Origin of the sequence: Actinacidiphila sp. DG2A-62 (assembly GCF_035825295.1) — a bacterium.
GTDB lineage: Bacteria > Actinomycetota > Actinomycetes > Streptomycetales > Streptomycetaceae > Actinacidiphila.
The window spans coordinates 8,411,350-8,467,833 of the sequence record NZ_JAYMGI010000002.1; the positions used below are offsets into that span (position 1 = coordinate 8,411,350).

General features: G+C 75.2%; 47 protein-coding genes, 6 pseudogenes and 1 riboswitch (1 of these 54 only partly in view). Of the genes and pseudogenes, 28 read left to right on the forward strand and 25 right to left on the reverse strand.

Annotated features, from left to right (window positions below; translation table 11 throughout):
• Window positions 1-31: 31 nt before the first annotated feature.
• Window positions 32-883 (reverse strand): aldo/keto reductase, encoded by an 852-nt coding sequence (locus tag VSR01_RS36905; protein ID WP_326453322.1) that lies wholly within the window; start codon window positions 881-883, stop codon window positions 32-34.
• A gap of 180 nt (window positions 884-1,063) precedes the next feature.
• Between VSR01_RS36905 and VSR01_RS36910 the strand changes: the two genes are divergently transcribed.
• Complete coding sequence (locus VSR01_RS36910) at window positions 1,064-3,157, forward strand: SpoIIE family protein phosphatase (RefSeq protein ID WP_326453323.1); 2,094 nt, start codon at window positions 1,064-1,066, stop codon at window positions 3,155-3,157.
• Here VSR01_RS36910 and VSR01_RS36915 read toward each other — a convergent pair.
• Window positions 3,123-3,788, reverse strand: a complete 666-nt coding sequence (locus tag VSR01_RS36915; RefSeq protein ID WP_326453324.1) for a LysE/ArgO family amino acid transporter — start codon at window positions 3,786-3,788, stop codon at window positions 3,123-3,125. The genes VSR01_RS36910 and VSR01_RS36915 overlap by 35 nt on opposite strands.
• A gap of 69 nt (window positions 3,789-3,857) precedes the next feature.
• Here VSR01_RS36915 and VSR01_RS36920 point away from each other — a divergent pair.
• A pseudogene (locus VSR01_RS36920) lies at window positions 3,858-4,658 on the forward strand (ArgP/LysG family DNA-binding transcriptional regulator); the annotation flags it as partial.
• The gene (locus VSR01_RS38185; RefSeq protein WP_442785752.1) at window positions 4,651-4,806 is read left to right on the forward strand and encodes a hypothetical protein; all 156 of its coding nucleotides are present in this window, start codon (window positions 4,651-4,653) and stop codon (window positions 4,804-4,806) included. The pseudogene VSR01_RS36920 and the gene VSR01_RS38185, both read left to right, overlap by 8 nt.
• A 196-nt stretch (window positions 4,807-5,002) precedes the next feature.
• Here the strand turns inward: VSR01_RS38185 and VSR01_RS36925 are convergent, their stop codons facing one another.
• The gene (locus tag VSR01_RS36925; protein ID WP_326453325.1) at window positions 5,003-5,725 is read right to left on the reverse strand and encodes an SDR family NAD(P)-dependent oxidoreductase; all 723 of its coding nucleotides are present in this window, start codon (window positions 5,723-5,725) and stop codon (window positions 5,003-5,005) included.
• A 144-nt stretch (window positions 5,726-5,869) separates the two neighbouring features.
• Here VSR01_RS36925 and VSR01_RS36930 point away from each other — a divergent pair, with 144 nt between their 5' ends.
• Window positions 5,870-6,604 carry a TetR/AcrR family transcriptional regulator gene (locus tag VSR01_RS36930; protein ID WP_326453326.1) on the forward strand — a complete coding sequence of 245 codons (735 nt, stop codon included), beginning with the start codon at window positions 5,870-5,872 and terminating at the stop codon, window positions 6,602-6,604.
• Between the two features lie 175 nt (window positions 6,605-6,779).
• Here the strand turns inward: VSR01_RS36930 and VSR01_RS36935 are convergent, their stop codons facing one another.
• Together VSR01_RS36935 and VSR01_RS36940 are read right to left on the reverse strand one after the other, a co-directional pair.
• Complete coding sequence (locus VSR01_RS36935; RefSeq protein ID WP_326453327.1) at window positions 6,780-7,538, reverse strand: TetR/AcrR family transcriptional regulator; 759 nt, start codon at window positions 7,536-7,538, stop codon at window positions 6,780-6,782.
• Between the two features lie 58 nt (window positions 7,539-7,596).
• On the reverse strand, window positions 7,597-9,066 hold the full coding sequence (locus VSR01_RS36940; protein ID WP_326453328.1) for an MFS transporter: 1,470 nt from the start codon (window positions 9,064-9,066) through the stop codon (window positions 7,597-7,599).
• 221 nt (window positions 9,067-9,287) lie between these two features.
• Between VSR01_RS36940 and VSR01_RS36945 the strand changes: the two genes are divergently transcribed.
• Window positions 9,288-9,980 (forward strand): class I SAM-dependent methyltransferase, encoded by a 693-nt coding sequence (locus VSR01_RS36945; RefSeq protein ID WP_326453997.1) that lies wholly within the window; start codon window positions 9,288-9,290, stop codon window positions 9,978-9,980.
• Window positions 9,981-10,280: 300 nt separating this feature from the next.
• On the opposite strand, the pseudogene VSR01_RS38190 reads toward VSR01_RS36945, so the two are convergent.
• From VSR01_RS38190 to VSR01_RS36955, 3 genes and pseudogenes are all read right to left on the reverse strand, one after another.
• Window positions 10,281-10,925 (reverse strand): annotated as a pseudogene (locus VSR01_RS38190) (YbfB/YjiJ family MFS transporter); the annotation flags it as partial.
• Window positions 10,828-11,448 (reverse strand): annotated as a pseudogene (locus VSR01_RS38195) (YbfB/YjiJ family MFS transporter); the annotation flags it as partial. The pseudogenes VSR01_RS38190 and VSR01_RS38195, both read right to left, overlap by 98 nt.
• A 98-nt stretch (window positions 11,449-11,546) precedes the next feature.
• Window positions 11,547-11,849, reverse strand: a complete 303-nt coding sequence (locus VSR01_RS36955; protein ID WP_326453329.1) for a muconolactone Delta-isomerase family protein — start codon at window positions 11,847-11,849, stop codon at window positions 11,547-11,549.
• Window positions 11,850-11,981: 132 nt separating this feature from the next.
• On the opposite strand from VSR01_RS36955, the pseudogene VSR01_RS36960 reads away from it, so the two are divergent.
• A pseudogene (locus VSR01_RS36960) lies at window positions 11,982-12,907 on the forward strand (LysR family transcriptional regulator).
• 85 nt (window positions 12,908-12,992) lie between these two features.
• Here VSR01_RS36960 and VSR01_RS36965 read toward each other — a convergent pair.
• The 3 genes from VSR01_RS36965 to VSR01_RS36975 all read right to left on the reverse strand — a co-directional run bounded on the left by VSR01_RS36965 (window position 12,993) and on the right by VSR01_RS36975 (window position 15,808).
• Window positions 12,993-13,760 (reverse strand): FAD:protein FMN transferase, encoded by a 768-nt coding sequence (locus VSR01_RS36965; RefSeq protein WP_326453998.1) that lies wholly within the window; start codon window positions 13,758-13,760, stop codon window positions 12,993-12,995.
• Window positions 13,761-13,878: 118 nt separating this feature from the next.
• On the reverse strand, window positions 13,879-14,412 hold the full coding sequence (locus VSR01_RS36970) for an FMN-binding protein (protein ID WP_326453330.1): 534 nt from the start codon (window positions 14,410-14,412) through the stop codon (window positions 13,879-13,881).
• Window positions 14,413-14,419: 7 nt separating this feature from the next.
• Window positions 14,420-15,808, reverse strand: a complete 1,389-nt coding sequence (locus VSR01_RS36975; protein ID WP_326453331.1) for a ferredoxin reductase family protein — start codon at window positions 15,806-15,808, stop codon at window positions 14,420-14,422.
• Between the two features lie 229 nt (window positions 15,809-16,037).
• On the opposite strand from VSR01_RS36975, the gene VSR01_RS36980 reads away from it, so the two are divergent.
• Together VSR01_RS36980 and VSR01_RS36985 are read left to right on the forward strand one after the other, a co-directional pair.
• Window positions 16,038-16,793, forward strand: coding sequence for a response regulator transcription factor (locus tag VSR01_RS36980; protein WP_326453332.1), 756 nt, complete (start codon window positions 16,038-16,040; stop codon window positions 16,791-16,793).
• A 324-nt stretch (window positions 16,794-17,117) separates the two neighbouring features.
• Window positions 17,118-18,659, forward strand: a complete 1,542-nt coding sequence (locus tag VSR01_RS36985) for a sensor histidine kinase (protein WP_326453333.1) — start codon at window positions 17,118-17,120, stop codon at window positions 18,657-18,659.
• A gap of 100 nt (window positions 18,660-18,759) precedes the next feature.
• On the opposite strand, the gene VSR01_RS36990 is transcribed toward VSR01_RS36985, so the two are convergent.
• Entirely contained in the window at window positions 18,760-20,433 is a 1,674-nt protein-coding gene (locus VSR01_RS36990) for a purple acid phosphatase family protein (RefSeq protein ID WP_326453334.1), read from the reverse strand.
• Between the two features lie 224 nt (window positions 20,434-20,657).
• Here VSR01_RS36990 and VSR01_RS36995 point away from each other — a divergent pair.
• Window positions 20,658-22,713, forward strand: a pseudogene (locus VSR01_RS36995) (phosphocholine-specific phospholipase C).
• Here the strand turns inward: VSR01_RS36995 and VSR01_RS37000 are convergent.
• Together VSR01_RS37000 and VSR01_RS37005 are read right to left on the reverse strand one after the other, a co-directional pair.
• Window positions 22,685-23,545: a helix-turn-helix domain-containing protein gene (locus VSR01_RS37000; protein ID WP_326453335.1), complete on the reverse strand. Its 861-nt coding sequence runs from the start codon at window positions 23,543-23,545 to the stop codon at window positions 22,685-22,687. The pseudogene VSR01_RS36995 and the gene VSR01_RS37000 sit on opposite strands and share 29 nt — an antisense overlap.
• 122 nt (window positions 23,546-23,667) lie before the next feature.
• Window positions 23,668-24,621 carry a LysR family transcriptional regulator gene (locus VSR01_RS37005; RefSeq protein WP_326453336.1) on the reverse strand — a complete coding sequence of 318 codons (954 nt, stop codon included), beginning with the start codon at window positions 24,619-24,621 and terminating at the stop codon, window positions 23,668-23,670.
• 95 nt (window positions 24,622-24,716) lie between these two features.
• On the opposite strand from VSR01_RS37005, the gene VSR01_RS37010 reads away from it, so the two are divergent.
• The 4 genes from VSR01_RS37010 to VSR01_RS37025 all read left to right on the forward strand — a co-directional run bounded on the left by VSR01_RS37010 (window position 24,717) and on the right by VSR01_RS37025 (window position 28,646).
• Complete coding sequence (locus VSR01_RS37010; protein ID WP_326453337.1) at window positions 24,717-25,424, forward strand: succinate dehydrogenase; 708 nt, start codon at window positions 24,717-24,719, stop codon at window positions 25,422-25,424.
• Between the two features lie 6 nt (window positions 25,425-25,430).
• Window positions 25,431-27,380 carry a fumarate reductase/succinate dehydrogenase flavoprotein subunit gene (locus tag VSR01_RS37015; RefSeq protein ID WP_326453338.1) on the forward strand — a complete coding sequence of 650 codons (1,950 nt, stop codon included), beginning with the start codon at window positions 25,431-25,433 and terminating at the stop codon, window positions 27,378-27,380.
• A complete protein-coding gene (locus VSR01_RS37020) occupies window positions 27,377-28,126 on the forward strand; it encodes a succinate dehydrogenase/fumarate reductase iron-sulfur subunit (RefSeq protein ID WP_326453339.1) in 750 nt (249 codons plus the stop codon). The genes VSR01_RS37015 and VSR01_RS37020 overlap by 4 nt, the downstream gene beginning before the upstream one ends.
• Before the next feature lie 151 nt (window positions 28,127-28,277).
• Window positions 28,278-28,646, forward strand: a complete 369-nt coding sequence (locus VSR01_RS37025) for a DUF427 domain-containing protein (RefSeq protein ID WP_326453340.1) — start codon at window positions 28,278-28,280, stop codon at window positions 28,644-28,646.
• Between the two features lie 43 nt (window positions 28,647-28,689).
• Here the strand turns inward: VSR01_RS37025 and VSR01_RS37030 are convergent, their stop codons facing one another.
• The 3 genes from VSR01_RS37030 to VSR01_RS37040 form a co-directional block, all read right to left on the reverse strand.
• Window positions 28,690-29,526 carry an SAM-dependent methyltransferase gene (locus tag VSR01_RS37030; RefSeq protein ID WP_326453341.1) on the reverse strand — a complete coding sequence of 279 codons (837 nt, stop codon included), beginning with the start codon at window positions 29,524-29,526 and terminating at the stop codon, window positions 28,690-28,692.
• Window positions 29,527-29,592: 66 nt separating this feature from the next.
• A complete protein-coding gene (locus VSR01_RS37035; RefSeq protein WP_326453342.1) occupies window positions 29,593-29,823 on the reverse strand; it encodes a DUF397 domain-containing protein in 231 nt (76 codons plus the stop codon).
• A gap of 4 nt (window positions 29,824-29,827) precedes the next feature.
• On the reverse strand, window positions 29,828-30,688 hold the full coding sequence (locus VSR01_RS37040) for a helix-turn-helix domain-containing protein (RefSeq protein ID WP_326453343.1): 861 nt from the start codon (window positions 30,686-30,688) through the stop codon (window positions 29,828-29,830).
• Window positions 30,689-31,031: 343 nt separating this feature from the next.
• Here VSR01_RS37040 and VSR01_RS37045 point away from each other — a divergent pair, with 343 nt between their 5' ends.
• On the forward strand, window positions 31,032-31,496 hold the full coding sequence (locus VSR01_RS37045; RefSeq protein WP_326453344.1) for an ATP-binding protein: 465 nt from the start codon (window positions 31,032-31,034) through the stop codon (window positions 31,494-31,496).
• 51 nt (window positions 31,497-31,547) lie between these two features.
• On the opposite strand, the gene VSR01_RS37050 is transcribed toward VSR01_RS37045, so the two are convergent.
• Window positions 31,548-31,916, reverse strand: coding sequence for a LacI family DNA-binding transcriptional regulator (locus tag VSR01_RS37050; RefSeq protein WP_326453345.1), 369 nt, complete (start codon window positions 31,914-31,916; stop codon window positions 31,548-31,550).
• A gap of 77 nt (window positions 31,917-31,993) precedes the next feature.
• Window positions 31,994-32,479, reverse strand: a pseudogene (locus tag VSR01_RS37055) (LacI family DNA-binding transcriptional regulator); the annotation flags it as partial.
• 352 nt (window positions 32,480-32,831) lie between these two features.
• On the opposite strand from VSR01_RS37055, the gene VSR01_RS37060 reads away from it, so the two are divergent.
• Both VSR01_RS37060 and VSR01_RS37065 read left to right on the forward strand, forming a co-directional pair.
• Complete coding sequence (locus tag VSR01_RS37060; RefSeq protein ID WP_326453346.1) at window positions 32,832-34,787, forward strand: discoidin domain-containing protein; 1,956 nt, start codon at window positions 32,832-32,834, stop codon at window positions 34,785-34,787.
• 72 nt (window positions 34,788-34,859) lie between these two features.
• Window positions 34,860-34,924, forward strand: a riboswitch (guanidine-III (ykkC-III) riboswitch).
• A gap of 28 nt (window positions 34,925-34,952) precedes the next feature.
• Window positions 34,953-35,273 (forward strand): DMT family transporter, encoded by a 321-nt coding sequence (locus VSR01_RS37065; RefSeq protein WP_326453347.1) that lies wholly within the window; start codon window positions 34,953-34,955, stop codon window positions 35,271-35,273.
• A 102-nt stretch (window positions 35,274-35,375) separates the two neighbouring features.
• On the opposite strand, the gene VSR01_RS37070 is transcribed toward VSR01_RS37065, so the two are convergent.
• A complete protein-coding gene (locus tag VSR01_RS37070; protein ID WP_326453348.1) occupies window positions 35,376-36,686 on the reverse strand; it encodes an MFS transporter in 1,311 nt (436 codons plus the stop codon).
• A gap of 116 nt (window positions 36,687-36,802) precedes the next feature.
• Between VSR01_RS37070 and VSR01_RS37075 the strand changes: the two genes are divergently transcribed.
• The 10 genes from VSR01_RS37075 to VSR01_RS37120 all read left to right on the forward strand — a co-directional run bounded on the left by VSR01_RS37075 (window position 36,803) and on the right by VSR01_RS37120 (window position 46,438).
• A complete protein-coding gene (locus VSR01_RS37075; protein ID WP_326453349.1) occupies window positions 36,803-37,951 on the forward strand; it encodes an inorganic phosphate transporter in 1,149 nt (382 codons plus the stop codon).
• 31 nt (window positions 37,952-37,982) lie between these two features.
• Window positions 37,983-38,213, forward strand: coding sequence for a hypothetical protein (locus VSR01_RS37080; protein WP_326453350.1), 231 nt, complete (start codon window positions 37,983-37,985; stop codon window positions 38,211-38,213).
• Between the two features lie 65 nt (window positions 38,214-38,278).
• Window positions 38,279-39,169 (forward strand): polyphosphate kinase 2, encoded by an 891-nt coding sequence (gene ppk2 / locus VSR01_RS37085; protein WP_326453999.1) that lies wholly within the window; start codon window positions 38,279-38,281, stop codon window positions 39,167-39,169.
• 7 nt (window positions 39,170-39,176) lie between these two features.
• Window positions 39,177-40,403, forward strand: coding sequence for a P1 family peptidase (locus VSR01_RS37090; protein ID WP_326453351.1), 1,227 nt, complete (start codon window positions 39,177-39,179; stop codon window positions 40,401-40,403).
• Window positions 40,404-40,593: 190 nt separating this feature from the next.
• Window positions 40,594-41,979 (forward strand): AI-2E family transporter, encoded by a 1,386-nt coding sequence (locus VSR01_RS37095; protein ID WP_326453352.1) that lies wholly within the window; start codon window positions 40,594-40,596, stop codon window positions 41,977-41,979.
• A gap of 97 nt (window positions 41,980-42,076) precedes the next feature.
• A complete protein-coding gene (gene gndA / locus VSR01_RS37100) occupies window positions 42,077-43,519 on the forward strand; it encodes an NADP-dependent phosphogluconate dehydrogenase (RefSeq protein ID WP_326453353.1) in 1,443 nt (480 codons plus the stop codon).
• 82 nt (window positions 43,520-43,601) lie between these two features.
• On the forward strand, window positions 43,602-43,958 hold the full coding sequence (locus VSR01_RS37105; RefSeq protein WP_326453354.1) for a PRC-barrel domain-containing protein: 357 nt from the start codon (window positions 43,602-43,604) through the stop codon (window positions 43,956-43,958).
• 72 nt (window positions 43,959-44,030) lie between these two features.
• Window positions 44,031-44,192, forward strand: a complete 162-nt coding sequence (locus VSR01_RS37110; RefSeq protein ID WP_326453355.1) for a hypothetical protein — start codon at window positions 44,031-44,033, stop codon at window positions 44,190-44,192.
• Between the two features lie 304 nt (window positions 44,193-44,496).
• Window positions 44,497-45,330: a GH25 family lysozyme gene (locus VSR01_RS37115; protein WP_326453356.1), complete on the forward strand. Its 834-nt coding sequence runs from the start codon at window positions 44,497-44,499 to the stop codon at window positions 45,328-45,330.
• 85 nt (window positions 45,331-45,415) lie between these two features.
• Complete coding sequence (locus VSR01_RS37120; protein ID WP_326453357.1) at window positions 45,416-46,438, forward strand: PHP domain-containing protein; 1,023 nt, start codon at window positions 45,416-45,418, stop codon at window positions 46,436-46,438.
• Here the strand turns inward: VSR01_RS37120 and VSR01_RS37125 are convergent.
• Both VSR01_RS37125 and VSR01_RS37130 read right to left on the reverse strand, forming a co-directional pair.
• Window positions 46,380-47,255 (reverse strand): 3-keto-5-aminohexanoate cleavage protein, encoded by an 876-nt coding sequence (locus VSR01_RS37125; RefSeq protein WP_326453358.1) that lies wholly within the window; start codon window positions 47,253-47,255, stop codon window positions 46,380-46,382. The genes VSR01_RS37120 and VSR01_RS37125 overlap by 59 nt on opposite strands.
• A 159-nt stretch (window positions 47,256-47,414) precedes the next feature.
• On the reverse strand, window positions 47,415-49,508 hold the full coding sequence (locus VSR01_RS37130) for a cellulose binding domain-containing protein (RefSeq protein ID WP_326453359.1): 2,094 nt from the start codon (window positions 49,506-49,508) through the stop codon (window positions 47,415-47,417).
• 274 nt (window positions 49,509-49,782) lie between these two features.
• Here VSR01_RS37130 and corA point away from each other — a divergent pair, with 274 nt between their 5' ends.
• On the forward strand, window positions 49,783-50,766 hold the full coding sequence (corA, locus tag VSR01_RS37135) for a magnesium/cobalt transporter CorA (protein WP_326453360.1): 984 nt from the start codon (window positions 49,783-49,785) through the stop codon (window positions 50,764-50,766).
• Between the two features lie 75 nt (window positions 50,767-50,841).
• Here the strand turns inward: corA and VSR01_RS37140 are convergent, their stop codons facing one another.
• Window positions 50,842-53,202, reverse strand: a complete 2,361-nt coding sequence (locus tag VSR01_RS37140; RefSeq protein ID WP_326453361.1) for a glycoside hydrolase family 65 protein — start codon at window positions 53,200-53,202, stop codon at window positions 50,842-50,844.
• On the reverse strand, window positions 53,199-53,942 hold the full coding sequence (locus VSR01_RS37145) for an HAD family hydrolase (RefSeq protein ID WP_326453362.1): 744 nt from the start codon (window positions 53,940-53,942) through the stop codon (window positions 53,199-53,201). The genes VSR01_RS37140 and VSR01_RS37145 overlap by 4 nt, the downstream gene beginning before the upstream one ends.
• Before the next feature lie 495 nt (window positions 53,943-54,437).
• Here VSR01_RS37145 and VSR01_RS37150 point away from each other — a divergent pair, with 495 nt between their 5' ends.
• Window positions 54,438-55,853: an alpha/beta hydrolase gene (locus VSR01_RS37150; RefSeq protein ID WP_326453363.1), complete on the forward strand. Its 1,416-nt coding sequence runs from the start codon at window positions 54,438-54,440 to the stop codon at window positions 55,851-55,853.
• A gap of 76 nt (window positions 55,854-55,929) precedes the next feature.
• On the opposite strand, the gene VSR01_RS37155 is transcribed toward VSR01_RS37150, so the two are convergent.
• Window positions 55,930-56,484, reverse strand: partial view of a carbohydrate kinase family protein gene (locus VSR01_RS37155; RefSeq protein WP_326453364.1) — the 3' portion only. Its footprint extends 405 nt past the window's final position; 555 of the gene's 960 nt are visible here — the last part of the coding sequence; its start codon lies beyond the right edge, outside the window; the stop codon is at window positions 55,930-55,932.

Sequence of the window (56,484 nt, forward strand, 5' to 3'; positions counted from 1 at the left end):
GGACCGTCCGGACTACCGGATCACCCTAAGGTCAGCCCGTGTACGTGAAGGTGTCAGGGTCGGGTCCGGTGCGCTCCCCGCGGTCCAGCGCGGAGATCGCCGCCATGTCCTCGTCGGTCAGCTCGAAGTCGAACAGCCGGAAGTTCTCCTCCACGCGCGCACGCGTCACCGACTTCGGGAAGACGATGTCGCCGCGCTGGATGTGCCAGCGCAGTGTCACCTGGGCCGGCGTGCGGTCCACCCGCACCGCGATCGCGGCGATCACCGGGTCGCCCAGCACCTTGCCCTGGGCGATCGGCGACCAGGCCTGCGTGGCGATGCCGTGCCGCGCGTCGAACTCCCGCACCTCGTCCTGGACCAGGTAGGGGTGCACCTCCACCTGGTTGACCGCCGGGACCACCTCGGTCTCCTCGAAGAGCCGGCGCAGATGGTGCGGCTGGAAGTTGGACACGCCGACCGCCTTGACCCGCCCCGAGCGGTAGATCTCCTCCATCGCCCGCCACGTCTCGACGTAGTCCCCGACGCCCGGCAGCGGCCAGTGCACGAGGAAGAGGTCGAGGTACGGCGTGCCGAGGTCGTCCAGGCTGCGCGCGAAGGCGGTGAGCGCGTCGCCGTACGCGTGGTACCCGTTGTCCAGCTTGCTGGTGACGAACACCTCCTCGCGCGGCAGGCCGGACGCGCGCAGCGCCTGCCCGACCTCCTTCTCGTTGCCGTACATCTCGGCGGTGTCGATGTGCCGGTAGCCGGTCTCCAGCGCGGCCAGCACGGCCTCGCGGGTGTGCTCCGGCTCGATCTGGAACACCCCGAAGCCGAGCTGCGGGATGGTGACGCCGTTGTTGAGCATGACATCGGGCACGGCCGATGCCGCGGGGTGTGAGGTCATGGGATCGCTTCCTCGCGGGTGGCTTGCTCCGGTCGCGGCGCGGCGCCGGGCGCCTGGGCGCGGGGACCGCGCGTCCCCTCCACCGTAACCGCGGGTCCCCGCCGCGGCCCGCCGAGCGGGCGCGGCCGAGCGGGCGGCGCTCGGCGCGCCCGCTCGCGCCCGGCGCGCGATGATCGGAGGATGACGCGGATCGGCGACCAGGGGGGCGTGCCGGAGCTCGAACCGGAGGTGTTCGACGACGCCATCGTGGCCGTCGCGCTCACCGCGGGCCCCGACCACCGCCTGATGTACGTCAACGACGCCTTCCGCAAGCTCTTCGGCCCGCGCGAGCTGGGCGCCCGCAGCTGCGAGGTGTTCACCGAGCCCAACGCGGCGCACTACCTGGACATGCTCGACCAGGTCTACGCCGACGGCGTCGCCCGCCAGGTCCTCACGCCGCGCACCACCGAGGGCACCGCTCCGGGCGCGCCCGGCCGCCGGCACTTCATGTACAGCGCCTCGCCCGTCGTCTCGCGGTACGGCCGCGGCGTGCTCTCCGTCGCCGTCGACACCACCGCGCAGGCCGAGGCCGCGCAGCGGGCCGAGGAGCTGTCCGAGGAGCGCTTCCGCGGCCTCCAGCGCTACGAGGCGCTGATGTCGGCGGTCACCCAGATCGTGTGGCTGATGCGCCCCGACGGCGCGATCACCGAACTGGTCGGCGGCTTCGAGGAGTTCACCGGGCTGCCGTGGCGGCCGGTGATCGACGAGGAGTGGCTGGAGTCGGTCCACCCGCACGACCGCTCGCACCTGGTGCGGACCTGGCAGGAGGCGTCCGGCGGCACCCCCTCGCGGTTCGTGTGCACCTTCCGGATGCGGACCGCGACCGGCGCGTACCGGCACGTCCAGTCCCGCGCGGTGCCGATCGTCCGCGACGGGCGGGCGGTGGAGTGGATCGGGGCCACCGCGGACGTGGAGGACCAGTGGCGCAACCGGCTGCGCGAGCGGCTGCTCGCCCGGGTCGCCACGGTGACCGGCGCCGAGGACGTCGCGCAGGCGTTCGCCGCGGTCGCCGCCGCGGTGGTCCCCGAGCTGACCGACGCCTGCGTGGTGTTCGCGCTGCCGGTGACGGGCGCCCCGGACGAGCCGCTGACCGCGACCCGGGTCGCCTCCAGCGCGCGCCCCGGCCTGCCCGAGCTGCCGCCGCTGGGCCCCCGGTCGTACACCGTCGGCCCGGTGGCACGGCAGGTGATCGAGAGCCGCCGCACCGAGCTGCTGGTCTTCCCCAGCGGACACCCGCCGGAGGGCGTGGTGCCCGACGTGTCGCGGGACTGGCTGCGGGCGGCCCGGGCGACCAGTCTCACCCTGGTCCCCGTCGTCGTCGACTCCGCCGTGGTCGCCTACGCCTGCGCGGCCGGCTGCGCCGACGGCCCGCCGCCCGGCGCCGCCGACGTGGCGCTGCTCAACGAGGTGCTGCACGAGGTCCGCGAGCCGCTGCGGCAGGTGCTGGAGCTCCAGCGCATCCGGCACACCGCGTACACCCTCCAGCGGGCGCTGCTCACCTCGCCGCCGCGGGTGCCCGGCGCCGACCTCGCCGCGCACTACCAGCCGGCCAGCAAGACCGCCGAGATCGGCGGCGACTGGTACGACGCGCTGCTGCTGCCGGACGGCGCGGTCACCCTGAGCATCGGCGACATCGCCGGCCACGACCTGGACGCCGCCACGTCGATGAGCCAGCTGCGCAGCATGCTGCGGGTCATCGCCTACGACCGGGCCCGGCCGCAGACGCCCGCCGAGAGCCTGGCGCAGCTCGACCGGGTGGCCGAAGGGCTGGACATCGCGCCGCTGGTCACCGCCGTGCACGCGGTGCTCGCGCCGCGGCCGGGCGGCGGCTGGCACGCCGCCTGGTCCAACGCCGGCCACCCGCCGCCGCTGCTGCTCCCCGCGGCCGGGCCGCCGCGCTATCTGGAGGGCGGCGCCGGCCCCGACCTGCCGCTGTGCGTGGCGCCCTGGCTGCCCCGCACCACCTGGCACTACGACCTGCGCCCCGGCGACCTGCTGCTGCTCTACACCGACGGACTGATCGAGGTGCCGGGCACCGACCTCGCCGAGGGGATGACGCACCTCGCACGGGCCGCGGCCGACGCGCGGCGGCGGGCGATGCCGCTCGCCGAACTGTGCGCGCACCTGCTGGCCGGGGTGGAGGAGCGCCGCGACGACGCGGCCGTCATCGGCTTCCGCCCGCTGGGCGCGTACACCGCCGCTACGCCCGCGCGGCCATCAGCACCCCCAGTGTGATCATCGTGCAGGCGATCACCGCGTCCAGAACGCGCCAGGACCGCGGCCGGGAGAACGGCCGGCGCAGCAGCCGCGCGCCGAAGCCGAGCCCGCCGAACCACAGCACGCTGCCGGCCGCCGCCCCCGCGCCGAACGGCCAGCGGGCGGCGCCGTAGCCGTTGGCGACCGAGCCGAGCAGCAGCACGGTGTCCAGGTACACGTGCGGGTTCAGCCACGTCATCGCCAGGCAGGTCAGGACCGCGGCGCGCAGCGAGCCGCCGCGCGCGGCGCCGGCCTCCGCCGCGTCGCGCCCCTCGGCCCCCTGGGCTCCCTCGGCCCCCTCGGTGGTCAGCGCGGCCGAGGGGCGCAGCGCCCGCCGCGCGGCCAGCGCGCCGTAGCAGACCAGGAACGCCGCGCCGATCCACGCCGCCGCCGTCAGCGCCGAGGGCCAGCGCCGGACCACCGTCCCCACCCCGCTCACGCCCGCCGCGATCAGCACCATGTCCGAGCCGGCGCAGATCGCCACGATCGCGGCGACGTGCTCGCGGCGGATGCCCTGGCGCAGGACGAACGCGTTCTGCGCGCCGATGGCCACGATCAGGGACAGGCCGGTGCCCAGGCCCGCCAGGGCCGCGAGGAGTGCCGCGTGCATGCCCGAAGGCTAGGAGGCCGGGCCGTCATCACACCAGCTAATGATCCTCAGGTAGCATAAGCGTTCGTTATGGTCGATCTGCCGCTGGACCAGGTGCGCACGCTGCTGGCCGCCGTCGACGAGGGGACGTTCGAGGCGGCGGCCGAGGCGCTGCACGTCACGCCCTCGGCGGTGAGCCAGCGGATCAAGGCGCTGGAGCAGCGCACCGGGCGGGTGCTGCTGCTGCGCACCAAGCCGGTGCGGCCGACCGCGTCGGGCGAGGTGGTGGTGCGCTTCGGCCGCCAGCTGGCCCGGCTGGAGCGGGACGCGGGGGCGGAGCTGGGGCTCGGCGGGCCGGGCGGGCCGGCCGCGCTGCCCGTCGCGGTGAACGCCGACTCGCTCGCCACCTGGTTCCTGCCGGCCCTCGCCGAGGTCACCGCGCGCCTCGACGTGGCCTTCGACCTGCACCGCGACGACCAGGACCACACCACCAGGCTGCTGCGGCAGGGGCGGGTGATGGCCGCGGTGACCTCCTCGCCCGAGCCGGTGCAAGGCTGCTCGGTCCGGGCCCTCGGCCGGATGCGGTACCGCGCGATGGCCGCCCCCGCCTTCGCCGCGCGCCACCTCGCCGGTGCGCCGCTGGATCAGGCCCTGCGCACCGCTCCCGTCGTCGTCTTCGACCGCAAGGACGAGCTGCAGGACCGCTTCCTGCGCGACCTGGCGGCCGGGCCGGAAGACGGTGGCGCGACGGCGGCGGCCGGGGGAGCGGCGGCGCAGGCGCCGGGCGCGCGGCACTACGTCCCCTCCTCCGAGGGCTTCGTGGAGTCCGTGGCGCTCGGCCTCGGCTGGGGGATGATCCCCGACGCCCAGGCCGGCGCCCGATGTGCGCGCCGGCGCCCTGATCGACCTGGCCGAGGGCCGTCACGTCGACGTGCCGCTGTACTGGCAGCAGTGGAAGCTCGACTCGCCCGCCCTCGCGGCCGTCGCCGACGCGGTCGCCCGCGCGGCGGCCCGCAGCCTGAAGCCGCCCGCGCCGTAGGCACTCGCGCCGTAGGCACTCGCGCCGGCCGGGGCTCCGCGGGTGCGGCTGCCGTCCCCGGCGCGCGCGTGCCGCCCGGGGACCCGCGTGCCGCCCCCGGGCCCCGCGCGGGCGGTCGCGGACGCGCCGCGCCCGTCGGCCCCCGGTCGGCCCCGGTCACCCGCCCCCGATCGACCCCCGGCCGGCGCCCAGCCGGTCAGGCGACGACGCGACCGCCGTCGACCGGCACGGTGGCGCCGGTGATGTACCCCGCCCGCGGCGAGGCGAGGAAGACCACCGCGTCGGCGATCTCCCGCGTGTCGGCGTGCCGGCCGAGCAGCGTGGTCGCGCCGAGCCGGTCGACCATCTCCAGCGGGGCGCTGGAGGTCAGGGTCGGGCCGGGGGACACGGAGTTGACCCGGACCCCGGAGGGGCCGTACTCCGCGGCCCAGGTGCGGGTCAGCGAGTTCACGGCGGCCTTGGTCGCGCTGTAGACCGAGGCGCCGGGCATGCCGATCTCGGCGACCATCGTGCTGACGTTGACCACGCTGCCGTCGCCGCGCGCGGCCATCCCCGGCACGAGCGCGGCCGTCAGGAAGTACAGCGCCCGCACGTTGACCTGGAACATCTCGTCGTACGAGCCCACCGACTGCTCCGGCGTGGCGGCGAACTCGAAGATGCCCGCGTTGTTGACCAGGATGTCGACGTCGCCCGCGGCCTCGGCCAGCGCCCGCACCGAGTCCAGGTCGGCCAGGTCGACGGCGGCGAACCGCGCCTTGCCGCCCGCCGCCTCGATCGCGGCGACGGTCTGCGCGCCGCGCTCCTCGTTGCGCCCGCTGACGACCACCTCGGCGCCGGCGCGGGCAAGCTGTTCCGCGATCTCCCGGCCGATGCCGGTGGTGGAGCCGGTGACCAGTGCGGTGCGGCCGGAGAGTTCCATGATGTTCCTGTCCTGTCTCGTGACGCGCTGCGGCCTGTGGCCGGCAGCGGCGGCTGCCCCAAAGTGGAGCGTGCGCTCCATTCTTGTCACGGAAAAATTGGAGTGTCAACTCCAGAAAATCGACCGGCGCGGTACGCTTCCGTCATGGGCAGCAGCACACAGGCGGTCGCGGCGACGGGCGTCGGCGCGGCGCGGGAGGGCGCTCGGACACCGGCGGGAGAGCCGCGGCTGACGCGCAAGGGCCAGGCGACGCGCGCGCGGATCGTGTCGGCCGCCTCGGGCCTGATGTTCGAACGGGGCGTCGCGGGCACCAGCACGGACGACGTACGGATCGCGGCCGGCGTGAGCACCTCGCAGATCTACCACTACTTCGCCGACAAGTCCGCGCTGGTCAGGGCGGTCATCGCGCACCAGACGGAGGCGGTGCTGGACGCCCAGCGGCCGCTGCTCGGCAGTCTGGACAGCATGGCGGCGCTGCGCGCCTGGCGGGATCTGGTGGTGCAGCTCCAGCGGGAGCGCAACTGCGAGGGCGGCTGCCCGATCGGCTCACTGGCCGGGGAACTGGCCGAGACGGACCCGCAGGCGCGCGACGCGCTGGCGGCGGGGTTCGCCCGGTGGGAGGAGGGCATCCGCAGCGGTCTGCGGGACATGCGCGAGCGCGGCGAACTGCGGCCCGAGGCCGACCCCGACCGGCTGGCGCTGGCCATCCTCGCGGGCCTGCAGGGCGGACTGCTGCTGACGCAGACCCGCCGGGAGACCGCGCCCCTGGAGGCCGTGCTCGACGCGATGCTCGACCACGTCGAGGACCTGCTCACCGACCGCGCCGACCGCGCCGACCGCGCCGACCGCGCCGACCGCGCCGGGAGCGCCGCGCGCTGAGCGCGGCGCCGGTCCGAGGACGGGCCGGTCCGGCCGCGGCAGCCCGGTCCGCGGGACCCGGCACTTCGGGTCCGCGGGCGGCAGCCAAGGCCGGAACACACGGCGGCCGGTCCGCCGGCCGCGGACCGGCCCGCGGCCGGCGGGCTGCCGCGGGCCCGGCGATCCGGGCCGGCGGTCAGCAGGTGGTGGAGCCGTCGTCCGCGCCGCCGCTGATGAGGCGCAACTGCTCACGGGTGACGGCCGGCACGGGCCCGGCCGGGGTGTGGCAGCGCAGCCCGGCGAACTGGATGTCGACCAGGCGCCGCCAGGCGTCCGGCGCGACGTCGCCCGCGGTCTCCACCACCCCGCGCAGCGCCCAGATGAGCGCCATCACGTCGCCGAGGCGCACGCCCGGCGCGATCCGCCCGGCCTGCTGCGCCCGAACCAGCAGATCCTCGATCAGGTCCCGCAACTGCTCCACGCACGCCGAGCGGGTCTTGCCGATCAGCTTGTGCGCGTAGCCGCGGTGCGCGACCACCGACTCGCCCATCACCTGCACGAAGAACTCCAGCCCCGCGCCGTCCGGCAGGGCCAGCGCCGCCTTCGCCTCGCCGACCAGCTCGACCAGCATCTGCGTGGCGATCTCGTCGATCAGCGCTTCCTTGTTCGGGAAGTGGCGGTACACCGTGCCGACGCCGACGCCGGCACGCGAGGCGATCAGCTCCATGCTGGCGTCGGTGCCGTGCTCCGCCAGGACCTCGCGGGCCGCCGCCGTCACCAGCCGGTGATTGCGCACGGCGTCCCGCCGCCCCGTCCTGCACGGGGTCTCCTGCGCCGGAGCCGGGCTCTTCGCGCCGGGAGCCTGCCCGGCCGGACTCTTCGCGGCCGGGGTCCGGGGGGTCCGGGCGTCCTCGGGCCGGGCGCCGCCCCGGGCGGCGTGGGTCTGCGCTGTCATCGTCACTCCCGCTGCGTGCCGTACCCGTCCTGGCCGTCCGTACCCCCGGCGCCGTCCGCTACTCGGGCCTGTCGCCGACGACGGTACCGCGCGCGGCCGCCACCGGCGCCGACTGCGCCTGCTCCTCGGAGTGCGCCACCACGTTGCTGCGGCGGGTCACCGGGATCAGCATCGCGGCGAACGCCGCGATGAGCAGCGCCCCGCCGAGCATCGCGAAGCCGTTGGTGTAACCCGCCTCGCGCGGCAGGCCGTCGGCCGCCGGGCTCGCGGTGACCACGCTGGCCATCAGCGCCGCGCCGATCGAACCGCCGATGGTACGGATGTTGGCGTTCATGCCGCTGGCCACACCGGTCTGCTCCGGCGGCACCGCGCTCACGATCAGGCTGGACATCGCCGCGAAGGCCAGGCCGAAGCCCGCGCCCATGATGCCCGTGGCGACGTACAGCTCCCAGGTCTCGGTGTGCGCCCACGCCAGCATCGCCATCGAGGCGGTGCCGATCAGCGAGCCGACCACGACCACCGTCTTGCCGCCGAAGCGCGCCGCCAGGCGGTTGGTGAACAGGCCCACCGCGAACATCGCCACACTCATCGGCAGCAAAATCAGACCGGACTTGGTGATGCTCGCGCCGAACCCGTAGCCCGTGGACTTCGGCGTCTGCACGAACTCCGGCAGGAACGCGAACACCGCGTACATGCCGACGCCGAACAGCAGCGCCACCAGGTTGTTGGTCCACACCGCGGGGCGGCGCATCATCGCCATGTCGATCAGCGGCTGCGCCGACCGGCGCTCGACCTCCACCCAGCCGACCGCCAGCACGGCCGCGGCGACGAACAGGCCGATCACCTTGCCGGAGCCCCAGCCCCACACCGGGGCCTGGCTCAGCGCGACCAGCAGCGCCACCAGCCAGGCGGACAGCAGCAGCGCGGGCGCCCAGCTGATCCGGCCCGGCGTGCGCACCGGCGACCGCGGCACCAGCAGCACCGTCGCCACACCCGACGCGACGGTGAGGACCATCGGCAGCCAGAAGAGCCAGTGGTAGTTGAGCGCGTTGACGATCGGGCCGGCCAGCACGATGCCCAGTCCCGAGCCGACGGCGATCAGCGAGGCGATCGCGGCCACCGCCCCGCTCACCTTCTCGGCCGGGAACTCGTCGCGGATGATGCCGAAGGTCAGCGGCAGCACACCGCCGCCGATGCCCTGGATCGCCCGCGCCACGATCATCACCGTCACGTTGGTGGCCAGCGCCGCCAGCAGCGAGCCCGCGGCGAGCGCGGCGAGCGTCGCCACGAAGACGCGCTCCTTGCCGATGATGTCGCCGATGCGGCCCATGATCGGCGTGAATATGGACGCCGACAGCAGGTACGCCGTCAGCACCCAGGTCACGGTGTTCTGGTTGGTGTGCAGGTCCTCCTGGATCGTCGGCAAAACCGGGGTGACCAGGGACTGCAGCAGCGCGTACGCGGTGACGCTCGCCGCCAGCACCGCGAATGTCACCTGGTGGTGCGTGCGCCGGGTCTCGGACGCCATGGAACTCCCTCACAGCGAAGTCTGAAGCGGAATCGGTGTTCCGTTATGACTCCAGGCTAGCGCGTCAGGAATGGCCATTCCGTTTCGTCGGGGTGAGTTCTTGGCCACACGGGGGGCGTGTCGAGGCGCGGACGGCGCGTCCCGGCACCCGCGCCGGGAGCCGCACCACCGCGCGCCGCCCTCCCGTACGCTGGGCCGGTGTTCTCCCCCAGGGCCCCACGCTGCGCGAACTGGCCGTGCAGGCGCTGTCGTCCGTCGAGCGCGGATACGACCTGCTGGCGCCGACGTTCGACCGGACGCCGTTCCGCACCCCGGACCGCTTCCTGGACGCGACGGCGGGGGCGCTCGCCGCACTCGGGCCGTTCGAGGACGGGCTCGACGTGTGCTGCGGCACCGGCGCGGGCCTGCGGGCGCTGCGCCCGCTGTGCCGCGGGTCCGTCACCGGCGTCGACTTCAGCGCCGGCATGCTCGCGCGGGCCCGCGCCGCCGATCCGGCCGGGGACGCGCGGTGGGTGCGCGCCGACGTGCGCGCGATGCCCTTCACCGAGGCGTTCGACCTCGCGGTGAGCTTCGGCGCGTTCGGCCACTTCCTGCCGGCCGAGCGGCCCCTGCTGTTCGCGCAGGTGCGGCGGGCGCTGCGCCCCGGCGGCCTCTTCGCCTTCCCGGTCGGCGCGCCGCCCGCGCCGTCGTCCCCCTGGTACTGGGCCTTCGCCGGCTTCGACGCGGCGCTGCGCGTGCGCAACGCCCTGTGGCGCCCGCCCTTCGTCATGTACTACCGGACCTTCCCCCTCGGCGCGGTCCGCGCCGACCTGGAGGCCGCGGGGTTCGCCGTGCGGCTGACGCCGCTGGAGGAGTTCGGCCGCCGCGACGACGGCAGCCCGCGCTGCCGCCTGGTCCTGGCCCGGCGGACGTAGGCGGCGCCGCTCTCCTCTCCCCGCGCCCGGGCCGCACCGGCTTGCGCACGTCGGTACCGCTCTGCGACGTCGCGTCCGGCCGGTCGGCGCCGGCGGCCGGGTACGGGCGGCAGGGGCGTGGTCAGACGCCGCCCCTGTCGAGGTCCGCGACCGCTCCGCCCGGCACGGCCCGCCGCGCCTGGGCGTCGTGCCGCGCCGCCGGCACGTCGCGGGGAAGCCGGCCCGCAGCACGGCGGCGCACGCGGCCGACACCACGACCACGGCGGCGGCCGCGAGCAGCGCCTGGTGGTAGCCGTGCCGCAGGAGCGGTGTGACGACGAGGGGGCCGAGGATCTGGCCGACCGAGTAGCCGGCCGTCAGCAGGGCGACCGCGCGCCGGAAGCCCAGCTGGGCGCCCACGGTCAGCGCCAGCGTGCTGACGCCGATGAAGGTGCCGCCGAACAGGACCGCCGAGCCGAGCGCGGCCCCGACGCCGCCGACGAGCGCCGGCAGGGCGATCCCGGCCGCCTGCACCACGAGCGCGGCGCACAGCAGCCCGGGGCGCGACCAGCGCCGCCCGAGCCCGGTCCACACCGCCGCGGACGGCACGGCGGCCAGGCCGACCACCACCCAGGCGCCGCTGCCGAGCCACCCCGGGGAGCCCTGCTCGACGGCGGCGACGAGGAAGGTGCCCGCCACGATGTAGCCGACGCCCTCCAGGGCGTAGGACGCGAGCAGCACGCCGAACGCGCGCCGCGCGCCGGCCCCGCGCCACCGGTCCCCGCTCCCTCGGCGCGCGCCGTACGCCGCGGCGCCGTACGCACCCCGCCGGTACGCACCCCGCCGGTCCGCCCCCGCGCCGCACGGATCGGCGCCGGCCCGGGGCCGGCGCCGGCTCGGGCTCCAGCCGCCACGAGACCGCGGTGAGCGCGGCGCCGAGGGCGGCCGAGGCCCACCAGGCCGCACGCCAGTCGGCGGCCGACCGCAGGACCAGGACGAGCAGGCCGGACAGCGCGATGCCGGCGCCCACCCCGCCGAAGGCCCAGCCGGGCACATGGTCCGGTTCCTGTCGCAGGCGGCTGTGGAGGGAGCTGACGGCGATCACGAAGACCAGGGCGCTCGCGACGCCGGCGAGCAGCCGGAGCACGAGCCAGGCCGCGGTGCCGCCGGCGACCGGCATCGCGGCCAGGGTCGCGGTCAGCGTGACCAGCGCGGCCCGCAGGACGGTGCGCGAGCGGACCACGGCGGGCGCGGCGGTGCCGAGCAGCGCCCCGACGAGGTAGCCGGCGTAGTTGGCGGTCGCCAGGTGGGCGCCGCCGCTCGCCGACAGCCCCGCCTGCTCGTGCATCAGGGGCAGGATCGGTGTGAAGACGAACCGGCCGACGCCCATCCCCGCGGCCAGCGCCGCGGCTGCTCGGAGCACGTGCGCCCAGGGCGAGCGCGGCGCCGCGGCCGTGCGCGTCCCGGCGTACGGCGGGTGTTGTGTCATGGCGAAGTCCTTGCGGTCGTTCGGGTGTCGCGGACGCGGGCGCCGCACCTGACCCCTGTGCGCGCCGACCGCCGGCCGCGCGGGAGTGGCGGGACGCGTCACGCGGTGCGGTGGCCCCGCCCGGGGTCGTTGGGGTGGGACTCCAGCGCGGTGACAGCGACGGTCATCCACGGCCGCAGCGGCAGCGTGCCGAGGACCTCCCGGCGCAGCTCCTCCTCGTCCGCGGCGCGCCGGACGCCGATGCTGCGCGCCTCGCCGACCGGGCGCCACAGGCGCACCAGGCGGCCGGCGGCGGCCAGTTCCGCCGCCCGGACCGCCTCGGCGGCACGCCGGCGGTCGACCTCGTCCGCGCCGATCCCCTCGGGCACGGTGGTGGTGATCTCGACCAGGAACTCGCGCATGAATCCGCTCCGCTCGCTGAAGGGGCCTCCCGGCGCCGTGCCGTGCCGTGCCGCCATCGTCCGCCCGGCCGGCGGGCCGCGCCACGACCGGCTGCCTCACGCGTAGGAGGCTGAGGCTCCCACACGCGTAGCATGGGCGCCGTGGAGCTGCGCCAACTTCGCTACTTCGTCACGGTCGCCGAAGAGCTGAACTTCAGCCGCGCCGCCGGGCGGCTCCTGATCGCGGGCCCGTCGCTGTCCCAGCAGATCAAGGCGCTGGAACGCGACCTGGGCGTGCGCCTGTTCGACCGGGACCGGCGCTCGGTCGCGCTGACCCCCGCGGGCGCGGACCTGCTGCCGTACGCGCGCGGCCTGCTGGAGGAGGCCGAGGAGCTGCGGCGGCGGGCCCGCCGGCTGGCGGGGACGCGGCCGGTGCGGCTCGGCCGTGTGGACTGGCTCCCCCGGACCTCCTCGCCCGCACCTCGGCGGTGGCCGAGGTGCACGTGGACCCGTGGGTCGCCCCTTCGCACGCCCAGGCCGCACGGGTCGCCGACGGCAGCCTCGACCTCGCCGTGTGCTGGGTCCGCACACCCGACCTGGAGCGGCTGGGACTGCGCGCCCGACTGCTCGGCGCCGACCGGCTGCACGCCGTGGCCGCCGGCGGCGAGTCCGGTGAGGTGGCCGCCCGCGACACCGCCGTCCTGCTGACCGAGGACGCCACGTCCTGGTCGTCCTGGGACGCCTACGCCGGCGAGCTGGTCCGCGACACCGGCGCGCGGGCGCTGCGCGTGCACGACGCGGGCGTCACCGGTCCGGCCTTCTTCGACCACGTCCGCCGCAGCCGGCGGCCGGTGGTCAACTCGCCCAAGGGCCAGGCCGCGAAACTGCCGCCCGACCTGGTCCGGCGTCCCGTCGTCGGGCCGCGCGTCCACTGGACCTGGTCGCTGGTGTGGCGCGGCGCCGAGGACCGGGCGGCCGTCCTGGCCACCGTCGAGGCGCTCTGCGACGGCGTCGGCGAGCCCGCGTTCCACGGCCCGGACGACTGGCTGCCGGCCGGGGACCCGTACCGGCGGAGCTGAGCCGCGCCGCGCCCCGGCCGGTCCGGCCCCGCACGGCCCGCGCACGGCCGGAACCACCGCGCCGCCGACCGGGCGCGGCGCCGGGTCAGAGGTGGGGGCGGGCGATCGCTGCGCCGCTCCCGGCGTCCGGGAAGCCCGGGGTGCGCCAGGCGGGGGCGGAGACGGGGACGGCGAAGGCCTCGACGTCCGGCTGGGCGGTGAGCCAGGCGCGGGCCCCGGCGCCCATGGCGTAGCCGGCGGTCGCGGCGACGTCGGCGTCGGTGAGCGAGGCCGCCGTGACGGTGAGGGAGGCCAGGTCCGTGCGCGGCGGGCGGCCGGTGCGGGGGTCGAGGACGTGCGCGCCGCGCTCGGCGGGACCCGACGTCGCGACCGCCAGACCGCGGCCGGCGGGCGAGGCGTCACCGGGGGCCGCCGCGGCGACCACCGCGGCCAGCGCGCCGCGGCGCAGCGGGTGCGACACGCCGACGCGCCAGGGGCCGCCGTAGGTCTGCACGTCGCCGCCGCCGTTGACGCAGACCGCCTCGGCGCCCGCGGCGTCGACCAGCAGCGCCGCCCGCTCCACCGCCCAGCCCTTGACCAGCCCGGTCGGGTCGAAGCCGCCCGCGTACCCGGCGTCGAAGAAGCCGCCGGTGCGCCGCCTGGCCCGCTCGCACAGCGCGTGCACCTCGCCCACCTCCGGGGAGCAGGCGGACAGCGGCAGGTCGCCCGCGGCGAGTCGGCTGACCTGGCTGTCGGGGCGGTACGTCGAGAACACCGCGTCCACGTGGTGCAGCCAGGCAACCGCCTCGCGGAGCGCAGCCGCCACCCGCGCAGGGGAGCCGCCGCGCACGTCGAACGAGAAGACCGTGCCCATGGCGTGCTCGACGTGCCGCGTCCGCGCGGGCACGTCCGCCGTGACCGCCGCGGCCAGCGGCGCCCGCCAGTCCGCCGGCCCGCCCGGCCCGGCCGGGGCGCCGGGCGCGGGCGTGGACTCAGCCACGGGACTTGTCCAACGCGCTCTGCAGCGACTGGAGATAGCCCTCGCTGGTGTACGTCGCGCCGGACACCGTGTCCACCTGGGCGCTCTGCGCGGCCAGCACCTCCTGGGTGAGCTGCGGGACGGCGAAGGAGGAGATCTCCTGGTCGCGCGGGTTGTCCTGCGGGAGCTGGAGGGTGGTCACCGCGGTGATCCGGCCGCCGGAGAGCGTGACGCGCAGCTGCACCGGGCCGTAGCGGGTCTGCACGGTGTCGCCGTCCACGGTGCGGGTGCCGGACGTGCCGGACGTGCCGGACGAGCCGGACGAGCCGGAGCCCGCGGCGCCGGAGGACCCGGGCGTGCTCTGAGCGCCTCCGGACGTGCCGGACGTGGCCGACGTCGACGGCGCGGTCGGCGCCGGGTCCGTCGCGAGATTCGCCGCCGCGGCCGAGCCGTGCGGCTTGAGGGACAGCAGGAGCAGTCCGCCCGCCACCGTCGACACGGACGTGATCACGATGCGGCGCAGCGGCCGGGAGGGGAGTGCGGTCACGTGCGCCTCACAGTTCGAAGGACTCGTGGTGGATGTGGCGGGCCGGCACGCCCGCGGCGCGCAGCACCTCGTAGGACTCGCGCAGCAGTCCGGGCGGCCCGCACACGTACACGTCGTGCCGCGCGACGTCGGGCAGCGTCTCGCGCAGGCCGGCGACCGACAGGCGGGGCCGCCGGCCGCCGGGGCCGTTGACCACCAGGTGCAGGCGGGCGCCGCGGGCGGCGGCGATGGACTCCAGCTCCCCGCGCAGCGCCAGATCGGCGGCGGAACTCGCCCGGTAGACCAGCGTCAGGTCCCCGGGCCGGGCCGGCAGCGACTCGAACAGCGCCCGCAGCGGTGTGACGCCGACGCCGCCGGCCAGCAGCAGCACCTTCTGCCGGGTGCGCCGGTCCGCGGTCAGCGCGCCGTACGGTCCCTCGGCCCACACCCGGGTGCCCGGCGTCAGGCCGGCCAGCGCCGCGCTGTGGCCGCCGACCGCCTTGACGGTGATCCGCAGCACACCGGGGCGCGGCGCCGCCGACAGCGAGTACGGGCTCGCGGTCCACCGCAGCCCCGGCGCCAGGAAGCGCCAGCGGAAGAACTGCCCCGGCCGGGCCGCCAGGCCGTCCAGCCGGCGCCCGCCCACCAGCACCGACACCACGCCCGGCGCCTCGTCCACGACGGCCAGCACCCGCAGCCGGTGCCGCAGGTTCATGCGGACCGGGACCAGCACCCGGAACCAGAGCACCGCGCCCGCCGCGCCCGCGTACAGGACGTACCACGCCGCGCGTGCCGGGCCGCTGCCCACGTCCGCGCCGAGCGCGAGCTGGTGCCAGAAGGCGAGGAACACCGCGAGGTAGGTGAGCAGGTGCAGGTAGTACCAGGTCTCGTAGCGGAGCCGGCGGCGCACCGCGCGCACCGACACCGCGCCCACGCCGAGCAGCAGGAGGCCGCCCGCCGTCCCCTTCAGCATGTCCGGGTAGGTGGTCACGACCGTCCACGCCTCGCCCGGCAGGGCGCTGTGCGCCTGCACGGAGTAGCCCCACAGGACGAGGACGGCGTGCGCGAGCAGCAGGCAGAGCGTGTAGCGGCCGGCCATCGCGTGCCAGCGGGCCACCCGGTCGCTGCCGACGCCGGACTCCAGCGCGGGGACGCGCGCCATCAGCAGGACCAGCAGCGCGCAGCTGTAGCCGCACAGCAGGCCGGCGATCCGGCCCGCGCCGATCAGCCAGTCCGCCGGGCCGACCACCGCGCGGGTGTCGTGCCACCACAGGCCGACCACGGCGGCCGCGCCCGCCCAGCACAGCGTGAGCACCAGGGCGGCGGGGGACCGCGGCCCGGTCCGCTCCGGGCGGGGCGCGGTGTGCCGCGAGGCGGGCGGCCGCGCGGGCGGGCGCGGCGGATACGTGGTGCTCACAAGCGGTCCTTCCTGGCGTCTCGGTGCTGCGGGCCGGCGGCGCGGCGGCGCGGGCCCCCGGACCCGCGACCCGGCCGCACGATCGGGGCCGACGTCGGCCAGCTTGCGTCCCCAACCTCTGAACCGGCTCTGAAAAGGCCCCGAACCGGCCCGCCGGACCGGATTCACAGCCGATCCAGAGGCGGCCGCGCTCCGCGCGGGACCCGCGGGGAGCGATGCTGGAGGCACCATGGACAGCACCGCTCACCGGCCCGCCCGGCCGCCCGCCCATCCGCTCGCGCACCCCGACGGCAGACCCGTGCGCGTGCTCGTCGTCGACGACGAGCCCGACCTCGCCGAGGTCCTCGCCGGCGTCCTCGCCTACGAGGGCTGGGAGGTCCGCACCGCCGGCGACGCCGCGGCAGCGGTCGCCGAGGCCCGCGGCTTCCGGCCGGACGCCGTCGTGCTCGACGTGATGCTCCCCGACGGCGACGGCCTGTCCGTGCTGCGGGCGCTGCGCGCCGGGCAGCCGGACGTCTGCGTGCTCTTCCTCACCGCGCGCGACGCGGTCGAGGACCGCATCGCCGGGCTGACCGCGGGCGGCGACGACTACGTCACCAAGCCGTTCAGCCTGGAGGAGCTGCTGGCCCGGCTGCGCGGGCTGCTGCGCAGGGCCGGGATGACCCGGGCCCGCGACGACGCGGCGGTGCTGGAGGTGGGCGACCTGGTGATGGACGAGGACGCCCGGGAGGTCACCCGGGGCGGTGTCGCGGTCGAGCTGTCGCCGACCGAGTTCGAGCTGCTGCGGTACCTGATGCGCAATCCGCGCCGGGTGCTGAGCAAGGCGCAGATCCTGGACCGCGTCTGGTCCTACGACTTCGGCGGCCAGGCGCACATCGTCGAGCTGTACATCTCGTACCTGCGGCGCAAGGTCGACGCGGGCCGCGAGCCCATGATCCACACGGTCCGCGGCGCGGGCTACGTCCTGCGGGCGGCGCCCCGGTGACCGCCGGGGACGCGTCGCGGGAGAGGCCAGGCACGGCGCACGCGCGTGCCGGGAGCGCCTGGGCGCACCCGGAGGCAGGGGCCGGCGGGGACTGCGGCGACGACTCCGGCCGGGTCCGGGACGGCGGTCGGGATCGGGACTCCGGCCGGGATCGGGACTTCGGCCGGGACCTCGGCCGGGACCGGGGTCGGGAATCCGGCCGGGACCGGGGTGGGTACGCCCCCGCCGGAGCCGGACTCCGCGCGGGACTCCGCGTCGGAGCCCCGGCCCTCGGGCTCGACCCGGGCTCGGGCCGGGACCCCCGCCGGGGCCGGAGCGGCACGGGTGCCGGTGCCGCGCGCGCTCGTGCCGCGCGCGCTGCTGCCGCGGACCCTGCGGGCGCGGCTGACCTGCGGGCTCGTGGTGCTGCTCGCGCTCAGCTGCGCGGCCGTGGGCGTCGCGGCGGTGCTCGGGCTGCGCGCCTTCCTCACCGACCGGGTCGACCAGCAGCTGGCCGAGGCCGGCGGCCGGTTCCCCGCGAGCCTGGAGCACGCGGCGGACGCCGGCCGAGCCGGGGGCTCGGGCTCGGCGGGCACCGGCGAGGGCGGCCGGGAGCCGGACGCGGACAACGCGCACGTCGACACCCGGCGCCAGGCGCCCGGGACCTTCGGCGCGCGCCTGCTGCACGGCGGCATCACCGGCGCCGCGGTGGTCAGGGCCGGCGCGGACACCTCGGTCACGCTGTCCGCCGCCGACCGGAAGGCCATCGCCGCCCTCCCCGCCGACGGACGCTGCCGCGGCCTCCACCTGTCGGCGCTCGGCGACTACCGGGCCAGCGCGATCGCCGGGGACGACGGCGACGTGCTGGTCACCGGCATGCCGATGAGCGGCGTCGAGGACGCGGAGAAGCGGCTGATCGCGGTCGAGGCGGCGGTCTTCGGCGGCGCGCTGCTCGTCGCCGGCGCGGCCGGCGCGTTCTGGGTGCGCTGGTCGCTGCGGCCGCTGCGGCGGGTGGCCGCCACCGCGACCGCGGTGACCGCGCTGCCGCTGGACAGCGGCGAGGTCGCGCTGCCCGACCGGGTGCCGGACTCCGATCCGCGCACCGAGGTCGGCCAGGTCGGCGCCGCGCTCAACCGCATGCTCGGCCACGTCGAGGGCGCGCTGGGCAAGCGGCAGGCCAGCCAGGAGCGGCTGCGCAGCTTCGCCGCCGACGCCAGCCACGAACTGCGCACGCCCGTCGCCGCCATCCGCGGTCACGCCGAACTCGCCCTGCGCCACCCCGGCCCGGTGCCGGACGGCGTCGGCAGGTCGCTGGAGCGGATCGCCGCGGAGTCCGCCCGGATGAGCGGCATGGTCGACGACCTGCTGCTGCTCGCCCGGCTCGACGCCGGCCGCCCGCTGGCCCGCGAACCGGTCGACCTGACCCGGCTGGTGCTCGACGCGGTGGACGACGCGCGGGCGGCCGGCCCCGGTCACCGCTGGACGCTCGACCTGCCCGAGGAGCCGGTCACCGTCGACGGCGACGGCCCCCGGCTGCACCAGCTCCTCGCCAACCTGCTGGCCAACGCCCGCGTGCACACCCCGCCGGGCACCCGCGTCACCGTGCGGCTGCGCCAGGACGCGCGCGCCACCGTGCTCGCCGTCGCCGACGACGGACCGGGCATCCCCGAGCCGCTGCGCGCCACCGTCTTCCAGCGTTTCGCCCGCGACCCGCGCCGCCGCTCCGACTCCGGCGCGGGCCTGGGACTGTCCATCGTCACCGCGGTCGCCGCGGCCCACGGCGGCGAGGCGGCGCTCGCCGTCCGGCCCGGCGAGACCGCCTTCACGGTCACTCTGCCCGGCCGTGCGGCGGCCGGCCCGGAACGACCTGGGCCCGCCGCCGGCTGAGCGCCGCCGGCTGACCGCGACCGGCTGAGCGCGACCGGCGAGGCGACCCGCCGACCGGGCTCCCCGCCGACTGCGCCCCGCGGACCGGTCCCGACGCGCCTCAGCGCCGCCCGTCGGACCGCTTGCGGTGCAGCGTGAAGCGCTCGAAGACCGACAGCTCACCGTTCGGCTTGTTCACGTTGTAGTACGTGACGTGCAGCCGGGTCGTGTCGCCGGGGAAGCGGCCCGGGTCCACGGTGAACGCCGCGAAGCCGTAGGGGTGGTCGAGGTCGCGGACGCCGGTCCAGACCGCCTGCTCCCTGACGTACGTCGCCGCGCGCTTGCCGCCCGCCGGGCGGCTGTCGGCCACCGCGGTGATGACCTTGGCGGTGCCGTCCTTGAAGAAGGACTGGTTGGTGGTGCCGGAGACCCCGCCGCCGCCCAGCACCATGTGCACGGTGCCCAGTCCGGTGTCGATGTCGTCGGTGCGGGTCGAGACCGGGTTCGGGGTCAGCGTCTCGCTGCCGCCGACCACGCCGCGCACCGCCAGCGAGCGCTCGTAGTTGTGCTCGTGGCCGCAGACCACCAGGTCCACGCCGTAGCGGTCGAACAGCGGCCCGTACTTCTCGCGCAGGCCCAGGTCCGCACCGTTGGCGTCGGAGGAGCTGATCATCACCTGGTGCATCGCGACGACCACCCAGTCGACCTCGCGGTCCGCCCGCGCGGCCTTCAGCTCCCGCTCCAGGAAGGCCAGTTGACGGCCGCCGGAGTAGCCGTTGACATAGACGTCGCCGCCGTCCTGCAGGCACACGTCGTCGTTCTGCAGCACGATCACCCGCACCGAGCCCGCGGTGAACGTGTAGTACAGGCCGGCGAGTTCCGCGTCCGTCTCGGTGGACGGCAGCTCGAAGTAGGTCTGGTAGGCGCCCAGTCCGATCGGCCCGTTGCCGTTCTCGATCTCGTGGTTGCCCGCGGCCGGCATCCAGGGCCGGAAGCGGGCCGAACGCGTGTTGTTGGTGAAGAAGTTGTTCCAGGTGCGCACCCGGTCCACGTCCAGGTTGGCGTAGCACAGGTCGCCGTTGAGCAGGTGGAAGAGCGGCGCCACCGTCTCCACGCCGGTGACGATGTCCTTGGTGGCGGGCGTGGAGTTGGCGTCCAGCGTGGCGACGCCGGCCGCCGACCATGTCACCTGCGGCGCGGACTGGTCGCCGAAGCTGGTGAAGGTCAGCGGCTGCCGGCCGCGCGGCGCGGTTTTGAAGGTGCCGCTGTCCGGCGTCGCGCCGTCGTGCGAGACCAGGTAGAGGTAGTCGCTGCCCGGCCGCAGCCCGGTCAGCAGCGCGTGGTGCACGTAGACCGTGCGGCCCGAGACGCCGTCGCGGTACGTGCGGGTGCGCGCCGTGGCGCCCGAGCCCAGGCCGTGGCCGAGCGTGCCGTACAGCACCCGGGGGCGCTTGACCGGGCCGTCGGTGATCCAGGAGACGACCATCTGGGTGGACGGGTCCCTGCCGAAGGTCAGGTGCAGGCCCTGCACCGGGGGAGCCCCGGCGGCGTCGGGGGAGGGCAGGAAGGCCGGCGAGGCGGCGGGAGCGGCGGGCGAGTCGGCCGCCGCGGGCCCGGCCGCCAGCAGCGGCGCCGCGACCGCGCCGACGCCCGCGGTGCCGAGCAGGCCCACCGCGGCGCGGCGGCTCACGCCCCCGCCGTTGCCGTCGGCGCCGCGCGTGCCGTCCCCGGCTCCGCTCCCGTTTCCGTCCCCGTCCGCCGCACGGTGCTCTGGCGTCTCCAACTGTGGTTCCATGGTCGCTCCTCGGTGCCTGGGCGCGTGACGCGTGCAGGCTCCCGCCCGGCGGCCACGGGCGGGTGAACGCCGGTTTGCCGGACGGCGTCGGAAGCTCCACCGTGCGCTGTTCCCGCCGCGTACCGTCCCGCGACACGCGGTGGACACCGGGCCTTCGCCTGCGCTCGCTGACCTTGGGCGACCCTCACCGAACACCCTTCCCCAGCGGAGAGGCCAGCGCAGCCATGACCGAACTCAACCGCAGGCGCTTCCTCCAGATCGCCGGCGCCACCGCGGGCTTCACCGCCCTGTCCGGCAGCATCACCCGTGCCGCCGCCATCCCCGCCCACCGGCGCACCGGCACGCTGAAGGACGTCGAGCACATCGTCGTCCTGATGCAGGAGAACCGGTCCTTCGACCACTACTTCGGCACGCTGCGCGGCGTCCGCGGCTTCGGCGACCCCCGCCCGGTCACCCTGCCCAGCGGCAGATCGGTCTTCCACCAGCCGGACGGCGACCGCGAGGTGCTGCCGTACCGCCCGGACGCGGACGACCTGGGGCTGCAGTTCATCGAGGGTCTGAACCACGAGTGGACCGGCAGCCACGCCGCGTTCGCCGACGGCCGCTACGACCGGTGGATCGCGGCCAAGTCCGCCGGCACCATGGCGTACCTGACCCGCGACGACATCCCGTTCCACTACGCGCTCGCCGACGCCTTCACCGTGTGCGACGCCTACCACTGCTCGTTCATCGGCGGCACCGACCCCAACCGCTACTACATGTGGTCGGGCTACACCGGCAACGACGGCAAGGGCCGCGGCCCGGTGCTGGACAACTCCGAGGCGGGCTACGCCTGGACGACCTACCCCGAGCGCCTGGAGCAGGCCGGGATCTCCTGGAAGATCTACCAGGACATCGGCGACGGCCTGGACGCCGCGCACTCCTGGGGCTGGATCGAGGACGCCTACCGCGGCAACTACGGCGACAACTCCCTGCTGTACTTCGACCAGTACCGCACCGCCCGGCCCGGCGACCCGCTGTACGACAAGGCCCGCACCGGCACGAACGCCGCGGCCGGCGACGGCTTCTTCGACGTGCTGCGCGCCGACGTCAAGGCCGGCCGACTGCCCGCCGTCTCCTGGATCGCCGCGCCCGAGGCGTTCTCCGAGCACCCCAACTGGCCCGCGAACTACGGCGCCTGGTACGTCTCGCAGGTGCTCGACGCGCTCACCTCCGACCCCGAGGTGTGGAGCAGGACCGCGCTGTTCATCACCTACGACGAGAACGACGGCTACTTCGACCACGTCGTGCCGCCGTTCGCGCCGCCCGCCGCCGGCCGCGGCGGCTCCACGGTCTCCACCGAGGGCGAGATCTACCCCGGCGGCAGCACCTACGCGGCCGGTCCCTACGGCCTGGGCCAGCGGGTGCCGATGCTGGTCGTCTCGCCCTGGAGCACCGGCGGCTACGTCTGCTCCGAGGTCTTCGACCACACCTCGCTGATCCGGTTCATGGAGCGCCGCTTCGGGGTGCGCGAGCCGAACATCACGCCCTGGCGCCGCGCCGTGTGCGGCGACCTGACCTCCGCCTTCGACTTCTCGCTCGCGCACGACCGACCCGCGCGGCTGCCCGGCACCGACGGCTACCGGCCCACCGACGGCGACCGGCACGACAGTTACGTGCCGGTGCCGCCGGCGGACCAGCGGCTGCCCGCACAGGAGCGCGGCGCCCGCCCGACCCGTCCGCTGCCCTACGAACCGCTGACCGACGCGACCGTGCGGGCCGCGGACGGCGAGGTCGTCCTGACCTTCTCCGGCGGCCCCGGCGCCGGCGCCTGCTTCCACGTCACGTCGGCCAACCGCACCGACGGCCCCTGGACGTACACCACCGGGGCCGGCCACAGCATCGAGGGCAGCTGGCAGACCGCCGCCCAGCAGGGCGCCTACGACCTGACCGTGCACGGGCCGGGGGCTTCCTGCGGGCCTTCCGCGGCACCGCGCACACCGCCGGCCCGAGGTGACCGCCCGCCATCACGCCGCCACCGGGCGGGTCGAACTCACTCTGGCCAACCCCGGCCGCCGGGACGTCCGGCTCACCGTCAGCAACGCCTACGACGGCCGGCACCGCACCCTCGTGGTGCGCGCGGGCCACCGCGAGACCTACTGGGTCGAGCCGGCCAGGAGCGGCCGGTGGTACGACGTCACCGTGGTCGGCGACCACGACGCCGCCTTCGCGCGGCGGTTCGCCGGGCACGTGGAGACCGGCAGGCCCGGCGTCAGCGACCCGGCGATCGCCACGCACTGAGCGGTTCCGGCCCGGCGTCGGCCGGGCCGGCGCCCGCTCGGCTCCGCCGGCCCGCGCCGAAGCGGGCCGGCGGCACCCCCATGTGCCGGCTGAAGTGGCGGCTGAAGTGCGCCTGGTCGTAGAAGCCGACCGCCGCCGCCACCTCGGCGGGACGCGCCCCGGCCAGCAGCATCGCGCGGGCGCGGTCGATCCGCCGGCCGGTCAGGTAGGTGTGCGGCGGCAGGCCGTAGGCACGGCTGAAGCTGCGGACCAGGTGCGTCGGGTGCGCGTGCAGGATCGCCGTGGCCTCCTCCAGCGTCAGTCCGTCGGCGACCCTGGCGTCCAGCAGTTCGCGCAGCCGCGCGGCGAGCCGGTCGCCCTCCCGGCCGGGCGGCCGGGGGCGCAGCCCGTCCATCCTGGCCAGCAGCCGTTCGCGCACGAACGCCAGGCGCGACTCGGCCTCCAGCGCGTCGTCGCGGTGCGCCAGCGCGGTGTGCAGCCGGTGCACGGCCCGGCGCAGCTCCGGGTCGGCCAGCACCGGGCCCTTGACCGCGGCGCCGGCGAGGCGCTCGGGGAGCACGTCGGTGGTCAGGTACAGCACCCGCTTGTGGAAGCCGGCGGGCAACACGGTGCGCCCGTCGTGCGGCACGCCCGGCGGCAGCAGCACCACCCGGGCGGCGTCCCACGCGCCGTGCCGCCGGCGGTCCAGCGAGAAGTCGACGACGCCGTGGTCCAGGATCATCACGTCCCACGTGTCATGGGTGTGCACCGGGTAGGCGTGGTCGGTGAAGTGGGCGTGCAGCACCTCGGCGATGCCGGACACCGCGGGCCGCCAGGCCCGCACATCGGCCACGGGCCCGGTGCGCGCGGAGGACCCGGCCCGGGCCGGAGAGCCGGGCCGCGCCGCCGGTTCGGGCCGCGTCCCCGGTCCGGACCGTGCCGCCGGTCCGGACCGTGCCGCCGGCCCGGTGCGCCTCACCGCCCGGCCCCGCTTCCCGCGGGCGTGCCGCTCCCGGCCGGCGGGTGCAGCCCGCTCGCCGTCACCGCGCGCCGCGCCGCCTCCTGCACCACCTGCTGGAGCACCCGCGCGGCGCGCGGCGGCGCCACGTCGCTGCGGTGCGCCAGCGCGACGGTGCGGCGCAGCCCCGGGCGGGCGAAGGGCGTGACCCGCAAACCCTGGGCGGTCCTCGCGGCCACGGTGCTGGGCACCACGCCCAGCCCGAGCCCGGCCCGCACGAAGCCGAGCACCGCGTCCATCTCGCCGCCCTCCACCGTCAGGTACGGCTCGAAGCCGGCCGCCCGGCAGGCCGCGAGCGTCAGCTCCCGCAGGTCGTAGCCGTGCCGGAACATCACCATCGGCCGGCCCTCCAGGTCCGCGATCCGCAGCGGCGAGCGCGGCGCCGGCGTCTCGGCCGAGGAGACCGCCACCAGGTCCTCCTGGAACAGCTCGATCGTGGTCAGCGCGGGGGAGGGGCTGGGCAGCGGGAGCACCACGAGCGCCAGGTCCAGCGCGCCGCGCGCCAGCTGCCGTACCAGGTCGTGCGACCCGCCCTCCTCGATGAACAGGTGGATGCCGGGGTGCCGGCCGTGGAAGTCGCGCAGCACGTCGGGCAGCAGCCCGGTGCACAGGCTCGGCGTCGCGCCCAGGCGCACCCGGCCGCGGCGCAGCTGTGCCAGCTCCTGCACCTCGTGGCGCGCGGTGTCGGCGTCCGCCAGGATCCGGCGGGCCAGCGGCAGCAGCGCCTCGCCCGCGTCGGTCAGCGCGATGTTCCCCCGTGCCCGGCTGAACAGCTCCGCGCCCAGCTCCTTCTCCAGCGCCCTGATCTGCTGCGACAGCGACGGCTGCGAGACGTGCACCTCCTCCGCCGCACGGGTGAAGTGCCGGGCGTCGGCGACGGCCACGAAGTACGCGAGCTGCTGCAACTGCACAGCGCCAGCATAGCGCAGTGATAGCCACTGCCTATGGATACGAGCTGAACCATGTCTTGGACCACTGGACATGTCCGCGTCTACCGTCGGTGACCATGGCACTGGCAACGCGCACGGACCGACGGCCGTCGATGCCCCGGACGCTGTGGGACTCCACCGTCGGCAAGAAGACCATCATGGCGGTCAGCGGGCTGGTCATGCTGCTCTACCTGCTGGTCCACATGTTCGGCAACCTCAAGATCTTCTTCGGCCCCGGCGACTTCAACGGCTACGCGCACTGGCTGCGCACCCTCGGCGAGCCCTTCCTGCACTACGCGTGGGCGCTGTGGATCATCCGCGTGGTGCTCGTCGCGTCCGTCCTCGCGCACGGCGTCTGCGCCTACCAGCTCAGCCGCCGCGACCAGCGGGCCCGGCCGGTCGGCTACGTCCACCGCAGAGCGCGCGCCTCCTACGCCACCCGCACCATGCGCTGGGGCGGCGTGATCCTGCTGCTGTTCGTCGTCTGGCACCTGCTGGACCTGACCACCGGCACCGCCCACCCCGGCGGCTACCAGCCGGGCCACCCGTACCAGAACGTCGTGGACACCTTCTCCACCTGGTACGGCGACGCCGTCTACATCGTCGCGATGCTCGCCCTCGGCCTGCACGTGCGGCACGGCGTGTGGAGCGCCGCGCAGACCCTCGGCGCGGGCAGCCCGACCCGCGACCGGGCGCTGAGGACCGTCGCGAACGCCATCGCCCTCGTGCTGACGGCCGGCTTCATCGCCGTGCCCGTCGGCGTCATGACCGGAATCGTGAGCTGAGCCGAGATGAACGCATACACGCAGTACCGGACCGGCGAGCCGGTCGCCGACACCAAGGCGCCGCAGGGGCCGATCGCCGAGCGCTGGGACGCCCGCCGCTTCGCGGCGAAGCTGGTCAACCCCGCCAACCGCAGACGGCGCACCGTGATCGTCGTCGGCACCGGCCTGGCCGGCGGCTCGGCCGGCGCCACGCTCGCCGAACAGGGCTACCACGTCGTGCAGTTCTGCTACCAGGACTCCCCGCGCCGAGCCCACTCCATCGCCGCCCAGGGCGGCATCAACGCCGCGAAGAACTACCGCAACGACGGCGACTCGATCCACCGGCTGTTCTACGACACCGTCAAGGGCGGCGACTTCCGCGCCCGCGAGTCCAACGTGCACCGGCTGGCGCAGATCTCCGTGGAGATCATCGACCAGTGCGTGGCGCAGGGCGTGCCCTTCGCCCGCGAGTACGGCGGGCTGCTCGACACCCGCTCCTTCGGCGGCGTCCAGGTCTCCCGCACCTTCTACGCCCGCGGCCAGACCGGGCAGCAGCTGCTGCTCGGCGCCTACCAGGCGCTGTCCCGGCAGATCGCCGCAGGCGGCGTCGAGATGCACCCGCGCACCGAGATGCTCGACCTGATCGTGGTCGACGGCGCGGCCCGCGGCATCGTCGCCCGCGACCTGGTCAGTGGCGAGATCACCCCGTACTTCGCCGACGCGGTGGTGCTGGCCACCGGCGGTTACGGCAACGTCTTCCACCTGTCCACCAACGCCATGAACTCCAACGCCACCGCGATCTGGCGGGCCCACCGGCGCGGCGCCCTGTTCGCCAATCCCTGCTTCACCCAGATCCACCCCACCTGCATCCCGCGCAGCGGCGACCACCAGTCCAAGCTGACCCTGATGAGCGAGTCGCTGCGCAACGACGGCCGGATCTGGGTGCCCGCGGCCAAGGGCGACACCCGGCCGCCGGACCAGATCCCCGAGGACGAGCGCGACTACTACCTGGAGCGGATCTACCCCTCCTTCGGCAACCTCGTCCCCCGCGACATCGCCTCGCGCGCGGCCAAGAACGTCTGCGACGAGGGCCGCGGCGTCGGCCCCGGCGGCCAGGGCGTCTACCTGGACTTCGCCGACGCCATCGCCCGGATGGGCCGCAAGGCGGTGGAGGCGAAGTACGGCAACCTCTTCGAGATGTACCAGCGGATCACCGCCGAGGACCCGTACCAGGTGCCGATGCGGATCTACCCGGCCGTGCACTACACGATGGGCGGCCTGTGGGTGGACTACGACCTGCAGACCACGGTCCCCGGGCTGTTCGCGATCGGCGAGGCCAACTTCTCCGACCACGGCGCCAACCGGCTCGGCGCCTCCGCCCTCATGCAGGGCCTGGCCGACGGCTACTTCGTGCTGCCCGCGACGCTCAACGACTACCTCGCCCGCACCCCCGCGCAGCTGCCGCTGGACGCCGGGCACCCGGCGGTCGCCGAAGCCGTCGCCGACGTCGAGGACCGGCTGAACCTGCTGGTCGCCGTCGACGGCGACCGCACCGCCGACTCCTTCCACCGCGAGATCGGCGACCTGCTGTGGGAGCACTGCGGCATGGCCCGCACCGAGCAGGGACTGCGCAAGGCGCTGGAGCGCATCCCGCAGATCCGCGAGGAGTTCTGGCGGCGCGTCAAGGTGCCCGGCGGGCCGGCCGAGTTCAACCAGTCCCTGGAACGCGCCAACCGCGTCGTGGACTACCTCGAACTCGCCGAGCTGATGTGCCTGGACGCGCTGCACCGCTCCGAGTCCTGCGGTGGCCACTTCCGCGAGGAGTCCCAGACTCCCGACGGCGAGGCGGAGCGCCGCGACGAGGAGTTCAGCTACGCCGCCGCCTGGGAGTTCACCGGCACCGGCCGGGCCCCGGTGCTGCACAAGGAGGCCCTCGTCTTCACCGAAGTCCACCCCACCCAGCGGAGCTACGCATGAGGATCGCCCTGCGCGTCTGGCGCCAGCAGAACCCCGAGGCGCCCGGCGCCATGCGGGAGTACGACGTGGACGGCGTCTCGCCCGACATGTCCTTCCTGGAGATGCTCGACACCCTCAACGAGCGGCTCACCCTCGCCGGCGAGGAGCCGATCGCCTTCGACCACGACTGCCGCGAGGGCATCTGCGGCGCGTGCAGCCTGGTCATCGACGGGCAGGCGCACGGCCCCGAGCGCACCACCGCCTGCCAGCTGCACATGCGCGCCTTCCGCGACGGCGACACCATCGACGTCGAACCCTGGCGGGCCGCCGCCTTCCCGGTGGTCCGCGACCTGGTCGTGGACCGCTCCGCCTTCGACCGGATCATCCAGGCCGGCGGCTACGTCAGCGTGCCCACCGGCTCCGCGCCCGAGGCGCACGCCACCGCGGTGCCCAAGGCCGACGCCGACCGGGCCTTCGAGCACGCCGAGTGCATCGGCTGCGGCGCCTGCGTCGCGGCCTGCCCCAACGGCTCGGCGATGCTCTTCACCTCCGCCAAGGTCAACCACCTCGGCGCGCTGCCGCAGGGCGCCCCCGAACGGGAGACCCGGGTGCTCGACATGGTCGCCCGGATGGACGCCGAGGGCTTCGGCGGCTGCACCCTGGCCGGCGAGTGCGCGACCGCCTGCCCCAAGGGCATCCCGCTCACCTCCATCACGGCGATGAACAGGGAGTGGCTGCGCGCGAACCGCAAGGTCGCCCGGGACTGAGCCGCGGGAGGCGCGCGACGGCGCCGTGCCGGCCGCCCGGGGGCGCATGCCCCGGAACGGCGACCGGCGGCCGAGGCGGGGAATGCGCGGCGGCACCGGCCGGTTGACGCCGCAAGAGGAACGTGTAGGCGCAACTTCCGCGGAGGACACCATGACCCGCCCTGTCAAGACGCCCGGCCCCGACCACCCGATCACCGTCGAGCCGACCGGGGCCCGCGTCGTGGTCCGGGCCGGCGACCGCGTCATCGCCGACACCACGCGGGCGCTCTCGCTCGCGGAGTCCACGTACCCGGTCGTCCAGTACATCCCCTACGAGGACGTCGCCGAGGGCGCGCTGCGGCCCACCGACTCCCACACCTACTGCCCGTACAAGGGCGAGGCGTCCTACTACACCCTGGTGGGCCCGCAGGGCGAGACGGCCGACGCGGTGTGGACGTACGACAAGCCGTACGACGCGGTGCGCGAGATCGCCGGCCACGTCGCCTTCTACCCCCAGCACGTGGACATCGCCGTCGGCTGACCGACGGTGCGCGGCCCGGGCCCGGCGGCCCGGGCCGCGTGCGTCACGGCTTGCGGGCCACCGCGCCGATCATCGCCACGTCGGAGTCCTTGACCCGGCCCTCGGAGCCCGGCTCCGGGCGCCAGCGGTGCACCAGCACGATCCCGGGGTCGACCTGCTCCAGGCCCTCGAAGAACGGCTCGACCTGCTCGCGGGTGCGGTGCCTGGCCGGCATGCCGCGCCGGGTGTACTCCGCCACCACCCCGCCGATCTGCTCGGTGTTGGAGGCGATGGTCACCGTCGAGATGACCAGGAAACTGCCCGCGGGCAGCGGCGCCAGATACCGCCTGACCAGGTCGTACGCCTGCTGGTCGTCGGTCACGAACTGCAGCACCGCGATGATCGACAGCCCCACCGGCCGGCTCAGGTCCAGCGTCTCGCCGACCTCGGGGGACTCGAACACCGCGTCCGGGTCCCTCATGTCCGCGTGCAGGTAGGCGATCCGGCCCTCGGGGGTGCTGTTCAGCCGGGCCCCGGCGTGCGCCAGCACGATCGGGTCGTTGTCGACGTACACCACACGCGCCGCGGGGACGACGCCCTGGGCGACCTCGTGCAGGTTGGGGGAGGTGGGGATGCCGGTGCCGATGTCGAGGAACTGGTCGATGCCCTGCTCGGCCAGATACCGCACCGCGCGGTGCATGAAGGTGCGGTTCTCCCGCGCCGACAGCCGGAAACCGGGCCAGCCGGCGAGCATCTTCTCGGCGGCCTCACGGTCCGGCGGGTAGTTGTCCTTGCCGCCGAGGATGTAGTCGTACACCCGCGCCGAATGCGGGACGCTGGTGTCGATCTCCGGCGGCTGGTAACCCGCCGGCCGCCGTGTCCAGGCCATGCCGTCCGACATCTTCTCGCTCCTCCGGTTCCACTGCTGCCACTGCGACGTGCGTGAGGTTCATGACGACCACGGAGGTCAGGAGGCGGCCAGGAGGGCCTGCCCGTCCTCCCAGCCACGGGCGAACACCGCCAGCTCGGTGTGCGTGAAGATCAGCGCCGGGCCCTCGGGGTCGGTGGACTGGCGGACCGCGAAACGGCCGTCGGGCAGTTTCCTGACCTCGACGCAAGAGCCGCCGTTGCTGCCGCTCCAGGGCTTGTGCCAGCCCTCTTCGCCCAGTTCTCGAACGGCGTTGTGAATGCGGGACACGTGCTCAAAGCTCCTTACGGATTCCGGCCAGGAACGCGCCGGCGCTTCTGACCGGGAGCGCCTGCGCGCACATCCGGTCCAGGGCCTCCTGGAAATTGGTGACGTCGTCGTACTCGTCGAGATAGACGGCCCCGACCAGGTTCTCGACGTAGGCGACGTCCGAGATCTCCTCGTGCGGGAAGCGGAAGATGTGGAACGGCCCGTACATGCCCTCGTGGGCGCAGACCTCGAACGGCATGATCTGCAGCTTCACATGGGGCAGGTCCAGCAGCTCGATCAGCCGGTCCACCTGCGCCCGCAGCACCGCGGGCGGCACCATCGGCCGGCGCAGCACGGTCTCGTCCATCACCACCCACAGCTCCGGCGGCCGGGCGCCGGTCAGCAGCCGCTGCCGCTCCATCCGCAGCGCGACCCGGCGGTCCACCTCGCGCACGTTGTCGTGGACGCCGCGGCGCAGCACCGCCCGTGCGTAGTCCTCGGTCTGCAGCAGTCCGGGGATGTAGTGCGGCTCGTAGGCGCGGATCAGGCTGGCGGCCTCCTCCAGGCTCACGTAGCCGCTGAACCACGAGGGCAGGGCGTCGCGGTAGCGGTGCCACCAGCCGGGCTGGTTGGCCTCCCTGACCAGGTCCATGAAGACCCGGGCCTCGTCGTCCGGCACGCCGTACGCCTCCAGCAGCGTGCGGACGTACGGCAGCTTCCAGCGGCCGCGGGCCAGCTCCATGCGGCGGATGGTCAGCGGGGCCACGTCCAGCAGCAGCGCGGCGTCCTCGAAGGAGCGGCCCGCGGCCACCCGCAGATCGCGCAGCCGCCGCCCGAGGACCATCAGGCGGATGGTCGTGGCGTTGGCCGACTGGGCTGCGGTCACGTCCCGTCTCCTCCTCGCACGCACGTCATGGGGTGCAGTGTGCCATCGCCGTGCCCCGGGGCATATGCCCGGGCACGGTCTGGATGAAATTATCAGACCGTCTCTTGCTCTTTGTGGATGTCGGGGATCATAGTGGGTTCGTGACCGCGTTCACACACGCGTGGCAGTCGGTAGCCGGGTACTCCCGGGGGACGGGGCTCCTCCTGCGCCTCTCCTCCGGCGTCCCGAGAAAGCGCCGGCGGGTCGCGGCGTGGGGGCCCGTACCCGGGAGGGGCCCCCACGTCTTCGTGTGCGCCGCCCAGCGCAGGGGCGCGGCCCGGCACCCGTCGCAAGGACTCAGACCGTGGCACTCACCGACATGACCTTCCGGTCCACCCCGCTCTCGCGGCACCTGGCCCTGACGCTGCCGGCCGACGGCGGCTCGGTGGCCGAGGCGCGGGCGGGGGTGCGGGCCCACCTGTCCCGCACCGGCTGCGGCGCGGACCTCCAGGACACGGTGGTGCTGCTGGTCAGCGAGCTGTTCACCAACGCGCTGCGGCACACCGCGAGCACCACCATCGGCTGCGTCGTGCACGCGGGCGACGACCACGTGCGCATCGAGGTGCGGGGGCAGGGCAGCGGCAGCGGCATACTCCCCGGCCGCGGCGACGGCGACGGCCTGAGCGACCACGGCCGCGGCCTGCACATCGTCGAGACGCTCTCGCTGGCCTGGGGCGTGCACGGCGACGGCCGCGGTCACACCGTCTGGTGCCTGGTGTCCGCGGAGGACGTGCGGGACCAGCAGGACGAGCGGGACGCGCGGGACTGACGTCCGGGACCGGCCTGGAGGACCGAGGGCGGTCGTTCAGAGGACGGTCGTTCAGCGGCGCGGCGCCGGGCCGGTGGAGCCGCGCAGCACCAGGTGGGTGGCCAGCTCCACGTGCAGCGTGTCCACCGTGTGCCGGTCCAGCAACCGCATCAGCAGCGAGACCGCCATCCGACCCATCTCCTCCAGCGGCTGGCGCACCGTCGTCAGCCGCGGCACCGTGCTGCGGCTCAGGTCGATGTCGTCGAAGCCGGTGATCGACAGGTCCTCCGGCACCCGCAGCCCCCGCTCGTACGCCGCCCGCAGCGCGCCGACCGCCGCCTTGTCGTTGAAGGCGACCAGCGCGGTCGGACGCTCCGCCAGCTCCAGCAGCTCGCCCGCCGCGTCGTAACCCCAGTCCGCGGTCGGCTCGATGCTGCGCACCAGTTCGGGGAGGGGAGCACACCGGCGTCGGCGAGCGCCGAGTTGTGCCCGGCCAGCCGGGACCGGCTGGCCAGCCAGTCGCCCGGGCCGCCGATCACGCCGATCCTGCGGTGGCCCAGCTCCACCAGGTGCGCGGTGACGCTGCGCGCCGCGGTGAGGTTGGCCGCCGAGACCGAGGCGATGTCGCGGGGGAGCGGGGTGCGCGGATCGACCACCACGAACGGGAAGTCCTGCGCGCGCAGGGCCTCCAGCTCCTGCTCCGGCTCGGGCGGGACGATCAGCACCGCGCCGGCGATGCCGGGGTCGCCGGGCAGCCCCGGCAGCACCTGGATCTCCCGGGCCGCGTCGCCCGCGCTGAGCACCAGACGCCGCCCGTGCAGGTCCAGCGTCTCCGCGATGGACGAGACGATCACGCCGAAGTAGTCGGTCAGCACATACGGGCAGCGCACGTAGATCGCGCCCGCCGCGGCGCCGCGGCGGGTCGGCGGCGGGGCGCCGAGCCTGGCCACCACCCTGCGCACCAGCTCCTGCGTCTCCGGCGCGACGTGCGCGTGGCCGTTCATCACCCGCGACACGGTGGCGATGGACACCCCGGCCTCCGCGGCGATGGCCCGCACGGTCGCGCGCGGTCCCTGTGGTGCCTGCGGCCTAGGCACGTGTTACACGATTCCGTTTCATGCGCGCAGCCTAGCGGTCGGCGGGCGGTCGCGCACTGGATGTGACCGGACGCGCAGCCGCCGGACGTCGTACGGAACCCGCAGGAACCGCCACGGATATTGACAGGTGGGCCGAGCGGCGGCTTATCTGGCTCCCGCGTTGTGTTGCAGAAAAAGTTTCAGCTTGTTTCACGTGCGGGTCCGCAGCCGGCGGCCCGCGCTCCCGTGCGCCCCGCACGTCAGCACCCCGAGGAGAACCATGAGGAGACGACGCGCCATCGGCGCCGCCGCCGTCGCGACCGCCGCGCTCTGCCTGACCTGCCTGCCCGCGGCGCAGACCTCCGCCAGCACCCCGCCGGCCGCCCACGGCGCCGGGCCGGCGCCGCAGGCACAGGTGTGGGTCACCACCGCCGACGGCGCGCAGCGGCTCCAGCAGCAGCCGCCCGTCGCCTTCGCCGCCGGCGCGTCCGACCTGACCACCATCACCGTCGACCCGAACCGGCGCTACCAGAGCGTCGACGGCTTCGGCGGCGCGCTCACCGACTCCTCGGCCGCCGTGCTCTCCTCGCTGCCGTCCCAGGCCCGCGACGCGGCGATGAAGCAGCTGTTCGACCCCCGGCAGGGCATCGGCGTCTCCTTCCTGCGCCAGCCGGTCGGCTCCTCGGACTTCACCGCCGCGACCGCGCACTACACCTACGACGACGTGCCCGCCGGCCAGACCGACTTCGGCCTGAAGCACTTCAGCATCGCCCACGACCAGGCGCAGATCCTGCCGCTGCTGCGCCGCGCCGAGCAGCTCAACCCGCGGCTGACCGTGCTGGCCACGCCCTGGAGCCCGCCGGCCTGGATGAAGGACTCCGGCTCCCTGGTCGGCGGCCACCTCAAGGACGATCCCGCGGTCTACCAGGCGTACGCCCGCTACCTGGTGAAGTTCGTGCAGGCGTACGCCGCGGCCGGCGTGCGGGTGGACTACCTGACGGTCCAGAACGAGCCGCAGAACCGCAAGCCCAACGCCTACCCCGGCACCGACCTGCCGGTCCGCCAGGAGGCCGCCGTCATCGAGGCGCTCGGACCGCTGCTGCACCGCGCCAGCCCGCACACCAAGATCCTTGCCTACGACCACAACTGGACCACCCACCCCGACGACGTCAAGACCGCGCAGCAGCTCGGCGAGGACCCCGAGACCGACTACCCGTACCAGGTGCTGGACGGGCCGGCCGCCCGGTGGGTCGCCGGCACCGCCTACCACTGCTACGCCGGCGACCCCAGCGCCCAGAGCGCCCTGCACGACGCGCACCCCGACAAGGGCATCTGGTTCACCGAGTGCTCCGGCTCGCACGGCGCGACCGACACCCCCGACCAGATCTTCCGCGGCACCCTGACCTGGCACGCCCGCACCATCACCGTGGGCACCACCCGCAACTGGGCCAAGTCCGTCGCGGACTGGAACCTCGCGCTCGACCCCTCCGGCGGTCCGCACAACGGCGGCTGCGACACCTGCACGGCGTTCCTGACGGTGCGCCCCGACGGCACGGTCACCCAGAACGCGGAGTTCTACACCATCGGCCACCTCTCGAAGTTCGTGGAGCCCGGCGCCGTCCGCATCGCCAGCACCAACTACGGCACCACCGGCTGGAACGGCCAGCTCACCGACGTGGCCTTCCGCAACCCCGACGGCTCCACCGCGCTGGTGGTGCACAACGAGAACGACGCGCCGCGGTCCTTCGCCGTCGCCGTGGGCGACCGGAGCTTCGCCTACACCCTGCCCGGCGGCGCACTGGCCACCTTCACCTGGCCCGGCAGCCCGGCGCTGACCAGCCCGCTGCACGCCGTGCCGCTGACCGGGGCCACCGTCACCGCCTCGCCGGCCGGCCAGGGCGCGCCGGGGCTCGCGGCCGACGACGACGGCAGCACCCGCTGGACCAGCGGCGCCGCCCAGAGCCCCGGCCAGTACCTCCAGCTCGACCTCGGCCGGCGCACCGCGTTCCGCCGGGTCGCCGTCGACAGCGGCGACAACCTCGGCGACTACGCCCGCGGCTGGCAGGTCTCCCTGAGCGACGACGGCACGCACTGGCGGACCGCCGCGAGCGGCCCGGGCACCGGCCAGCTCACCACCGTCGACCTGCGGCCCACCGCCGCGCGCTACGTCCGTGTCACCCAGACCGGCACGGCCGGCAACTGGTGGAGCGTCGCCGACGTCCGCCTCTACCGCTGAGCCGGGACCGGGGGGCGGGGCTCAGCGGTACAGGCGGACCCCGCCCCCTCGGCCGGACCAAGCGTCCGCCGCGCTTTGCTACGGTGGAGGGAACCCGACGAGCGCGTCGTACCGGGACCCTGAAAAGACGGCGCACCCCCGTAACCGATCAACGGAGGTGCCGCCATGGCATGGGTCCTCGTCGTCGCCGCTGGCCTGCTCGAGGTCGTCTGGTCCGTCGGCATGAAGTACACCGAAGGCTTCACCCGCCTGTGGCCGAGCCTTCTCACCGGCGCCGGCATCGCCGGCAGCATGCTGCTCCTGGCCCAGGCCGCCAGGACGCTGCCCATCGGCACCGCCTACGGCGTCTGGGTGGGCATGGGCGCGGCCGGCGCGGCGATCGTCGGCATGGCACTGCTCGGTGAGCCGCTGAGCGTCGCGCGCGTCTTCTTCGTCGTCCTGCTGGTGGTCGCCGTCGTCGGCCTGAAGGCGACCTCGGGCCGCTGATCCGCCGTGCCGCTGATCCCCGGGCCACTGATCCTCCGGCGGGCCGCCGGGGGATCAGTGGCCCGGCCCGGGGGCTGCGGCGACCGGCCCCGCCCCCGCCCCTCACCGCCCCGCCTCACCGCCGGCCGGCTCCACGTCCGGTCCCGCCGCTCCCGCGGCGGCGACCGGCGCGCCGACGGGCCCGGCGGCCGGTTCCCGCGCCCGCAGCGTACGCACCTGCGGGGCCAGCAACGCCCCCGCGGAGGCGAGCACGATCAGCGCCGCGCACACCAGCAACATCCGGCCCGTCCCCCACGCCGCCGCCGCGGGCCCGGCCACGAGCAGCCCCAGCGGGGCGAACGCCAGCGAGCCGAACCAGTCGTAGGAGCTGACCCGCGACAGCGCCTCCTCCGGCACCTCGCGCTGCACCGTGGTCGACCACAGCACGGCGAAGACGTCGGAGGACACGCCCGAGACGAACATCGCCGCCGCCACCGGCCACACCGGCGCCCCCGCGCCGAGCAGGGCGATCGGCAGCGCGGACGGCACGGTCGCCAGCACCGCCACCAGAACCGGCCGCCGCACCCGCACCCGCGCCGCGAGCCCGGCGCCCGCGATCGCGCCGAGCGCCTGCGCCGCCACGATCACCGACCAGGCCCGCGCGCCGCCGAGCCCCTGGTCGGCGGCCAGCGGGCCGAGCACCCCCGCGTTGGCGTTGAGCGCCGCGACGACCACCGTGTACTGCGCGACGACCGCCCACAGCCACTGCCGGGAGGCGAACTCCCGCCACCCTTCGCGCAGATCCGCCCACCCCGAGGACCGCGCCCGGGGCCGCCCGCCGACCGCCAGCAGCGACGTCAGCACGGCGCTCAGCACGAACGACGCGGCGTTCAGGGCCAGCGCCCAGCCCGCGCCGAGCCACGCCACCGTCACCCCCGACAGCGCCAGGCCCAGCAGCAGCGAGACGTTGGTGCCCACCCGCAGCAGCCCGTTGGCCTGCTGCAGCCGCTCGGCGGGCACCACCAGCGGCACCACACCGTCCATGGCGGGCGCGAAGAGCGCCGTCGCGGTGCCCGCCGCCACCGCGAGCAGGCACATCGCCGGCAGCGGAGCGTGGTGCGCCAGCACCATCGCGGCCAGCCCCGCGTACGCCGCCGCGCCCACGACATCGGCCGTCGCCATCAGCCGCGAGCGCGACATCCGGTCCGCGATCACGCCGCCCACCAGCACGAACGCCAGCTGCGGCACCGCCTGGCAGGCCAGCACCAGCGACAGCCGGCCGGGGCCCGCGCCGGGGAGGGCCAGGACGGCGAAGGCCAGCGCGACGCGGGCGAAGCCGTTGCCGAGCACCGAGACCACGCGCGCCGTCGCGAGGAGGACGAAGTCCCGTCGGCGCCACAGCGGTACGGCGGGGATCGAGAGCGCGGTCGTCACGGTGCCGCACTCTACGGGCGGGCGCCACGCGATGCGCGCGATTCCGTCGCCGCTCGCGTACCGCGCCTTCACCGCCGCGTCCTCGGGCGTACGCCTGGCGCTGCTTGGGTGGGGTGATGGACCACATCACCTTCCTTGTGGCAATGGTCATCGTCACGGCCCTGGCCTTCGACTTCACGAACGGCTTCCATGACACCGCGAACGCGATGGCGACCTCCATCGCCACCGGCGCACTGCGGCCGAAAATCGCCGTGGCGGTCAGCGGGGTGCTGAACCTGGCCGGCGCGTTCATGTCCACCGAGGTCGCCAAGACCGTCTCCGGCGGCATCGTCGACGACTCGCTGGTGACCCCCGGCATGATCTTCGCCGGGCTGGTCGGCGCGATCATGTGGAATCTGATGACATGGCTGCTCGGACTGCCGTCGAGCTCCTCGCACGCGCTGTTCGGCGGGCTGATCGGCGCGGTGTGGGTGGGCGCCGGGCGGCACGGCGTGCACTTCGACAAGGTGGTCGAGAAGATCCTGATCCCCGCCGTCGCCTCGCCGGTCGTGGCCGGCGTCGCGGCGCTGATCGCCACCTACCTCGCCTACCGGATCACCCAGCGGGCCGAGTCGGACACCGTCTCCAAGGGATTCAGGGCCGGGCAGATCGCCTCCGCGTCGCTGGTCTCCCTCGCCCACGGCACCAACGACGCGCAGAAGACGATGGGCGTGATCACCCTCGCGCTGATCTCCTGCGGCGCGCTCGGCCACGACGCCGACCCGCCGGTGTGGGTCATCCTGACCGCCGGGCTGGCCATCGCGCTCGGCACCTACATCGGCGGCTGGCGGATCATCAGGACGATGGGCAAGGGTCTGGTGGACATCGAGTCCCCGCAGGGCTTCGCCGCCGAGTCCGCGTCCACCGCGGTCATCCTGACCTCCGCCAACCTCGGCTTCGCCCTGTCGACCACCCAGGTGTGCTCCGGCGGCATCCTCGGCGCGGGCGTCGGCCGCCGGCTTGCCGAGGTCCGCTGGGGCACCGCCGGCCAGATGGCGCTGGCCTGGCTGGTGACGCTGCCCGCGGCCGCCGCCGTCGGCGCGGTCGCCGCCGGCGTCGTGGTGCACGGCGGCACCACCGGGATCGTGCTGATCGCGCTGGCCGCCGCGGCCGTCGCCCTGGTCATCGTGGCGCTGTCCCGGCGGAACCCGGTGCACGCGGACAACGTGAACAACAGCCCGGTCACCGAAGTCCGCGCGCCTGCTGCTGCCGGCGCGGGCGCCTGACCTGACAGACGCAGCGAACTGGGAGAACCTGATGGACGTGAAGTGGGGAAACCTCGCCGAGGTGGCCGGCGTCAGCGTCGGCGCCACGGTGGGCGTCGTGGTGGTCTTCGCGCTCGGCGTGTGGGCGCTGGCCGACCGCCAGGAAGCGCGGGAGCAGGGCTCCGAAGGCTCGGTCCAGCTCGTCGGCGCCGGCGCGTGCTTCCTGGTGTGCGCGTGCGCCGTGCTCTACGGGCTGTACCTGATCATCCCCCAGTTCCACTGAGCACGGCGGAAGGCGGGAGACGACAGGTGACCACCGACAACGGCGCCGGAGCACTGCTGTCCGGCATGCGCGTCGACTACTCCGACCACGACGACCCGGTCCTGATCCGCCCCGACGGCACCGCCGTCGACACCTGGCGGGAGAACTACCCGTACGACACGCGCATGCAGCGCCCCGAGTACGAACTGCACAAGCGCATGCAGCAGATCGAGCTGCTGAAGCTGCAGAGCTGGGTCAAGGAGACCGGACAGCGCATCGTCATCGTCTTCGAGGGGCGCGACGCGGCCGGCAAGGGCGGCACCATCAAACGCTTCGTGGAGCACCTGAACCCGCGCGGCGCGCGCGTGGTCGCGCTGGAGAAGCCCACCGAGCGCGAGAGCGGCCAGTGGTACTTCCAGCGCTACGTCGCGCATCTGCCCACGGCGGGGGAGATCGTCATGTTCGACCGGTCCTGGTACAACCGGGCCGGCGTCGAGCGCGTGATGGGCTTCTGCACCGACGAGGAGTACCGCCGCTTCGTCCGGCAGGCGCCGCTGTTCGAGCGGATGCTCGTCGACGACGGGATCCACCTGGTGAAATTCTGGTTCTCGGTGTCCCGCGACGAGCAGCGCACCCGGTTCACCATCCGCCAGGTCGACCCGGTCCGGCAGTGGAAGCTCAGCCCGATGGACCTGGCGTCGCTGGACCGGTGGGACGACTACACGCGGGCGAAGGTCGCGATGTTCCGGGAGACCGACACCGCGTACGCGCCCTGGACGGTGGTCAAGAGCAACGACAAGAAGCGGGCCCGGGTGGAGGCCATGCGCAGCGTGCTGGCCCGCTTCGACTACACCGACCGCGACGACGAGGTGGTCGGCACCCCCGACCCGCTGATCGTCGGCGCCGCGGCCACGCTGCTGGAGGCCGGCGAGGACGAGGAGCACCGCGGCGGCGGCGCGGGCGATCCCGCGCGATGATCGGTGCATGGACCAGGGCGGACGCGGACATGGCAGCGGATCTGACAACGGGCCTGGGAACGGCCCCGGACCCGGCGCCGGACCCGGGCCCGCGAACGGGCTGGGCGACGTCGCCGGCCTGCGGGTCGGGCACGCGCAGCGCGTCGGCGGCGGCTGGCTGAGCGGCGTCACGGTGGTGCTCGCGCCCGAGGGCGGCGCGGTGACCGCCGTCGACGTGCGCGGCGGCGGCCCCGGCACCCGGGAGACCGACGCGCTGGACCCGCGCAACCTCGTGCAGCGCGTCGAGGCGGTGGTGCTCGCCGGCGGCAGCGCCTTCGGGCTCGACGCGGCGTCCGGTGTGGCGGCGTGGCTGGAGGAGCACGGGCGCGGCTTCCCGGTGGGCGGCCCCGGCAGAGTGGTGCCGGTGGTGCCGGCCGCCGCGCTGTTCGACCTCGGCCGCGGCGGCGACTGGCACGCCCGGCCCGACGCCGCGATGGGCCGCGCCGCGATCGAGGCCGCGGCGGCTGCGCGGCCCGGCGAGCCGGTCGGCCAGGGCTGCGTCGGAGCGGGAACGGGCGCGGTCGCCGGCGGCCTCAAGAGCGGCGTCGGCACGGCGAGCACGGTGCTGCCCTCGGGCGCCACGGTCGCGGCGCTCGCGGTCGTCAACGCGGCGGGCTCGGCCGTCGACCCGGACACCGGGGCGCTGTGGGGCGCGCGGCCGGCGTGGGCGGACGAGTTCGGCCTCGACGGCGCGCCGCTGCCGGCGCCGGCGCTGTCCCGGGCGCGGCGCCTGATCGCGGCCGAGGCGGAGGCCGCCGCCGAGGCGGCAGCTGGATACGGGGACGAAGCAGGCAGCACTGGGGCCGGCCCGTTCCACACCACCCTCGCGGTCGTCGCGACCGACGCCGCGCTCAGCCGCGCCCAGGCGCAGAAGCTCGCCGGCGGCGCGCACGACGGGCTCGCCCGCGCGGTGCGCCCGGCGCACCTGCTGTCCGACGGCGACACGGTCTTCGCGATGGCCACCTGCGCCCGCCCGCTGCTGCCGCCGGGTTCGGCCGGGGACGCCGCGGCGGACCCGGCGTTCGGGGTCCACCGGGAGGCCGGCGCGCTCGATCTGCTTCTCGCGGCCGGAGCCGACGTGCTCACCCGGGCCGTACTGCACGCGGTCCTCCGCGCGCAGAGCGTCGAGACGCCCGCGGGCCGCTTCCTCTCCTACCGCGACCTGTACCGGCCGCACGGTCCGGCGCCCCGCTGAGCCGTGGGGCCCGCCACCGCCCCCGCCGGTGGGCGCCCGCGCCGGCCGGCACCTGGCGGTGCGGGCCGAGAAGGCGCAGGCGGGGAGGCTCCGGCGCCACCTGAGTGGCCGTCACCGCGACGACGTGACGTCCGGCCTCGCCCGGCGTTGATGCCGGTGACCCGGTCACCGCCCCGAGGGAGACGCCGCCATGCCCGACACACCGGCCGACGCCGCCGCGCTCGCGGCGCCCGCGAGCGCGGCGGGCCCCGGACCGTCGGCCGCCCCGGCCGCGAGCGGACCCGGGCCGCACGACCCCGCGCCGCCTGGCTCCGAGGCGGGAGCCGTGACCGCGGCACCCGCCGGCGCCGGAGCGGGGGCGGTGACCGTCGCACCGGTCGGCCACGGAGCGGGAGCCGTGCCGACCACCGCGCCCGCCGGCTCCGGAGCAGGAGCCCTCCTGACCGCCGCACCGCCCGGCCCCGGAGGGGACGCCGGGGCGGCTGCCGCCGCGCCCGGCTCCCCGCCGGACGGCCCCGCGCGCCGCCCGCGCCCCGCGGGGCCCGGCGCGCCCGCGCGCCGCTCGTGGTTCGCCGCCGGCTTCACCGCCGCACTCGGCGCGGTCCTGGCCTGGACGCTGGCGCAGGCCGTACTGCAGCTGAGCACCCTGCTCAGCCTGCTGCTGCTCTCCGGCTTCATCGCGGTCAGCCTCGAACCGGTGGTGGCGTGGCTGTGCCGGCGCGGACTGCCCAGGGGCTGCGCGGTGGCCGGCGTGGTGCTGGTCCTCACCGCCGTGCTGGCCGGCTTCGTCGCCCTGGTCATCCCGCCGGTGAACGCCGCCATCGCCGCGCTCACCGACGGCGTGCCGCGCTGGCGCCGCCAACTGCACGACCACCGCTCCGCGCTGGGCCGGCTGGAGGACCACTACCACGTCATCGAGAAGGCCCGCGCCCAGCTCGGCGCCGGGCTGGGCGCCTCCGACCTGGCGGGCGGGGTGCTGGGCGCCTGGCTGGTGGTCGGCGCCCTCACCTCCACGGTCGTGGTGATCACCGTGACCCTGTACGTGATGGCCGCGCTGCCGGCCATCAAGCGGTTCTGCTACCGCTTCGTGCCCGGCACCCGCAGGGCCCGCGCCGAGCGGGTGGCGGAGGAGATCCTCGGCCGGGTCGGCCGCTTCATGCTCGGCAACATCGTCACCTCCGCGGTCGCCGGACTGGCCACCTTCGTGTGGTGCGAGGCGATCGGCGTGCCGTACCCGGCGGCGCTCGGCTTCTTCGTCGCGCTGATGGACATGATCCCGGTGATCGGCTCCACCGTCGGGGGAGTGGTGGTGAGCTTCGTGGCGCTGTCGGTGTCGCTGCCCGTCGCGCTCGCCACCGCCGTCTTCTACATCGCCTTCCGGGTCGCCGAGGACTACCTGATCATGCCCCGGGCGATGAAGTTCGCGGTGAACGTGCACCCGGTGGTCACCGTCGTCGCGGTGCTGGCCGGCGGATCGCTGCTCGGCGTCATCGGCGGTCTCGTCGCCATCCCGGCCGCCGCCGCGCTCGGCATGGTGCTGGACGAGTTCGTCTTCCCGCGCACCGACGCGTCCTGACGGATTCCGCCCGTTCGGCGGTACGAAACAATCCCCGCCGCCGCGCGGTTGCCCATACTGGCAGCGAGCGGCACCAAGATCTCTCGGGGAGTATCACATGAGCGCAACGGCGGACATCGGCGTCACCGGACTGGCCGTGATGGGCAGCAACCTCGCCAGGAACTTCGCCCGCCACGGCCTGACCGTGGCCGTGCACAACCGCAGCAAAGCCAGAACCGACGCCTTGATCAAGGAGCACGGCGAGGAGGGGACGTTCGTGCCGGCGGCCACCGCCGAGGAGTTCGTCGCCTCCCTGGAACGGCCGCGGCGGCTGATCATCATGGTCAAGGCGGGCGAGCCCACCGACGCGGTGATCCGCGAGTTCGCGCCGCTGCTGGAGCGCGGCGACGTCATCATCGACGGCGGCAACGCCCACTACGAGGACACCCGCCGCCGCGAGCGCGAACTGCGCGAGCAGGGCATCCACTTCGTCGGCACCGGCATCTCCGGCGGCGAGGAGGGCGCGCTCAACGGCCCGTCCATCATGCCCGGCGGCTCCGAGGAGTCCTACGCCTCGCTCGGCCCGCTGCTGGAGCGGATCGCGGCCAAGGCCGGAGACGGCAGCCCGTGCACCACGCACATCGGCCCGGACGGCGCCGGCCACTTCGTCAAGATGGTGCACAACGGCATCGAGTACGCCGACATGCAGCTCATCGCCGAGGCGTACCACCTGCTGCGGTCGATCGGCGGCTACGAACCGGCGCAGATCGCCGAGGTCTTCCGCACCTGGAACACCGGCCGGCTCGACTCGTACCTCATCGAGATCACCGCCGAGGTCCTCGCGCACACCGACGCCGCGACCGGCCGGCCGTTCGTCGACGTGGTCGCCGACCAGGCGGAGCAGAAGGGCACCGGCCGCTGGACCGTGCAGAGCGCGCTGGACCTCGGGGTGCCGGTGTCCGGCATCGCCGAGGCGGTGTTCGCGCGCTCGCTGTCCGGCCACGCCGACCTGCGCGCGGCCTCCCGCACCCTGCCGGGGCCCGGCGCCACCGCGCTCGGCGGCAAGGACGCCGAGGCGTTCGCCGACCAGGTCGAGCAGGCGCTCTACGCCTCCAAGATCGTCTCCTACACCCAGGGCTTCCACCAGATCCAGGCCGGCAGCGACGCCTACGACTGGAACATCGACCCCGGCCGGGTCGCCGCGATCTGGCGCGGCGGCTGCATCATCAGGGCCGCCTTCCTGGACCGCATCACCGCCGCCTACGACGCCCGCCCCGACCTGCCCAGCCTGCTGTCCGACCAGCGGTTCGCCGAGGAGATCGGCGCCGCGCAGGAGGACTGGCGCGCGGTGGTCGGCGCCGCGGTGGCCGGCGGCGTCCCGGTGCCGGGCTTCTCCGCCGCGCTCGCGTACTACGACGCGCTGCGCGCCGAGCGGCTGCCCGCCGCGCTGACCCAGGGTCAGCGCGACTTCTTCGGCGCGCACACCTACCGGCGCACCGACCGCGACGGCTCCTTCCACACGCTGTGGGGAGGCGACCGCCACGAGGTGAGCACCGGCTGACAGGCGTAACGACCGGCGGCCGGGGCAGGCGACCGGCGAAGGCGCCGGGCCCCCGCGAACGGGCGAACCGAGGAGGGCAGCGATGATCCGACCCGCTGATCTGCGCGAGTGGCGTGACCACGACGTGGTCGACGAGTCGAACAACAAGATCGGTGTGCTGGAAGCGGTCTACGTGGACACGGGCACCGACGAGCCCTCCATGGCCACCGTGCGCACCGGACTGCCCACCCGGCACCGGCTGGTGTTCGTGCCGGTGGACGACGTGACCGCGGGCCCCGGCTACGTGCGCGTCCCGTACCCCAAGTCGCTGGTCAAGTCGGCCCCCTCCATCGGCACGGACGACGTCCTGCCGGTGGAGGACGAGGAGGCGATCTTCCAGCACTACGGGCTGCCGTACAAGCCGGGTGCGGAAGGGGTGCGGCAGCTGGCCCGCCGCTGACCGCCGCACCTCCCGCGCCCGTGCCCGCCCCCCAGCGCCCGCCGCGCCGCCGCCCGTGAAGGAGACAGGACGATGACGCTCTTCCTCTCGCTGATCATCCTGGCCATGGTCCTCGGGCTGATCGGCGCCGTGGTCGGCGGCCTGCTCTGGCTGCTGGTGATCGCCGTCGTGCTGTTCGTCGCCGACCTGTTCTACGGCTACCGGCGACTGCGCAGCAGCAGGCCGGTGCGCTGAGCCGCGGTCGCCCCGCCAGGACGCCGGCCGCCCACCGGACCCGTAATTCGGGCGAACGCCCGTAAACCGTACGGACGTTCGTCTGCGGCGTGCGCATCCGCCCGTCGAATGTGCGGGATCGGCAACAAAGCGCGGCCGGGGGGTTCGAAGCGGTCCGCGGCGGTGCAGCGGAAGAAGTAGGCGCTCGCCGTCGCGGCGCCCCCTGATCCGGGGGCGCCGCGGCACGGCGCCGTACCGCCGCACACCGCCACCACCCGGCCCGCCGCGCGCACCGCGGCCGCGTCCGGGCGAAAGGAACCGCCCCATGACCGTCAGCGGAATCGACGTCGCCTCCTACCAGAGCACCTCTTACAGCACCGCGGGACTCGGCTTCGTGTTCGTGAAGGCCACCGAGGGCACGAGCTACGTCAACCCGCACCACGCCGGACAGGTCGCCACCGGCCGCGCCCACTCCCTGGTGGTCGGCCACTACCACTTCGCCCGGCCGGGATCGATGACCGCGCAGGCCGCCTACTTCCTCAAGCAGGCCGCGCCCAAAGCGGGCGACGTGCTCGCCTTCGACTGGGAGGACGCCGGCGTCTCCGGCGCCGACAAGGACGCCTGGATCAAGCACGTGCAGGCCGAGATGCCGCACAACCGCGTGCTGCTGTACTGCAACCGCGACTTCTGGCTGAACCGCGACACCACCTCCTTCGCCGGCGACGGGCTGTGGATCGCCGACCCCGGCGCCGCCGCCGGTCACCCCCGCGTCGAGCACCACTGGACGATCCACCAGTACAGCGAGGCCGGCGGGCTCGACCGCGACGTGGCCAACTTCACCAGCGTCTCGCTGCTGCGGGCCTGGGCGGCCAAGGGCGGCCCGGCGCCCGCGTACGAGCCCTTCCCCGGCTCGGCCTGGTTCACCGTCGGCCGCCGCTCGCCGATCGTCGCCGCCATGCACGACCGGCTGGTCGCGGTGGGCTGCGACCACTACCGCAGCAGCGCCAACAAGGACGTGATCGGCTCCGGCGACATCGCCTCCTACGAGGCGTGGCAGCGCAAGTACAACACCGAGCACCACAAGGGCTGGAGCGGCGACGCGCTCAAGTGGCCGCCGGGGAAGGAGACCTGGGACGCGCTGCACGTCCCCAACGTCTGAGCGGCGCCGTCCGGCCGGCCCGCCGCACGGGTGACGCCGCGTCCGGGCCCGTTAGCCGGGCCGGGACGCGGGAAAAGCGCTGACCATGGAGCCGATCGAGGCGCTGGAGCGGATCGCGTTCCTGCTGGAACGGACCGGGGCGCCCACCTACCGCGTGCGCGCCTTCCGCAACGCCGCCGCGGTGCTCGCCGCGCTGCCGCGGGCCGAGCGGCGGGCGCGCGCCCGCGACGGCTCCCTCACCCGGCTGAAGGGCATCGGCGCCACCACCGGCCGGGTGATCGCCGAGGCAGAGGCCGGCCGGGTCCCGGGCTACCTGGCCGACCTGGAGGAACAGGCCCGCACCCCGCTCGCCGAGGGCGGCCGGGAGCTGCAGGCGGCGCTGCGCGGCGACTGCCACGTGCACTCCGACTGGTCGGACGGCGGCAGTCCGATCGAGGTGATGGCGCGCACCGCCCGCGACACCGTCGGCCACGAGTGGACGGTGCTCACCGACCACAGCCCGCGGCTGAAGATCGCCCGCGGCCTGACCGCCGACCGGCTGCTGCGCCAGCTCGACGAGGTCGAGCGGATCAACGCCGAGCTCGCCCCCTTCCGGCTGCTCACCGGGATCGAGTGCGACATCCTCCCGGACGGCTCGCTCGACCAGCGCGACGACCTGCTCGACCGGCTGGACGTGGTGGTCGCCTCCGCCCACTCCGAACTGCGCATGGCCGCGCCCGCCTTCACCCGCCGCCTGGTGGCCGCCGTCTCCAACCCGCTGGTCGACGTGCTCGGCCACTGCACCGGCCGGCTCATCGGCGAACGCACCCGGCCCGAGTCGGCCTTCGACGCCGGGGAGGTCTTCGCCGCCTGCGCCCGGGCCGGCGTCGCGGTGGAGCTGAACAGCAGCCCGCACCGGCTCGACCCGCCGCGCCGGCTGCTGGACCTGGCCCGCGACGCGGGCACGCTCTTCGCCGTCGACAGCGACGCGCACGCCCCGGGCCAGCTGGACTGGCAGATCCACGGCTGCGCCCGCGCGGAGGCGGCCGGCATCCCCGCCGAGCGCGTCGTCACCACCTGGAGCGCCGACCGCCTGCTGGAGTGGACCCGGCACCGCCGTGTCCGATGACCTCCAGCGCGGCGCGCACCAGCGACGCGTTGTCCGGCGCCGGAGCGCCGTCCGGCAGCGTCAGCACGTCCTCCAGGCCGATCCTGGTGTCCAGTCCCCGCTCGGCGGCCAGCCCCAGCACCGGCCACGCGCCGCCGTCCTCGCCGTGCAGCAGCACCGGCACACCGCGGAGTCCCCGCCTCCCCGACCCGCCGCGCCGCGCCCCGGCCCCGCTGCCGCCCGCCCCGACCGCGCTGCCACCGGGGCCGCCCGCCGTGCCGCCCGCGCCGTCTCCGGCCCCGCCGTCGTCCGCCAGCTCGGCGAGCAGCCGCAGCGCGGCGGCCGGCGCGGTCCGCGGGTCGGTGTCGGTGACCTCCGCCAGCACCCGCAGCACCCGCCCGGCGTGCGGCCAGGCCCGCAGCCGCGCCACCGCGTCGGTGCCGGAGAACACGCCCGCCTCGATCCTGACCCCGACGCCGAGCAGCGCCTCCGCGACCGCCTGCGCGCCCTCCTCGTGCCAGTTGACCGACGCGTGGTCGGGCAGCACCGACCAGGACCGCACCAGCGCCGCGCGCCGCGCCGGATCGGGCTCGGTCCACGCGCCGGTGGTGACGCCGACCGGCACGCCGGGCGCGCTCGCCCGCACCGCCGCGACCGCCGCGTCCACGAACACCGCCGCCATGGTGTCCGCGCCGTCGCCGTCCCTGGGGTGCAGGTGGACGTCCCGGGCGCCCGCGGCCACCGCCTCGGCCGCCGCGTCGCCCAGCTCCCGCGCGGTCATCGGCAGCGCCTCGCACACCGCCCGGTCCCGCGATCCGTTCAGGCACACCTGCAGCATGTCGTGATCCTCGCAGCAGGCGGACGGGGGCGCCGCCCGCCGTGGGCGAATCGGGTGCACCCGGGCGGCGGAGGCCCGCTGCCCGGCTCCCGCGGCGGGGAACCGGGCGAACGGTCCGGACCGGGCGAGCGGTCCGGACCGGGCGGGCCGGTACGCCGGTCAGGTCGTCGTGCAGACCGTGCCGTTGAGCGTGAACACCGTCGGCGGCGGGTTCGCGCCGGTGTTCGCCCCGGTGAAGCCGAAGCTCACCGAGTTCCCGCCGTGCGCGGCCAGCGTGCCGTTCCAGTCCACCGGGGTCGCCACCACGTCCTGGCCCCGCGTGCTGACGTTCGCGTTCCAGAAGCCGGTGACCGACTCGCCCGTGCTGGGGAAGCGGAAGGCCAGCGTCCAGCCGGTGATCGGCGCGGGGCCGGTGTCGGTGACCGTCACGTTGGCGTTCCAGCCGTTCCCCCAGCCGGCGGTGACCTGGTACGACACCGCGCAGTCGGCCTCGGCCGGAGTGCCGGTGCGCACCGTCACCGGGTCCGAGGGCCGCGACAGCCGCCCGGACGAGTCCCGCGCCAGCACGTTCCAGGTGAACGTGGAGCCGGGGGTGAGGTTGGGCACGGTGACCGATCCGCCGGTGGAACTGCCCAGCAGCTCGCTGACCGCGCCGACCTGCCGGTAGACCTCGTACCGGTCGGCCTTGCCGCCGGTCGAGGGGTTCCAGGCGACGGTCGCCGAGGTGGCGCCGGCCGCGGTGACGTGGACCCCGCCGGGGGCGGACAGCGCCGAGGCGGTGCCCGCCGCCTGGTGCAGCGTGATCGTGGTCAGCGAGTACGGCGGCAGCGCCACCGCGCCGGTGTCCGTGGTCGTCGCCGTGTCGATCGCGTTCGCCCCGTCCCGGAAGGTCGCCACGGTCGCCGACGCGGGGTCGGGGCGGAAGCCGGAGTAGTGCAGCGCGACCTGCCGGGCCGCGGCCGGGTCCTTGTTGATCAGCAGCACGCTCAGGTCGCCGTTCGCCTGGTGCACCGCGTGCGCGGCCACCAGCGGGTCGTCCGTGGCCGCGCCCACCAGCTGGTCGCCCGGCCGGCCGAGCCGGCTGAGCATGGAGATCGCGTGGTACGTCGGGAACGGCGTGTTCAGCGGCGGTTCGCAGACGCTGCCCACGCAGGTCCCGCTGGACAGGATGCCGTAGTCCCCGTAGTCGGTCGCGCCGTCTGGGGCGGTGCTGATTGCGGTCGGCCCGTTGTGGGTGTCCCACCAGTCGACGGTGAACACCCCGCTCTCCAGCGCGGTCGCGTAGGCGTCGGCCCCGAACAGCGCGTCCGGCTGGGTGTCCTCGTCGACGTTGGAGTTGACCTCGGTCAGCGCGATCGGCGTCCTGGCGGCGCCGTTCGCGTCCAGCTGCGCCCGCAGCTGGGCGAGTTCGCCGGTCAACTGGGAGGTCGTGCCGAGCGCCTGGGCCGCGTCGGAGCCGCCGGGGTACCAGTGCACGATCACGAAGTCCGCCTTGCCGGCGATCAGCGGGATCACCGTGTGGTTCCAGTCCGCGCTCTCGCCGTCGGCCATCACCCCGTCCGGCCAGTTGCCGGGCATCGTCAGCACCGCGCCGACCTTCACCGTCGGGTCCACCGCCTTCATCGCCGAGGCGTAGGCGACCACGTTGCGGCCGTAGGCGGCCGGCGAGGTGTCGGCGTGGTCGTCGCGCTCCCAGCCCGAGCCGTAGTGCCCGTTGCCGTACAGCTCGTTGCCGACCTCCCACAGCTTCGCGCCGTAGCCCTTGGTGACGTTGGCGTAGCGCACCCAGTCCGCCGCCTCCTGCGGCGTGCCCGAGCCGTAGTTCGCGATCAGGATCGGCTGCGCCCCGATCTTCTTGACCGTGCCCATGAACGCGTCGAAGTCCGTGCCGGGCGCGACGTAGCCGCCGGGCGCGGTGTTGTCCTGCCAGTGGTAGAGGTCCCCGTACGAGCCGCCCGGGTAGCGCAGCGCGCCGATGTGCGCCGACTGCAGCAGGTCCTGCACGTCGGGGGCGTTCATCTGGGCGTCCCACACCGCGCTGTTGAGGCCGTAGGCGGTGTCGGGGATGGTGCCGCGGCCCTCGGCGGCGTTCACCGTCACGTCCACCGCGGCCGGCGCGCCGTCGGCGTGCGGAGCGGGATCGGCGGCGGCGGGCCCACCGGCCAGCAGGGCGGCGCCCAGCGCCGAGACGGTCAGCGCCGCGGCGGCGCGGGCGCGCCAGGGCGCGCGGGACTGGGCTCTTGGGAAGTGCACGGGTTCTCACCTTCGGCAGGCGGGACGTGGGGGGTGCGCACACGTGTGGGAGCGCTCCCATATTTGGCGTCCGCGACCCGGCTGTCAATGGGCCCGCGCCGACCGGGCGCGGCTGCCGGGATGACCGCGCGCCGAGCGGGAAGGTGCAAGGGGTCCCGCGACGGCGCGGGACGCCCCGCGGCGGCCCGCCGCGCCGCGAGGTCGCGTCGCGGGCCCCGGGACGTGGCCGGGCGGGCGCGCGGCACGGCGACGGGACGAGGAGAGGCGGACACGGGTGATCGTGGACTGGGCGGTGTACGACAAGGGGCGCCGCGACGAGCGGCCGGGCGAGCTGCGCGAGGCCATCGCCCGCGCGCGGGACGCCGCCGACGCCTTCGTGTGGGTCGGCATGCGCGAGCCGACGCCCGACGAGTTCGACCTGCTGGCCACCGAGTTCGGACTGCACCCGCTGGCCGTCGAGGACGCGCTCAAGGCCCACCAGCGCCCCAAGATGGAGGTCTACCGCGACGCCCTGTTCACCGTGGTCAAACCGCTGTCCTACGACGACGACGCGGCCACCGTCACCGCCGCCGAGCTGATGGTCTTCATCGGCGAGTCCTTCGTGGTCACCGTCCGGCACGGCGAGGCGGCGACCGCCGCGGACGTCAGGAAGCGGCTGGAGGACGACCCGCGGCTGCTCAGGCGCGGCCCGGTCGCGGTGCTCTACGCGATCTGCGACAGCGTCGTGGACGACTACCTGGAGATCGCCGCCGAGCTCCAGGTCGACCTGGAGGAGCTGGAGGAGCAGGTCTTCGCGCCCACCGGCGGCGACTCCGCCCGGGTGGCCGGGGTGATCTACGCCTTCAAACGCCAGGTGCTGGAGTTCCGCCGTGCCACCGGCCCGCTCAGCGAGCCGATGGCACGGCTCGCCTCCGGCACCACGCCCTTCGTCGGCGACGGCACCCGCGCCTTCTTCCGCGACGTCGCCGACCACCTCTCACGCGCCGGGGACGCGGGGGAGGGGCTGGACCGGCTGCTCTCCGACATCCTGGCCGCGCACCTCACCCAGGTCGGCGTGCGGCAGAACGACGACATGCGCAAGATCTCGGCGTGGGCGGCCATGGCCGCGGTACCCACGATGATCGCCGGCATCTACGGCATGAACTTCCGCCACATGCCCGAGCTGCGCCAGGTCTGGGGCTATCCGGCGGCGCTCGGCGTGATGGCCGTGGTCGTCGCGCTGCTCTACCGGCAGTTCAAGCGCCGCGGCTGGCTGTGACCCCGGGGGCCGCGGCCCCCGCCGCCCGCCGGCTGGCCGCGCGCCCGCCCGCCGTCATCGCTCGCGCTGCACCCGTCACCGCTCGCGCTGCGCCCGGCGACGCGGCGCGCGCCCCGGCGGCTGCTCGGGCTGCGGCAGGTGCTTGAGCTGCGGCAGGTCACGCACCACCGGCGCCGCGGAGGTCAGCGTGAACGGCTCCTCGTAGTGCAGGATCTCCAGCGGCTCGCCCTCGGCCAGGGTGTACGTCGCCGAGGCCGGCCGGACCTCCACGCGCAGCCGGCGGCCCCGGAACAGCAGCCGGAACGCCAGCCGGCTCAGCGCCCCCGGCAGCCGCGGCGCGAACCGCAACGAGTCCCCGTCGAACAGCCGCATCCCGCCGAAGCCGGCCACCAGCGCCGTCCAGGTGCCGGCCAGCGCGGCGATGTGCAGCCCGTCGCGCGCGTTGTTCTCCAGGTCCTCCAGGTCCATCAGCGCCGTCTCGCCCAGGTAGTCGTAGGCGAGCTGCAGATGGCCCACCTCGGCGGCGACCACCGACTGGCAGTACGCGCTCAGCGAGGAGTCCCGCACCGTCAGCGGCTCGTAGTAGGCGAAGTCCCGGGCCTTCTGCTCGGGCGTGAACGCGTCCCCGCGCAGGTACAGCGCCAGCACCAGGTCCGCCTGCTTGACCACCTGCTTGCGGTACAGGTCGAAGTACGGGTAGTGCAGCATCAGCGGGTAGCGGTCCACGCCGGTCGCCGCGAAGTCCCAGCGCTGGTGCCGGGTGTAGCCCTCGGACTGCTGGTGGACGCCCAGCTCCTCGTCGTACGGCACGGTCATCGCCGCCGCCGCGTCGCGCCAGGCCGCCGTCTCCTCGTCGGTGACGCCCAGCGCCGACGCGTGCCGCGGATGGCGCTCGGCGGCGTCCGCCGCGGCCAACAGGTTCGCCTGGGCCATCAGGTTGGTGTACGTGTTGTCGTCGGCGACCGCGCTGTACTCGTCGGGGCCGGTCACGCCGTCGATGTGGAAGGCGCCCGCGTGGTCGTGGTGGCCCAGCGAACGCCACAGCCGGGCGGTCTCCACCAGCAGTTCCAGCCCGGTCTCGGCCTCGAACACCTCGTCGCCGGTGGTCGCCACGTACCGCACCACCGCGTCCGCGATGTCGGCGTTGATGTGGAAGGCGGCGGTGCCGGCCGGCCAGTAGCCCGACGCCTCGTCGCCGTTGATCGTCCGCCAGGGGAACGCCGCGCCCCGCAGGCCCAGTTGGGTCGCGCGCTCCTTGGCCGTCGGCAGCGTGTTCTGCCGCCAGCGCAGCACCTCGGCGGCGGCCCGCGGCGCGGTGAAGGTGAGCAGCGGCAGCACCACCGTCTCGGCGTCCCAGAAGGTGTGCCCGTCGTAGCCGGAGCCGGTCAGCCCCTTCGCCGGGATCGCCCGCTCCTCGGCCCGCGCGCCGCTCTGCAGCACGTGGAACAGCCCGAACCGCACCGCCTGCTGGATCTCGGTGTCGCCGTCGATCTCGACGTCCGCCTGCTCCCAGAAGTCGTCCAGGTACGCGCGCTGCTGGTCCAGCAGCCCCTGCCAGCCGGTGTCCCGCGCGCCGACCAGCGCCGCGTCCGCCTGGTCGCGCAGCGCCGGCAGCGACCGCGCCGCCGACCAGCCGTAGCCGACGAACTTCTCGATCCGCAGCCGCTGCCCGGCCTCCAGCACCGAGGTCACCGTGAGCCGGGCCACGTCGGCGGCCGACTCGCTCGACAGCTGGGTGCCGTCCGGGCCGCTCACCCGGTGGTCGGCCGCGGCGGCCAGCCGCAGCCCGCTGCGGGCGGTGGAGTGGATCAGCCGCAGCCGGGTGCCGTCGGCGAAGTGCTCCTCCGGCCGCAGCGGCGACTCCAGGGCCGCGGCCACCCGCGGATCGCCCGGCTGGTGCGGCAGCTCCTCGTTCGCCGCCAGCTCGGACTGCACCACCACCCGCACCTGCTCGTCCAGCGGCTCCACCTCGTAGGCGATCGCCGCGACCGCCCGCTGCTTGAAGGACACCATCCGCACCGACGTGACCCGCACCGCGCGCCCGGCCGGCGACACCCACTCGCACCTGCGGCGCAGCACGCCGGTCCGCATGTCCAGCTCCCGCTCGTGCCGGCGGACCGTGCCGTAGCGCAGGTCGAACGGCTCGTCGTCGACCAGCAGCCTGATCAGCTTGCCGTTGGTGACGTTGATGACCGTCTGACCGGACTCCGGGTAGCCGTAGCCCGCCTCCGCGTACGGCAGCGGGTGCAGCTCGTGCAGGCCGTTGAGGTAGGAGCCCGGCAGGCCGTTCGGCTCGCCCTCGTCGAGATTGCCGCGCCAGCCGATGTGGCCGTTGGACAGCGCGAACACCGACTCGCTCTGCGGCAGCAGGTCGAGGTTCAGCTCGCACTCGCGCAGGCTCCACGCCCCGACCTCGTACGCCGGGTCGGTGATCATGCGGGCACCCCGATCAGCTCCGCCAGGTCCTTCACCACGACGTCCGCGCCGTGCTTGCGCAGCTCCTCGGCCTGCCCCACCCGGTCCACGCCGACCACGTGGCCGAACCGGCCCTCGCGCCCGGCGTCCATGCCGACCAGCGCGTCCTCGAACACCGCGCACTGCGCGGCGGTCATGCCCAGCTCGCCGGCCGCGTACAGGAACGTGTCGGGCTTCGGCTTGCCGCGCAGTCCCAGCTCCCTGATCGTCACGCCGTCCACCCGCACCTCCAGCAGGTGCTCGATGCCGGCCGAGACCAGCACGTCGCGGCAGTTGGCGCTGGAGGAGACCACGGCCGTGCGCAGCCCGGCGGCGCGCACCGCCTCCAGGTAGCGCACCGACCCCGGGTAGGGGCGTACGCCCTCGTCGCGGATCTTCCGCAGCACCAGCTCGTTCTTGCGGTTGCCCAGCCCGTGGACCGTCTGCGCCCGCGGCGGGTCGTCCTCGTCGCCCTCGGGCAGTTCGATGCCGCGCGAGGCCAGGAACGTACGGACGCCGTCGCCGCGCGGCCGGCCGTCCACGTAGGCGTCGTAGTCGCCCACCGGGTCGAAGGGCCGGAAGCCCGGCCCCTGCAACTGCTCCAGGAACGAGTCGAACATCTCCTTCCACGCGGCCGCGTGCACCAGGGCCGTCGGGGTGAGGACGCCGTCGAGGTCGAAGAGGCAGGCGCGCACGCCGCCGGGCAGACCGATCTCCGTCATGCACCAGCTTGTGCCCCCGATCGGCGGCCGGAATGCCCCCCGCCCAGGAAGTCCCCCGACTCGCCGAACGCCGCGGGCCGCCGGGTCGGCAGCCGCCGCGCATCCGGTCCGCGCGCCCCGCTGCCCGCGGCCGCGGGCCCCGCGCTCCCCGGTCGACGCGCACCGGGCCCCGCGGCCCGGCGCGGCGGGGAAAACCCCCGGGCCGGTCCACCGGCACGCCGGATGGGCGCGCGCCCCGGCGCTGCCGCAGGCTGGAGACGCCGGACGCCCCGGGTCGAAACGCCGGCCCGGAACGCCGGCCCGGAACGGCGGCCCGGCACGGTGGCCGGGACACCCCGGGCTCGGACGCCCGGTCCAGGCACCCCCGGTCCGGACACCCCCGGCCCGGAAGCCCCAGTCCGGACGCCCCCCGCCCGGAACCGACGCCCCGACACCCGGACCCGACCCCATCCGACCCCGACCCGAAGCCCGGACCCCGCCTCCCGAGGAGCCGCCGTGCAGACCCGCCGTGCCGCCGTCCTGTCCGCAGCCGCGCTCGCCGCCACCGCGGCGGCCACCGTGGCGACCGCCTCGGCCGGGCGCGCCGCGGCCGCCGCGGGTCCGCCCGGTCACGGGCGTCCGCGCCCCGGCGAGGGCCGGGGGGACCTGGTGCGCGTCACGCTCCCGGCGCCCGGCGGCCCGTATCCGGTCGGCACCCTGGCCCTGCGCCTGGTGGACCCCGCGCGCCGCGACCCGTGGACCGGGCGCGGCCGGCGCGAGCTGATGGTGTCGGTGCGCTACCCGGCCGCGGCGGTCGCCGGGTTCCCCGCCGCGCCGCAGATGCTGCCCGGCGAGGCGGCCGGCTTCGTCGCGCTCAACGGCCTCGGCGACGTGCCCGCCGACCGGGTCGACTGGGCGGCCACCTGGACCCGGGCGCACACCGGCGCGCCCGCCGCCTCGGGCCGCCGCCCGGTCGTGCTGTACTCGCCGGGCGCCGGCGACCCCCGCTCGCTCGGCACCACGCTCTGCGACGACCTGGCCTCCCGCGGCTTCGTCGTCGTCATGGTCGACCACACCTACGACGCGTGCGCGGTCGAGTTCCCCGGCGGCCGTGTCGAGACGAGCGTGCTGCCCGCCGAACTGGCCGAGGCCGTGCCCGACCCGGAGCACCCGGACCCGGTGCGGGTCGCCGCCCTGCTGCGCAGGGTGCTGGGCGTGCGGGTGGACGACCTGCGCTTCGTGCTCGACGCGCTGCCGGCGGCGCTGGCAGCGGCGGCGACCGGGAGCGCGGACCTGACCAGGACCGGGTCCGTGACCGGGACCGGGTCCAGGTCCGTGGCCGGGTCCGTGACCGGGACCATGGCGGGGCCGCGCGCCAGGACCGCTGCCGACTCCCTGCGCGCGGCGGCCGACTGGAGCCGCGTCGCGGCGTTCGGCCAGTCCGCGGGCGGCTTCGCCGCCCTCCAGGCGACGCACGACGACGCCCGGCTGCTGGCCGCGGCGGACCTCGACGGGGTCGTCGCGTACGTCCAGGAGGACTCCGACACCGGCTTCCTGTCGACGGTCGCCGCCGACGGCGTGGACCGTCCGTTCCTGCTCGTCGGCAGCGACGGCAACACCCGCCGCACCGTGCCCTCGTGGGACGCGCTGTGGCGCAACAGCCGCGGGCCGCGGGCCGGTTTCACGCTGCACGGCGCCGCGCACGGCAGCTTCACCGACTTCGAGGTGATCGTGCCCCAACTGGCCCGCAGGCTGGGGCTGTCCGAGGCGACGGTGGCGCGGGACATCGGCACCGTGCCGCCGCGCCGGGCCGTCGCCGCCGACCGGGCGCTGCTGGCCGCGTTCTTCGGCCGGTGGCTGCGCGACGAGGACGACCACGGCCTGCTGGAGGGCCGCTCCCGGCGCCATCCGGACCTGCGGCCCTTCAGCTGAGCCTCAGCCTTCGACCGCCGCTGTCGGCGCGACCCTCACCCTGAAGTCGAGGTCGACAGTCGCCGTCCGTCCGTGCTCAGCCGGCGTCCTCCCGCAGCTCCGCGGCGGTCGGCGGGTCCGCGCCCTCGCGGGTGCAGGTCAGCGCCGCTGCCCGGGCGGCCAGGGTCAAGGCGCGCAGCACCGGCGCGGCCGGCGCCGGCCCGTCCGTCGCCTCCGCCAGCGCCGCCCGCGGCCCTTCGCCGGCACCGAGCAGACCCGCCGACAGCAGCCCCGCGAGCAGCGCCGAGGTGAACGCGTCGCCGGCCCCGACGGTGTCCCGCACGGCGATCACCGGGGCCGCGACGTGCACACTGCCCCGCCGCCACCAGGCGCGCGCACCGCGCCCGCCCATCGTCAGCACCACCAGCGCGGGACCGCCCTGCTCCGCCCAGCGGGCGGCGGCCTTGGTCGGCTCCACGCCCGGGTACAGCCAGGACAAATCCTCGTCGCTCGCCTTGACCACGTCGCTCGCCGCCACCAGACGCTCCACCCGGGCGCGTTCGCGCTCCGGCGGACCCAGCAGCGCCGGGCGCAGATTGGGGTCGTACGACACCGTCGCCGCCGCCCGCGCCCCCTCGACCAGGTCGAGCAC

Coding starts and splice junctions, on each gene's coding strand:
- VSR01_RS36905 (WP_326453322.1), bottom strand. CDS start 883: ATGACCTCACACCCCGCGGCATCGGCCGTGCCCGATGTCATGCTCAAC.
- VSR01_RS36910 (WP_326453323.1), top strand. CDS start 1,064: ATGACGCGGATCGGCGACCAGGGGGGCGTGCCGGAGCTCGAACCGGAG.
- VSR01_RS36915 (WP_326453324.1), bottom strand. CDS start 3,788: ATGCACGCGGCACTCCTCGCGGCCCTGGCGGGCCTGGGCACCGGCCTG.
- VSR01_RS36925 (WP_326453325.1), bottom strand. CDS start 5,725: ATGGAACTCTCCGGCCGCACCGCACTGGTCACCGGCTCCACCACCGGC.
- VSR01_RS36930 (WP_326453326.1), top strand. CDS start 5,870: ATGGGCAGCAGCACACAGGCGGTCGCGGCGACGGGCGTCGGCGCGGCG.
- VSR01_RS36935 (WP_326453327.1), bottom strand. CDS start 7,538: ATGACAGCGCAGACCCACGCCGCCCGGGGCGGCGCCCGGCCCGAGGAC.
- VSR01_RS36940 (WP_326453328.1), bottom strand. CDS start 9,066: ATGGCGTCCGAGACCCGGCGCACGCACCACCAGGTGACATTCGCGGTG.
- VSR01_RS36955 (WP_326453329.1), bottom strand. CDS start 11,849: ATGCGCGAGTTCCTGGTCGAGATCACCACCACCGTGCCCGAGGGGATC.
- VSR01_RS36965 (WP_326453998.1), bottom strand. CDS start 13,760: ATGGGCACGGTCTTCTCGTTCGACGTGCGCGGCGGCTCCCCTGCGCGG.
- VSR01_RS36980 (WP_326453332.1), top strand. CDS start 16,038: ATGGACAGCACCGCTCACCGGCCCGCCCGGCCGCCCGCCCATCCGCTC.
- VSR01_RS36990 (WP_326453334.1), bottom strand. CDS start 20,433: ATGGAACCACAGTTGGAGACGCCAGAGCACCGTGCGGCGGACGGGGAC.
- VSR01_RS37010 (WP_326453337.1), top strand. CDS start 24,717: ATGGCACTGGCAACGCGCACGGACCGACGGCCGTCGATGCCCCGGACG.
- VSR01_RS37015 (WP_326453338.1), top strand. CDS start 25,431: ATGAACGCATACACGCAGTACCGGACCGGCGAGCCGGTCGCCGACACC.
- VSR01_RS37020 (WP_326453339.1), top strand. CDS start 27,377: ATGAGGATCGCCCTGCGCGTCTGGCGCCAGCAGAACCCCGAGGCGCCC.
- VSR01_RS37025 (WP_326453340.1), top strand. CDS start 28,278: ATGACCCGCCCTGTCAAGACGCCCGGCCCCGACCACCCGATCACCGTC.
- VSR01_RS37030 (WP_326453341.1), bottom strand. CDS start 29,526: ATGTCGGACGGCATGGCCTGGACACGGCGGCCGGCGGGTTACCAGCCG.
- VSR01_RS37060 (WP_326453346.1), top strand. CDS start 32,832: ATGAGGAGACGACGCGCCATCGGCGCCGCCGCCGTCGCGACCGCCGCG.
- VSR01_RS37065 (WP_326453347.1), top strand. CDS start 34,953: ATGGCATGGGTCCTCGTCGTCGCCGCTGGCCTGCTCGAGGTCGTCTGG.
- VSR01_RS37075 (WP_326453349.1), top strand. CDS start 36,803: ATGGACCACATCACCTTCCTTGTGGCAATGGTCATCGTCACGGCCCTG.
- VSR01_RS37080 (WP_326453350.1), top strand. CDS start 37,983: ATGGACGTGAAGTGGGGAAACCTCGCCGAGGTGGCCGGCGTCAGCGTC.
- ppk2 (WP_326453999.1), top strand. CDS start 38,279: ATGCGCGTCGACTACTCCGACCACGACGACCCGGTCCTGATCCGCCCC.
- VSR01_RS37090 (WP_326453351.1), top strand. CDS start 39,177: ATGGACCAGGGCGGACGCGGACATGGCAGCGGATCTGACAACGGGCCT.
- VSR01_RS37095 (WP_326453352.1), top strand. CDS start 40,594: ATGCCCGACACACCGGCCGACGCCGCCGCGCTCGCGGCGCCCGCGAGC.
- gndA (WP_326453353.1), top strand. CDS start 42,077: ATGAGCGCAACGGCGGACATCGGCGTCACCGGACTGGCCGTGATGGGC.
- VSR01_RS37105 (WP_326453354.1), top strand. CDS start 43,602: ATGATCCGACCCGCTGATCTGCGCGAGTGGCGTGACCACGACGTGGTC.
- VSR01_RS37110 (WP_326453355.1), top strand. CDS start 44,031: ATGACGCTCTTCCTCTCGCTGATCATCCTGGCCATGGTCCTCGGGCTG.
- VSR01_RS37115 (WP_326453356.1), top strand. CDS start 44,497: ATGACCGTCAGCGGAATCGACGTCGCCTCCTACCAGAGCACCTCTTAC.
- VSR01_RS37120 (WP_326453357.1), top strand. CDS start 45,416: ATGGAGCCGATCGAGGCGCTGGAGCGGATCGCGTTCCTGCTGGAACGG.
- VSR01_RS37125 (WP_326453358.1), bottom strand. CDS start 47,255: ATGCTGCAGGTGTGCCTGAACGGATCGCGGGACCGGGCGGTGTGCGAG.
- VSR01_RS37140 (WP_326453361.1), bottom strand. CDS start 53,202: ATGATCACCGACCCGGCGTACGAGGTCGGGGCGTGGAGCCTGCGCGAG.
- VSR01_RS37145 (WP_326453362.1), bottom strand. CDS start 53,942: ATGACGGAGATCGGTCTGCCCGGCGGCGTGCGCGCCTGCCTCTTCGAC.